57 protein-coding genes, 2 tRNA genes and 1 rRNA gene (1 of these 60 only partly in view) are annotated in these 55,470 nt (G+C 71.9%); 45 read left to right on the forward strand and 15 right to left on the reverse strand.

Annotated elements, in window-relative coordinates; translation table 11 throughout:
* Positions 1-87 (forward strand): 5S ribosomal RNA (gene rrf / locus ACIBQ8_RS37975); the annotation flags it as partial.
* A gap of 142 nt (positions 88-229) precedes the next feature.
* Here the strand turns inward: rrf and ACIBQ8_RS37980 are convergent.
* Entirely contained in the window at positions 230-1,063 is an 834-nt protein-coding gene (locus ACIBQ8_RS37980) for a carbohydrate-binding protein (RefSeq protein WP_397178182.1), read from the reverse strand.
* Positions 1,064-1,218: 155 nt separating this feature from the next.
* Here ACIBQ8_RS37980 and ACIBQ8_RS37985 point away from each other — a divergent pair, with 155 nt between their 5' ends.
* The 19 genes from ACIBQ8_RS37985 to ACIBQ8_RS38075 all read left to right on the forward strand — a co-directional run bounded on the left by ACIBQ8_RS37985 (position 1,219) and on the right by ACIBQ8_RS38075 (position 24,652).
* Positions 1,219-2,544 (forward strand): bifunctional folylpolyglutamate synthase/dihydrofolate synthase, encoded by a 1,326-nt coding sequence (locus tag ACIBQ8_RS37985; protein ID WP_397194467.1) that lies wholly within the window; start codon positions 1,219-1,221, stop codon positions 2,542-2,544.
* Positions 2,541-2,882, forward strand: a complete 342-nt coding sequence (locus tag ACIBQ8_RS37990; RefSeq protein ID WP_397194468.1) for a DUF4233 domain-containing protein — start codon at positions 2,541-2,543, stop codon at positions 2,880-2,882. The genes ACIBQ8_RS37985 and ACIBQ8_RS37990 overlap by 4 nt, the downstream gene beginning before the upstream one ends.
* 11 nt (positions 2,883-2,893) lie before the next feature.
* The gene (locus ACIBQ8_RS37995; RefSeq protein WP_397194469.1) at positions 2,894-4,480 is read left to right on the forward strand and encodes a hypothetical protein; all 1,587 of its coding nucleotides are present in this window, start codon (positions 2,894-2,896) and stop codon (positions 4,478-4,480) included.
* A 166-nt stretch (positions 4,481-4,646) separates the two neighbouring features.
* Positions 4,647-5,057 carry a nucleoside-diphosphate kinase gene (gene ndk, locus ACIBQ8_RS38000; protein ID WP_352328453.1) on the forward strand — a complete coding sequence of 137 codons (411 nt, stop codon included), beginning with the start codon at positions 4,647-4,649 and terminating at the stop codon, positions 5,055-5,057.
* Between the two features lie 273 nt (positions 5,058-5,330).
* Entirely contained in the window at positions 5,331-6,362 is a 1,032-nt protein-coding gene (locus ACIBQ8_RS38005; RefSeq protein WP_397178178.1) for a rod shape-determining protein, read from the forward strand.
* Positions 6,362-7,240 carry a rod shape-determining protein MreC gene (gene mreC / locus ACIBQ8_RS38010; RefSeq protein WP_397178177.1) on the forward strand — a complete coding sequence of 293 codons (879 nt, stop codon included), beginning with the start codon at positions 6,362-6,364 and terminating at the stop codon, positions 7,238-7,240. Before ACIBQ8_RS38005 ends, mreC begins: the two co-directional genes overlap by 1 nt.
* 90 nt (positions 7,241-7,330) lie before the next feature.
* Positions 7,331-7,795, forward strand: a complete 465-nt coding sequence (gene mreD / locus ACIBQ8_RS38015; protein ID WP_352328456.1) for a rod shape-determining protein MreD — start codon at positions 7,331-7,333, stop codon at positions 7,793-7,795.
* Positions 7,792-9,840, forward strand: coding sequence for a penicillin-binding protein 2 (mrdA, locus tag ACIBQ8_RS38020; RefSeq protein WP_397178175.1), 2,049 nt, complete (start codon positions 7,792-7,794; stop codon positions 9,838-9,840). Before mreD ends, mrdA begins: the two co-directional genes overlap by 4 nt.
* Positions 9,837-11,000, forward strand: a complete 1,164-nt coding sequence (rodA, locus tag ACIBQ8_RS38025; RefSeq protein ID WP_397178174.1) for a rod shape-determining protein RodA — start codon at positions 9,837-9,839, stop codon at positions 10,998-11,000. Before mrdA ends, rodA begins: the two co-directional genes overlap by 4 nt.
* A 69-nt stretch (positions 11,001-11,069) precedes the next feature.
* Entirely contained in the window at positions 11,070-12,980 is a 1,911-nt protein-coding gene (locus ACIBQ8_RS38030) for a TIGR03960 family B12-binding radical SAM protein (protein WP_397194470.1), read from the forward strand.
* Between the two features lie 152 nt (positions 12,981-13,132).
* Positions 13,133-13,885 carry a TIGR03936 family radical SAM-associated protein gene (locus ACIBQ8_RS38035; RefSeq protein WP_397178173.1) on the forward strand — a complete coding sequence of 251 codons (753 nt, stop codon included), beginning with the start codon at positions 13,133-13,135 and terminating at the stop codon, positions 13,883-13,885.
* A 144-nt stretch (positions 13,886-14,029) separates the two neighbouring features.
* A complete protein-coding gene (locus tag ACIBQ8_RS38040; RefSeq protein WP_397194471.1) occupies positions 14,030-17,332 on the forward strand; it encodes an Rne/Rng family ribonuclease in 3,303 nt (1,100 codons plus the stop codon).
* A gap of 208 nt (positions 17,333-17,540) precedes the next feature.
* On the forward strand, positions 17,541-17,843 hold the full coding sequence (gene rplU, locus ACIBQ8_RS38045; protein ID WP_055506260.1) for a 50S ribosomal protein L21: 303 nt from the start codon (positions 17,541-17,543) through the stop codon (positions 17,841-17,843).
* Positions 17,844-17,858: 15 nt separating this feature from the next.
* Complete coding sequence (gene rpmA / locus ACIBQ8_RS38050) at positions 17,859-18,116, forward strand: 50S ribosomal protein L27 (protein WP_012893687.1); 258 nt, start codon at positions 17,859-17,861, stop codon at positions 18,114-18,116.
* Between the two features lie 137 nt (positions 18,117-18,253).
* Positions 18,254-19,606: a GTPase ObgE gene (gene obgE / locus ACIBQ8_RS38055; RefSeq protein WP_397178171.1), complete on the forward strand. Its 1,353-nt coding sequence runs from the start codon at positions 18,254-18,256 to the stop codon at positions 19,604-19,606.
* A gap of 323 nt (positions 19,607-19,929) precedes the next feature.
* Positions 19,930-21,051: a glutamate 5-kinase gene (gene proB / locus ACIBQ8_RS38060; RefSeq protein WP_397178170.1), complete on the forward strand. Its 1,122-nt coding sequence runs from the start codon at positions 19,930-19,932 to the stop codon at positions 21,049-21,051.
* 10 nt (positions 21,052-21,061) lie between these two features.
* On the forward strand, positions 21,062-22,345 hold the full coding sequence (locus ACIBQ8_RS38065; protein ID WP_397194472.1) for a glutamate-5-semialdehyde dehydrogenase: 1,284 nt from the start codon (positions 21,062-21,064) through the stop codon (positions 22,343-22,345).
* Positions 22,346-22,395: 50 nt separating this feature from the next.
* Positions 22,396-22,572 (forward strand): hypothetical protein, encoded by a 177-nt coding sequence (locus tag ACIBQ8_RS38070; RefSeq protein ID WP_352325645.1) that lies wholly within the window; start codon positions 22,396-22,398, stop codon positions 22,570-22,572.
* 91 nt (positions 22,573-22,663) lie between these two features.
* Positions 22,664-24,652, forward strand: a complete 1,989-nt coding sequence (locus ACIBQ8_RS38075; RefSeq protein ID WP_397194473.1) for a protein kinase — start codon at positions 22,664-22,666, stop codon at positions 24,650-24,652.
* 21 nt (positions 24,653-24,673) lie between these two features.
* On the opposite strand, the gene ACIBQ8_RS38080 is transcribed toward ACIBQ8_RS38075, so the two are convergent.
* The gene (locus ACIBQ8_RS38080; protein WP_397178167.1) at positions 24,674-25,705 is read right to left on the reverse strand and encodes a M48 family metallopeptidase; all 1,032 of its coding nucleotides are present in this window, start codon (positions 25,703-25,705) and stop codon (positions 24,674-24,676) included.
* Between the two features lie 87 nt (positions 25,706-25,792).
* On the opposite strand from ACIBQ8_RS38080, the gene nadD reads away from it, so the two are divergent.
* From nadD to ACIBQ8_RS38095, 3 genes are all read left to right on the forward strand, one after another.
* Positions 25,793-26,410 carry a nicotinate-nucleotide adenylyltransferase gene (nadD, locus tag ACIBQ8_RS38085; protein WP_358283974.1) on the forward strand — a complete coding sequence of 206 codons (618 nt, stop codon included), beginning with the start codon at positions 25,793-25,795 and terminating at the stop codon, positions 26,408-26,410.
* A 91-nt stretch (positions 26,411-26,501) separates the two neighbouring features.
* Entirely contained in the window at positions 26,502-26,897 is a 396-nt protein-coding gene (gene rsfS, locus ACIBQ8_RS38090) for a ribosome silencing factor (protein ID WP_125639389.1), read from the forward strand.
* The gene (locus ACIBQ8_RS38095; protein ID WP_397178165.1) at positions 26,894-27,523 is read left to right on the forward strand and encodes a histidine phosphatase family protein; all 630 of its coding nucleotides are present in this window, start codon (positions 26,894-26,896) and stop codon (positions 27,521-27,523) included. Before rsfS ends, ACIBQ8_RS38095 begins: the two co-directional genes overlap by 4 nt.
* Positions 27,524-27,532: 9 nt before the next feature.
* Here ACIBQ8_RS38095 and ACIBQ8_RS38100 read toward each other — a convergent pair whose 3' ends face one another.
* Positions 27,533-28,720 carry an FAD-dependent monooxygenase gene (locus ACIBQ8_RS38100; protein ID WP_397194474.1) on the reverse strand — a complete coding sequence of 396 codons (1,188 nt, stop codon included), beginning with the start codon at positions 28,718-28,720 and terminating at the stop codon, positions 27,533-27,535.
* A gap of 155 nt (positions 28,721-28,875) precedes the next feature.
* Here ACIBQ8_RS38100 and ACIBQ8_RS38105 point away from each other — a divergent pair, with 155 nt between their 5' ends.
* The gene (locus ACIBQ8_RS38105) at positions 28,876-29,787 is read left to right on the forward strand and encodes a TetR/AcrR family transcriptional regulator C-terminal domain-containing protein (protein WP_397178163.1); all 912 of its coding nucleotides are present in this window, start codon (positions 28,876-28,878) and stop codon (positions 29,785-29,787) included.
* A 66-nt stretch (positions 29,788-29,853) separates the two neighbouring features.
* Positions 29,854-29,926, forward strand: a tRNA-Ala gene (locus ACIBQ8_RS38110).
* Positions 29,927-29,970: 44 nt separating this feature from the next.
* Here ACIBQ8_RS38110 and ACIBQ8_RS38115 read toward each other — a convergent pair.
* The 3 genes from ACIBQ8_RS38115 to ACIBQ8_RS38125 form a co-directional block, all read right to left on the reverse strand.
* The gene (locus tag ACIBQ8_RS38115; RefSeq protein ID WP_397194475.1) at positions 29,971-30,453 is read right to left on the reverse strand and encodes a hemerythrin domain-containing protein; all 483 of its coding nucleotides are present in this window, start codon (positions 30,451-30,453) and stop codon (positions 29,971-29,973) included.
* A gap of 139 nt (positions 30,454-30,592) precedes the next feature.
* The gene (locus ACIBQ8_RS38120; protein WP_397194476.1) at positions 30,593-31,897 is read right to left on the reverse strand and encodes a PHB depolymerase family esterase; all 1,305 of its coding nucleotides are present in this window, start codon (positions 31,895-31,897) and stop codon (positions 30,593-30,595) included.
* Positions 31,898-32,021: 124 nt separating this feature from the next.
* Positions 32,022-32,993, reverse strand: coding sequence for a helix-turn-helix transcriptional regulator (locus tag ACIBQ8_RS38125; RefSeq protein WP_397194477.1), 972 nt, complete (start codon positions 32,991-32,993; stop codon positions 32,022-32,024).
* A 46-nt stretch (positions 32,994-33,039) separates the two neighbouring features.
* Here ACIBQ8_RS38125 and ACIBQ8_RS38130 point away from each other — a divergent pair, with 46 nt between their 5' ends.
* Positions 33,040-33,495: a hypothetical protein gene (locus tag ACIBQ8_RS38130; RefSeq protein ID WP_397194478.1), complete on the forward strand. Its 456-nt coding sequence runs from the start codon at positions 33,040-33,042 to the stop codon at positions 33,493-33,495.
* 21 nt (positions 33,496-33,516) lie between these two features.
* Here the strand turns inward: ACIBQ8_RS38130 and ACIBQ8_RS38135 are convergent, their stop codons facing one another.
* The 4 genes from ACIBQ8_RS38135 to ACIBQ8_RS38150 all read right to left on the reverse strand — a co-directional run bounded on the left by ACIBQ8_RS38135 (position 33,517) and on the right by ACIBQ8_RS38150 (position 37,650).
* Entirely contained in the window at positions 33,517-33,786 is a 270-nt protein-coding gene (locus ACIBQ8_RS38135; RefSeq protein WP_397178158.1) for a hypothetical protein, read from the reverse strand.
* A gap of 84 nt (positions 33,787-33,870) precedes the next feature.
* Positions 33,871-34,359, reverse strand: coding sequence for a hypothetical protein (locus ACIBQ8_RS38140; protein ID WP_397178157.1), 489 nt, complete (start codon positions 34,357-34,359; stop codon positions 33,871-33,873).
* Between the two features lie 35 nt (positions 34,360-34,394).
* Positions 34,395-36,191 (reverse strand): Na+/H+ antiporter NhaA, encoded by a 1,797-nt coding sequence (gene nhaA, locus ACIBQ8_RS38145; RefSeq protein ID WP_397178156.1) that lies wholly within the window; start codon positions 36,189-36,191, stop codon positions 34,395-34,397.
* 88 nt (positions 36,192-36,279) lie between these two features.
* Positions 36,280-37,650, reverse strand: coding sequence for a Dyp-type peroxidase (locus tag ACIBQ8_RS38150; RefSeq protein ID WP_397194479.1), 1,371 nt, complete (start codon positions 37,648-37,650; stop codon positions 36,280-36,282).
* A 140-nt stretch (positions 37,651-37,790) separates the two neighbouring features.
* Between ACIBQ8_RS38150 and ACIBQ8_RS38155 the strand changes: the two genes are divergently transcribed.
* The gene (locus ACIBQ8_RS38155; protein ID WP_397178154.1) at positions 37,791-38,390 is read left to right on the forward strand and encodes a TetR/AcrR family transcriptional regulator; all 600 of its coding nucleotides are present in this window, start codon (positions 37,791-37,793) and stop codon (positions 38,388-38,390) included.
* 41 nt (positions 38,391-38,431) lie between these two features.
* The gene (locus ACIBQ8_RS38160) at positions 38,432-38,812 is read left to right on the forward strand and encodes a hypothetical protein (RefSeq protein ID WP_397194480.1); all 381 of its coding nucleotides are present in this window, start codon (positions 38,432-38,434) and stop codon (positions 38,810-38,812) included.
* Here ACIBQ8_RS38160 and ACIBQ8_RS38165 read toward each other — a convergent pair.
* Positions 38,788-39,282, reverse strand: coding sequence for a DUF523 domain-containing protein (locus ACIBQ8_RS38165; protein ID WP_397194481.1), 495 nt, complete (start codon positions 39,280-39,282; stop codon positions 38,788-38,790). The two genes, ACIBQ8_RS38160 and ACIBQ8_RS38165, sit on opposite strands and share 25 nt — an antisense overlap.
* Before the next feature lie 79 nt (positions 39,283-39,361).
* Between ACIBQ8_RS38165 and ACIBQ8_RS38170 the strand changes: the two genes are divergently transcribed.
* The 5 genes from ACIBQ8_RS38170 (at position 39,362) to ACIBQ8_RS38190 (ending at position 42,927) form a co-directional block, all read left to right on the forward strand.
* On the forward strand, positions 39,362-39,724 hold the full coding sequence (locus tag ACIBQ8_RS38170; protein WP_397178151.1) for a hypothetical protein: 363 nt from the start codon (positions 39,362-39,364) through the stop codon (positions 39,722-39,724).
* Positions 39,721-40,098: a hypothetical protein gene (locus tag ACIBQ8_RS38175; protein WP_397178150.1), complete on the forward strand. Its 378-nt coding sequence runs from the start codon at positions 39,721-39,723 to the stop codon at positions 40,096-40,098. The genes ACIBQ8_RS38170 and ACIBQ8_RS38175 overlap by 4 nt, the downstream gene beginning before the upstream one ends.
* A gap of 31 nt (positions 40,099-40,129) precedes the next feature.
* Positions 40,130-40,747, forward strand: coding sequence for an SRPBCC family protein (locus ACIBQ8_RS38180; RefSeq protein WP_357984730.1), 618 nt, complete (start codon positions 40,130-40,132; stop codon positions 40,745-40,747).
* 195 nt (positions 40,748-40,942) lie between these two features.
* Positions 40,943-42,109, forward strand: coding sequence for a CynX/NimT family MFS transporter (locus tag ACIBQ8_RS38185; protein ID WP_397194482.1), 1,167 nt, complete (start codon positions 40,943-40,945; stop codon positions 42,107-42,109).
* Positions 42,106-42,927: a metal-dependent hydrolase gene (locus ACIBQ8_RS38190; protein ID WP_397194483.1), complete on the forward strand. Its 822-nt coding sequence runs from the start codon at positions 42,106-42,108 to the stop codon at positions 42,925-42,927. The genes ACIBQ8_RS38185 and ACIBQ8_RS38190 overlap by 4 nt, the downstream gene beginning before the upstream one ends.
* Here ACIBQ8_RS38190 and ACIBQ8_RS38195 read toward each other — a convergent pair.
* A complete protein-coding gene (locus ACIBQ8_RS38195) occupies positions 42,924-43,646 on the reverse strand; it encodes a dienelactone hydrolase family protein (RefSeq protein WP_397194572.1) in 723 nt (240 codons plus the stop codon). The genes ACIBQ8_RS38190 and ACIBQ8_RS38195 overlap by 4 nt on opposite strands.
* Positions 43,647-43,657: 11 nt before the next feature.
* Here ACIBQ8_RS38195 and ACIBQ8_RS38200 point away from each other — a divergent pair, with 11 nt between their 5' ends.
* From ACIBQ8_RS38200 to ACIBQ8_RS38235, 8 genes are all read left to right on the forward strand, one after another.
* Positions 43,658-44,020: a MarR family winged helix-turn-helix transcriptional regulator gene (locus ACIBQ8_RS38200; RefSeq protein WP_397178147.1), complete on the forward strand. Its 363-nt coding sequence runs from the start codon at positions 43,658-43,660 to the stop codon at positions 44,018-44,020.
* Positions 44,021-44,024: 4 nt separating this feature from the next.
* On the forward strand, positions 44,025-44,240 hold the full coding sequence (locus ACIBQ8_RS38205; RefSeq protein ID WP_357984745.1) for a hypothetical protein: 216 nt from the start codon (positions 44,025-44,027) through the stop codon (positions 44,238-44,240).
* Positions 44,241-44,243: 3 nt separating this feature from the next.
* Entirely contained in the window at positions 44,244-44,774 is a 531-nt protein-coding gene (locus ACIBQ8_RS38210) for a Clp protease N-terminal domain-containing protein (protein ID WP_397194484.1), read from the forward strand.
* A 156-nt stretch (positions 44,775-44,930) separates the two neighbouring features.
* Positions 44,931-45,003 (forward strand) — tRNA-Ala (locus ACIBQ8_RS38215).
* A 137-nt stretch (positions 45,004-45,140) separates the two neighbouring features.
* On the forward strand, positions 45,141-45,938 hold the full coding sequence (locus tag ACIBQ8_RS38220; RefSeq protein ID WP_397178145.1) for a hypothetical protein: 798 nt from the start codon (positions 45,141-45,143) through the stop codon (positions 45,936-45,938).
* Entirely contained in the window at positions 45,935-47,053 is a 1,119-nt protein-coding gene (locus ACIBQ8_RS38225; RefSeq protein WP_397178144.1) for a sensor histidine kinase, read from the forward strand. Before ACIBQ8_RS38220 ends, ACIBQ8_RS38225 begins: the two co-directional genes overlap by 4 nt.
* The gene (locus ACIBQ8_RS38230) at positions 47,050-47,691 is read left to right on the forward strand and encodes a response regulator (RefSeq protein WP_397178143.1); all 642 of its coding nucleotides are present in this window, start codon (positions 47,050-47,052) and stop codon (positions 47,689-47,691) included. The genes ACIBQ8_RS38225 and ACIBQ8_RS38230 overlap by 4 nt, the downstream gene beginning before the upstream one ends.
* A 68-nt stretch (positions 47,692-47,759) precedes the next feature.
* Positions 47,760-48,206, forward strand: coding sequence for a MarR family winged helix-turn-helix transcriptional regulator (locus tag ACIBQ8_RS38235; RefSeq protein ID WP_397194485.1), 447 nt, complete (start codon positions 47,760-47,762; stop codon positions 48,204-48,206).
* Here the strand turns inward: ACIBQ8_RS38235 and ACIBQ8_RS38240 are convergent.
* From ACIBQ8_RS38240 to ACIBQ8_RS38250, 3 genes are all read right to left on the reverse strand, one after another.
* Positions 48,203-49,669 (reverse strand): pyridoxal-dependent decarboxylase, encoded by a 1,467-nt coding sequence (locus tag ACIBQ8_RS38240; protein ID WP_397194486.1) that lies wholly within the window; start codon positions 49,667-49,669, stop codon positions 48,203-48,205. The genes ACIBQ8_RS38235 and ACIBQ8_RS38240 overlap by 4 nt on opposite strands.
* An 88-nt stretch (positions 49,670-49,757) precedes the next feature.
* The gene (locus ACIBQ8_RS38245) at positions 49,758-49,943 is read right to left on the reverse strand and encodes a DUF4236 domain-containing protein (RefSeq protein WP_352326433.1); all 186 of its coding nucleotides are present in this window, start codon (positions 49,941-49,943) and stop codon (positions 49,758-49,760) included.
* A gap of 36 nt (positions 49,944-49,979) precedes the next feature.
* The gene (locus ACIBQ8_RS38250) at positions 49,980-51,458 is read right to left on the reverse strand and encodes a PLP-dependent aminotransferase family protein (protein WP_397194487.1); all 1,479 of its coding nucleotides are present in this window, start codon (positions 51,456-51,458) and stop codon (positions 49,980-49,982) included.
* Between the two features lie 71 nt (positions 51,459-51,529).
* On the opposite strand from ACIBQ8_RS38250, the gene ACIBQ8_RS38255 reads away from it, so the two are divergent.
* From ACIBQ8_RS38255 to ACIBQ8_RS38270, 4 genes are all read left to right on the forward strand, one after another.
* Positions 51,530-52,279 (forward strand): metallophosphoesterase, encoded by a 750-nt coding sequence (locus tag ACIBQ8_RS38255; protein ID WP_397194488.1) that lies wholly within the window; start codon positions 51,530-51,532, stop codon positions 52,277-52,279.
* 449 nt (positions 52,280-52,728) lie between these two features.
* Positions 52,729-53,715, forward strand: coding sequence for an ABC transporter substrate-binding protein (locus tag ACIBQ8_RS38260; RefSeq protein WP_397194489.1), 987 nt, complete (start codon positions 52,729-52,731; stop codon positions 53,713-53,715).
* Between the two features lie 52 nt (positions 53,716-53,767).
* Positions 53,768-55,276 (forward strand): sugar ABC transporter ATP-binding protein, encoded by a 1,509-nt coding sequence (locus ACIBQ8_RS38265; protein ID WP_397178137.1) that lies wholly within the window; start codon positions 53,768-53,770, stop codon positions 55,274-55,276.
* Positions 55,276-55,470 carry the beginning of an ABC transporter permease gene (locus ACIBQ8_RS38270; protein ID WP_397194490.1) on the forward strand. It continues 819 nt past the right edge of the window, so only the first 195 of its 1,014 coding nucleotides appear in the window; it begins with the start codon at positions 55,276-55,278; its stop codon lies beyond the right edge, outside the window. The genes ACIBQ8_RS38265 and ACIBQ8_RS38270 overlap by 1 nt, the downstream gene beginning before the upstream one ends.

A 55,470-nucleotide genomic window follows, 5' to 3' on the forward strand; every position in this document is an offset into this window, starting at 1 on the left:
GGTTACATTCCGAACCCGGAAGTTAAGCTTCTCTGCGCCGATGGTACTGCACTCGGGAGGGTGTGGGAGAGTAGGTCACCGCCGGACAATCTTTCGAAGAGGCCCCACACGGTTTGTGTGGGGCCTCTTCGCGTTTATCGGCATGACAGGCTCATCCGGCATGACAACACGAACGAGGGCCACCCCCAGCAGCCGGGGTGGCCCTTTTTTGCGTTCGGGGACCAGTGGATCAGACGCGCTGCCACAAGGCCGGCACGTTGGGTGGCTCCCAACCGGCCATTGAGGTGTGCCCCTGCAGGCACCGGTACGTCGATCCGCCGTAGGTCACCTGGTCACCCGCCTGGTAGGTCACCCCAACCTTCCAGGTTCCGCCGCCCGGAGGCGGGCTCGTCGTGGGCGTGGGAGTAGGAGTCTGAGTGGGGGGCACGCCCTGGACGTTGAGGACGAAGTCGAACGTCGCTTCCTTCCCGGACCCGACCGGGCGGACGTTCATGAGCAGTCTCGGGTCGTAGATGCTGTCGGTGTTGTTGCGCGGCTCGCCCGGGAAGTAGAGCTGCGTGGTGAGGATCCCGCGGCCCGGAGCCTGCGCCTTGACGTGGATGTGCCGGGTACGGCCGGGGTAGAGGCCGGGCACGATGGTGGTGAGCTTGAAGGCCCCCTGGGCGTTCGTGTACTGGTGCCCACGGAAGTTGTACGTGACGTTGTCGTAGTTGCCGTTGGTGTCGGCCTGCCAGAAGTCGAGCAGGACGTTCGCCAGTGGCTGACAGGACAGTCCGAACACGTATCCGCTCACCGTCAGCGGGGTGCCCGAGCCGGGGAGGGTCGAGCGCTGGGGAGAGTTGGGCTTGAAGTAGGGGCCCTCGGTCTGCGAGATCGTGAGATCGTCACCGTCGTCGCAGAACGGGGTGGGCTCAAGCTGTTGGCCGGTCCCGGCCATGGTGCGGGCCAGGGCCGGCACCTCGCCGATCAGGAACGGGACCGGTGTCGCTATGAGAGCCGCCTTGAACAGCGCCTTTCTGGTGATTCCGCGCTGCCTTTCCTCGCGAGTGTTCTCGCCTTCCACGATGGCCTCCTTGAAAGCGCCTGCTGGGGGGTAGAGCAGGCTGTTCTCCAAGGTGGCACCCTGCGGCGGAGGTGAGTACCCTCTAATTTTCTATACGATTCACGATATGTTTGCCCCGCGTCCAGACCGCTACGCGTGGTCAGTAGGGTTGAGGGGTGGATTATCGTGCGGTTGAACGTGCCATCCTGGAGCGGGGCGTCGAGTGGGACTTCGAGCCGACGCTCGACAGGATCGCTGCGCTCATGGATTTGCTCGGCTCGCCTCAGCGGGCGTACCCGGTCATACACATCGCCGGCACCAACGGCAAGACGACCACGGCGCGGCTGACCGAGGCGCTGCTTCGCGAGCGCAATCTCAGGGTGGGCCGGTTCACCAGCCCGCACCTGGTCACCGTGCGCGAGCGCATCACGGTCGACGGCGAGCCGTTGAGCGAGGAGCGCTTCGCCGAGGTCTACGAGGAGATCGCCCCTTATGTCGAGCTGGCCGACGCGCAGGGACACCGGCGCATCCAGTTCTTCGAGCTGCTGACGGCCATGGCCTTCGCGGCCTTCGCCGACACGCCGGTCGACGTCGCGGTCATCGAGGCTGGCATGGGCGGGTCGTGGGACGCGACGAACGTCGCCGACGGCCTGGTGTCGGTCATCACGCCCATCTCCCTCGATCACATGGATCGTCTGGGTCCTGACATCCCGAGCATCGCCGGGGAGAAGGCCGGAATCATCAAGCCGGGCGCCACGACCGTGCTCGCTCAGCAGGAGCTGGCCGCGGCCGAGGTGCTGATGCGCCGCGCGGCCGAGGTCGGCGCGGTGGTGGCGCGCGAAGGGCTGGAGTTCGGCGTGCTGGGCCGGGAGATGGCCATGGGCGGGCAATTGCTCACCCTGCGCGGGCTCAAGGGCGTCTATGACGAGATCTACCTGCCGCTCTACGGCAGCTACCAGGCCAGCAACGCGGTGTGCGCGCTGGCCGCCGTCGAGGCGCTGACCGGCGGCGACGATCCGCTCGACGCAGACCTGGTGCGCCAGGCGTTCGCCCAGGCGGCCTCGCCCGGCCGGATGGAGGTCGTACGACGCACGCCCACGGTGGTGATCGACGCGGCGCACAATCCCGGCGGGCTGGAGGCGAGCCTGGAGGCGCTGCACGAGGCGTTCGACTTCGCCAAGGTGGTCGGCGTGGTCGCCGTTATGCGCGACAAGGACGTCGAGACCCTGCTGGAGCTCCTGGAGCCGATGCTCGACGAGATCGTGGTGACGCGTAACTCCTCGCCCAGGTCGTTGTCGGCGCAGGAGCTCGCCGCGCTGGCCGTGCCGCTGTTCGGCGAGGACCGCGTGCACGTCATCGAGCGGCTCGACGAGGCCATCGACCGGGGCATCGGCATCGCCGACGCGGAGGGTGAGTTCAGCGGGACCGGGGTGTTCATCACCGGTTCGGTGGTGACGGCCGGCGATGCCCGGCATCTGCTCAAAGCGGATGGTGTGAGATGAATTTCGAGGTCACACCGGGCATGCGCAGGCTCGGCGCGAGCGTGCTCGGCATGGAGGCCATCGTGGCCGGGCTCATCACGCCGGTGGCGATCGCGGTGGGCGGCGTGGCCCCCGCGCTCGCCGTCGCGGTGGGCATCGGGCTCCTGGTGTTGTGCGTGGTCGCCGCGGGCCTGCTCAAACGGCCCTTCGGGTACGTCATGGGCAGCGTCATCCAGGTGCTGGCCATCGCCACGGGCTTCCTCGTGCCGACCATGTTCTTCCTCGGCGCGATCTTCGCGGCGCTGTGGATCACCGCGATTATCGTAGCTCGCCGTGTCGAGGGCGTGACTTCCCGCTAAAGTCGGCCTACATGGCCGTCCCCCCGATTCAACGGTCGCCGCATCCGGCTGGCCTCAGACATTCCTGGCTGCTCGACGTGGTGCTCGGGCTGCTCGTCCTCGTGGCGTTGCCGCTGGCGATCGTCGCGATACCAAACACGTTGTCCGTGGTCGCCGATCTGCTGCCGGGCGACTTCGACCAGATCGGGTTGAGCCGTACGCACGGGCTGGCGCTGCCGGCCCTGATGCTGACGGTGCCGCTCGCTGCCGTCGCGTTGCGGCGGATGAAGGTGGCCCACGTGCTGGTCGCGGGGCTCGCGCTGGTGGCGGTGGCCGACGCGGCGGGCGGATACGCGGCCTCCGAGCTGGTCGTCGGCGTCGTACGCGTGCTGCGCGGCGTGGGCGGCGGCCTGATCGTGCCGGCCACGCTGGTGGCGGTCTGGGACCGTACGCCCGCGCTGCGCGGCCTGTGGGCCGGGGTGTTGTGCGTCAGCCTGCTGGAGGCCCAGGCGTTCGCGCTCTGGCCGCTGGTCGACGTGACGAGCTGGAAGGTCACGCTGCAGCCGTACCCGATGGCCACCGGGGTGGGGCTGGCGCTGGCGGCGGCGTACCTGGTGGTCTGGAGGATCGCCGGGCAGCCGCCCGCGCCCGCGCCGGACGCCAGGGAGCGCAGCCGGCTGCTGCTCGCGGCCGTGCCCGCAGCGGGCATCGCGGTCGTGGCGATCAGCACGGCGAGCGCCGGGTGGGGTGTCGTCCCGGTGATCCTGCTGGCGGGGGTGGCGATCGCCGGGCTGCTGGCGCTCGGCTCGATCGGCCGGGCGGAGGGCCGCACGCACGCGTACACGATGGTGGCCGTCGGGGTGGTGCTGCTGCCGAGCACGGCGCAGGTCACGCTGGTGGAGATGGGCGGTCTGGGCGGGCCGGGGCTGCGCGGCCTGTGGACGCCGTTCGGGGTGGCGGCGGTGCTCGCGGTCGTCGCCGGGGTGGGCGTGCGGTTGTTCGCCAAGGGCGGGGGGCGGCTCGCGGCGCCGCTCGGGCTGCTGGCGATGGTGGTCGGTCTGTGCTCGGTGCGGCTGGTCGTCCCGTCGGCCGACGGGCTGGTGCTGGCGGTGCCGTTCACGCTGCTCGCGGTGGGCGCGACCGTGGCGGTCACGGCCACGCTCGGCGAGGTCGGGATCGGGGCGGCGGCGTTCGGGCTGTCCTTGGGCGTCGCCGGGGTGCTGGCGGGCTACCTGCTGGGCACCGGCGTGCAGATGTGGATGCTGGAGGGCGTCGGGTCGCGCCAGGAACTGGTGGACAGTTTCGTGGGCGCGTTGCACTGGTGGGCGTTGATCGGCGGGTTCCTGCTGGTGGGCGTGATCGTGCTGGCGGCGGTGATGGGGCGGCGGGCGTCCCGGGAGGATGAGCCGCCGTCGGGTGGCGAGCCGGCGGAGGTCGCGGTGGCGGTCGGGGCCGGCCGCGAGCTCGGCGCCGCGGCGCAGGAGCCGGTCACGACGTGGGGCTCGGTCGTTCCCGAAGGCTCTCCCGCGCCGGAGGAGGACGAGAGCGTCGAGCCCGGCGAGCCCGTGCCCGCGGTGCCGCCGCAGGCGCCCTCGCCGGAGGACGGCGAGCGGTCCTGAAGTCCTCGCCCACGCGCGTCATGCCTGTGGCGCCGAGGGTGTGGACGCGGACGGTAAGCTGAGCGACGGCTATGGCGACGCGAGGGCCCGTGTCCCGCGGAGCGCCCTCGTGGTCAGGCCAGGCGCCCGTAGCCGCGACCCGAATCTGTTCAAAGGAGAACCACACGTGTCCGAGCGCACTCTTGTCCTGATCAAGCCCGACGGGGTGAAGCGTGGCCTCATCGGTGACGTGATCGCCCGCGTGGAGCGCAAGGGCCTCAAGGTCGTGGCGATGGACCTGCGCACCCTCGACGCCGACACCGCCAAGGCGCACTACGCCGAGCACGCCGAGAAGCCGTTCTTCGGCGAGCTGGTCGACTTCATCACGTCGGCGCCGCTCGTGGCCATGGTCCTTGAGGGCCCGCGCGCCATCGAGGCCTTCCGCGCGCTGGCCGGCGCCACCGACCCGGTCAAGTCCGCCCCCGGCACCATCCGCGGCGACCACGCCCTGGAGATCGGCGAGAACGTCGTCCACGGCTCCGACTCGCCCGAGTCCGCGGCCAGGGAGATCAAGATCTTCTTCCCCGACCGCTTCTAGCAGTCAGCTTCACCCGCGCGCCCGCCGGCTTCACGCCGTGCGGGCGCGTCTTTTTGTCGGCGGCGCGTTGTAGCGTTCACCGAGTCTGACAGGCGCGGGCGCAGTTGATCCGGTCGTGTGGGTGCAATTCGGGCAAAATCCAGGTTGAGGTAGGGGCTGGAGATTTTTGTGGAGCGCGAGGGCTCATTGCGCTCACTGGTGGGTACGTCACGTTACGATTCGAATTCGATCCGTAGTCATTCGCGAACGACGATACGGAGGGCTCCGTTCCCCATGGGCAGCAAGCTCGCGTTTCTCGGCCGTGACATGGCGGTCGATCTGGGCACCGCCAACACGTTGGTATACGTGCGTGGCCGGGGCATCGTGCTCAATGAGCCGTCAGTCGTAGCGATCAACACCACCACAGGCAAGATCGTGGCGGTGGGCATCGAGGCAAAGCGAATGATCGGTCGTACGCCCGGCAACATCGTCGCGGTCCGCCCGCTGAAGGACGGCGTGATCGCCGACTTCGACGTCACCGAACGGATGTTGCGCTACTTCATCCAACGAGTGCACAGACGACGCCATTTCGCCAAGCCGCGCATCATCATCGCCGTACCGAGCGGCATCACCAGCGTGGAGCAGCGCGCGGTGAAGGAAGCCGGATACCAGGCCGGCGCCAGGAAGGTCTACATCGTCGAGGAGCCGATGGCCGCCGCCATCGGGGCCGGGCTGCCGGTGCACGAGCCCACCGGGAACATGGTGGTCGACATCGGCGGCGGCACCACCGAGGTGGCCATCATCTCGATGGGCGGCGTGGTCACCAGCCAGTCGATCAGGATCGGCGGCGACGAGCTCGACCAGGCGGTGATCACGTTCGCCAAGAAGGAGTTCTCGCTGATGCTCGGCGAGCGCACCGCCGAGGAGATCAAGATGGCGATCGGGTCGGCCTGCCCCAACGGCGAGGAGTCCCACGCCGAGGTGCGGGGGCGTGACCTGGTCAGCGGGCTGCCCAAGACGATCATCGTGTCGAGCGAGGAGATCCGCAAGGCCACCGAGGAGCCGGTCAACGCGATCGTCGACGCGGTGAAGACCACTCTCGACAAGTGCCCGCCCGAGCTGTCGGGCGACATCATGGACCGCGGCATCGCCCTGACCGGCGGCGGCGCCCTCCTCAAGGGCCTCGACGAGCGGGTCAAGGCCGAGACCGGCATGCCCGTCCACCTGGTGGAGAACGCCCTCGACTCGGTCGCCATCGGCTCGGGCAAGTGCGCCGAGGAGTTCGAGGCCCTGCAGCAGGTGCTCGTTCCGGAGTCGCGGCACTGATGAGAGATTCGCGCCGGGCCCGGCTGATCCTGGGAGTGCTGCTGATGGCGGCGCTGGTCGTCCTGACCATCGACCATCGTGCGGGCGACAGCTCACCGCTGCGTCCGCTGCGCTCGGCGGGGTCCTGGGTGTTCGGCGCGGCCGAGCGGTTCGGCGGGGGCGTGGTGCGGCCCGTCGGCGGCTTCCTGCACGCCCTGGCCAGCGCGCCCAGCGCGCAGCGGCACATCGAGCAGCTGCAGGAGGAGAACGCCAGGCTGCGGGCCGGGCTGTCCTCCAGCACGCTCGACGCCACCCGCTCGGCGGAGCTGAAGAAGCTGCTCGGCCTCTCCGGCACCGGCGGCTACAAGGTGGTCACGGCCAATGTGGTGGCCAGGCGCGGGCAGCCGGGGTTCGAGGACAGCGTGCAGATCGACGTGGGCGCCGGTGACGGGGTGCGTCCCGACATGACGGTGCTCAACGGTGACGGGCTGGTCGGCCGGGTCATCCACGCCTCGGCCGCCACCTCCACGGTGCTGCTGCTCAGCGACCCCGCCTCGGCCGCCGGGGGGCGGCTGGAGGGCGGCCAGGAGATCGGCGTGGTGCACGGGGTGGGCGAGAACGGGCGGCTCGTGCAGTTCCGGCTGCTCGACTCGACGGCGCCGATGGAGCGGGGCGGTCGCATCGTCAGCTTCGGCTCCAAGAACGGGCGGCCGTACGTGCCGGGGGTGCCGATCGGGGTGATCGAGCGCGTGGAGTCGACGCCGGGGGAGCTGACCCGGATCGCCTACGCCAGGCCGTTCGCCGACCTGACGGCGCTCGACGTGGTCGGGGTGGTGGTCGAAGGGCCCAAGCGGGATCCGCGTGACGCGGTGCTGCCGGTCAAGGAGGGGGCGCGGTGACCGGCGACGGCACGGCCTCCGGCGAGGCCGCTGCTGGTGTGGTGATCGGGGGATGAGAAGCGTGCTGCTTTCGGCGGGGACGGAGGCGCGGTGATCGGGGCGATGGTCGTGGTGCTGGCGTTGCTGGCACAGGTCATGCTGGTCAACCGGCTGCCGTTGCCGGCGGGCGGCGCGCCTGACCTGGTGCTGCTGGCGGTGGTGGGCATGGCCCTCGAGCGCGGGCCGGTGGCGGGGGCGATGGTCGGGTTCTTCTCGGGGCTGCTGGTGGACCTGGTGCCGCCGACGGCGCACCTGATGGGCCAGTACGCGTTCGTGCTGGCCGTGGTCGGTTATGTGGCGGGGCGTGGCGCGGGCGGGCCGGCGACGACCGTCGTGCTGTGCGTGCTGATCGCGCCGCTGGTGGCCGTGGGGGTGGCCGGGCTGCTGTCCGATCCGCGGGTGTCGCTGGCGACGCTGACCCAGCAGGTGCCGGTCACCGTTCTCTACACGCTCATCGTGGCGCCGGTGGTGATCTGGCTGGCCACCCGGGGGAGACAGCCGAGGTACTCGACATGATCCGCATGCGTACCAGGTTGCTGGTGCTGCACGTCCTGGTGGTGCTGCTGCTCGTCGTGCTGGCCGTACGGCTGTGGCAGGTGCAGGTCGTGCGCGGCCAGGAGTTCGTGACCAGGGCGATGGAGACCAGGACGCGCACGGTGATCGTGCCCGCGGTGCGGGGGCAGATCCTCGACTCGTCGGGGCGTCCGCTGGTGCGCAACAGGACGGCGCTGGTCGTGTCCGTCGACCGGACGAAGCTGAACAGGATGCCGGGCGGGGGGATGAGCGTGCTGCGCAGGCTCTCCTCGGTGCTCGACCGGCCGGTCAAGGACCTGCGGCAGCGCATCACGCCCTGCGGGCCGGGGGTGGGCAAGCCGTGCTGGACGGGGTCGCCGTACCAGCCGGTTCCGCTGGACGAGAAGGTGGACACGCGCGAGGCGTTGCAGATCCTGGAGCGGCAGGAGGAGTTCCCGGGGGTGACCGCGGAGATCCACTCCGTACGGCAGTACCCGGGCGGACGGGCCGGGGCGCAGATGCTGGGCTACCTGCAGCCGGTGACCGAGGCGGAGCTGGAGAAGCGCGAGGGGCTCAAGGCCAGCTTCTCCGGTGTCGACCTGGCGGGGCGCGACGGCATCGAGTACGTCTACGACGACGCGCTGCGCGGCAAGTCGGGGCTGCGCAGGGTGCAGGTCGACCGGATGGGCAAGGCCCTCGGGGTCGAGGAGCAGGTGCCACCGGTCGCCGGCGACCATCTGGTGACCAGCATCGACGCGCGGGTGCAGGCGGTGACGGAGAAGGCGCTGGCCCACGCGATGAAGAACGCGCCCGGGGCCGACGGCGGCGCCGCGGTGGTGCTCGACGCGCGTTCCGGGCGGGTGGTGTCGGTGGCCAGCGCGCCGGGGTACGACCCGGAGATCTGGGCCGGTGGCATCTCGGCCAAGGGGTACCAGTGGCTGTTGTCGGACAAGTCGGGTAAGCCGCTGGTGTCGCGGGCGATCAACGGGCAGTTCGCTCCCGGTTCGACGTTCAAGGTGTCGTCGGTGTCGGCGATGTTGCGGGCGGGGTACCCGCTCAACGGCACGTACGACTGCCCCGGGGCGTACATGGTGGGCGACCGGTCCTTCAGCAACTTCCGGGGCATCGGCCTCGGGCAGATGAACCTGCACACGGCGCTGGTCAAGTCGTGCGACACGATCTTCTACCGGGCGGCGTACGAGCAGTACCTGAAGGACGGCGGCCGCAACCCGAAGAAGCGCACGAAGGAGGTGTTCGCCAACACGGCCAGGGCCTTCGGCTTCGGCCGGCCCACCGGGGTCGACCTGCCGGGCGAGTCCTCCGGGCGCATCCCCGACCGGGCCTGGAAGAAGGACCTGTGGAACCGCACCAGCGCCACGAGCTGCGAGCGGTCGCGCAAGGGATATCCGGAGGAGAAGGACCGGGCGCGGGCCGACTTCCTCAAACGCCTGGCCCTGGAGAACTGCACCGAGGGCTTCCTGCTGCGGCCCGGTGACTCGGCCAACTTCGCCATCGGGCAGGGCGACGTCCTGGTGACGCCGATGCAGCTCGCGCGGGCGTACATGGCCCTGGTGAGCGACGGCAAGGTGCGCAGCCCGCGCATCGGGTGGGCGCAGGTGAGGCCCGACGGCAAGGTGGTCAAGACCATCGACGTGCCGGTGGTCGGCAAGCTGCCGATCAGCGACAAGGAACGCCTCTACATCAAGAACGCGCTGAGCCAGGTGCCCTCCGACGGCACCGCGGCGGGGGCGTTCACCGGCTTCCCGATGGACAAGGTACGCATCGGCGGCAAGACCGGTACCGCGGAGGTGTGGGGCAAGAAGGACACCTCGTGGTTCGCGTCGTTCGCGCCCACCAACAATCCGCAGTTCGTGGTGGTCGTCATGGTGTCGCAGGGCGGCATGGGCGCCTCGACCGCGGCGCCGGCCGCACGCGAGATCTACGAGGGCATCTACGGCTTCAAGGGGGAGCCGGCCGCCGTGCCCGGCGGAAGGCTTCCGACCAAGCTGCCGAAGTTCGCCCCCGACGGGACGGTGATCCACCAATGAACCGCGCCGTGGCCGCGCGGCGGCCCTCGCTCATCCAGCGGGCGATCGGCGAGCACTCGGTGGTGCGCCGCATGGACGGCCTGATGCTGGTCGCGGTGGCCGGGCTGTGCCTGATCGGCACCCTGCTGGTGTGGTCCTCGACCCGCACGTGGGCGCCCGGCGCCACCGGGCTGGTCAAGAAACACCTGCTCAACGAGGTCATCGGCGTGACGCTGTGCGCCGTGGTGGCGATGGTCGACCATCGGGCGATGCGGGCCTACGCGCCGCTGGTGTTCCTGGTGTCGCTGGTGGGGCTGGCGCTGGTGATCACGCCGCTGGGCGCGACGATCAACGGATCGCACTCGTGGATCCTGCTCGGAGGCGGGTTCGCGGTGCAGCCGTCGGAGTTCGCCAAGGTCGGGCTGCTGCTGATCATCGCGATGCTGCTGGCCCAGCCCGCCGAGGGCAGCGACCGGCCGCGCGGCCTGGACATCACGCTGGCTCTGGTCGCGGCGGGCCTCACGATGGGGCTGGTGATGCTGCAGCCCGACCTCGGCACGGCGCTCGTGCTCGCCGTGATCACGGCCGCGGGGCTGGTGATCGGGGGCGTGCGCAAGCGGTGGATCGTCGGGCTGGTGCTCGTGGCGGCGGCTGGGGTGTTCTGCGTGTTCTGGTTCAACCTGCTGGAGCCGTACCAGGTGGCGCGGTTCACCGCGTTCGTCGATCCGAAGGTCGATCCGCGCGGGGTGGGCTACAACAGCACGCAGTCGCTGATCGCGATCGGTTCCGGGCAACTGCTGGGCAAGGGGCTCTTCGGCGGCGGGCAGACGACCGGGCGGTTCGTGCCCGAGCAGCACACCGACTTCATCTTCACGGTGGCGGGGGAGGAGTTCGGGTTCATCGGGTCGGTCACCGTGGTGCTGCTGCTCGGCGTGGTGCTGCTGCGCGGGCTGAAGGTCGCCAGACACTGCGACGACCGGTTCGGCACGCTGGTCGCGGGCATGATCGTGTGCTGGTTCGCGTTCCAGACGTTCATCAATGTCGGGATGACGATCGGGATCATGCCGATCACCGGTCTGCCGCTGCCTTTCGTGTCCTATGGCGGCACTGCCACGTTCGCGAACCTCATGGCGGTAGGGCTGCTCCTGGCCATCAGAGTGCGGCGGCAGTCGTTCAACTGAGCGCGTAACGGGGGCCGTCCGCGGGTGGGCCGGATTTGTCACCGTCCGCGCGCCGCTACCCTGGACGGTATGCCTGTCGAGTCGATATTCCACCGCCTGGAAGCGCTGCTGCCCAAGGTGCAGAAGCCCATCCAGTACGTCGGGGGTGAGCTCAACTCGACCGTCAAGGACTGGGACTCCGCCGACGTGCGGTGGGCGCTGATGTACCCGGATGCCTACGAGGTCGGGCTGCCCAACCAGGGTGTGGCGATCCTCTACGAGATCCTCAACGAGCTGCCCCGCACCCTGGCCGAGCGCACCTACGCGGTCTGGCCCGACCTGGAGGCCCTCATGCGGGCCGAGGGCGTGCCGCAGTTCACCGTCGACGCCCACCGGCCGGTGCGCGCCTTCGACGTGCTCGGCCTGTCGTTCTCGACGGAGCTGGGCTACACCAACATGCTGACCGCGCTCAACCTGGCCGGGATCCCGCTCAACGCGGTGGACCGGGGCGAGGACGACCCGATCGTGCTCGCCGGCGGTCACGCGGCCTTCAACCCCGAGCCGATCGCCGACTTCCTCGACGCGGCCGTGCTCGGCGACGGCGAGCAGATCTCGATCGCCATCTCCGAGGTCATCCGCGAGTGGAAGGCCGAGGGGCGTCCCGGCGGGCGCGACGAGCTGCTGATGCGGCTCGCCGAGTCCGGCGGCGTCTACGTGCCGAAGTTCTACGACGTCGACTACCACCCCGACGGGCGCATCAAGCGGGTCGCGCCCAACAGGTCCGAGGTGCCATGGCGGGTGCACAAGCACACCGTGATGGACCTCGACGAGTGGCCCTACCCGAAGAAGCCGCTGGTGCCGCTGGCCGAGACGGTGCACGAGCGGTTCAGCGTGGAGATCTTCCGCGGCTGCACGCGCGGCTGCCGCTTCTGCCAGGCGGGCATGATCACCCGTCCGGTGCGGGAGCGTTCGATCACCACGATCGGCGCCATGGTCGACAACGGCATCAAGGAGTCCGGCTTCAACGAGGTCGGCCTGCTGTCGTTGTCCTCGGCCGACCACTCCGAGATTGGCGAGGTCGCCAAGGGCCTGGCCGACCGCTACGAGGGCACCAACACCTCGCTGTCCCTGCCCTCGACCCGGGTCGACGCGTTCAACATCGACCTGGCCAACGAGTTCTCCAGGAACGGCAGGCGCTCGGGTCTCACGTTCGCCCCCGAGGGCGGCTCCGAGCGCATGCGCAAGGTGATCAACAAGATGGTCACCGAGGAAGACCTCATCCGCACGGTCACCACCGCCTACTCGCAGGGCTGGCGGCAGGTGAAGCTCTACTTCATGTGCGGCCTGCCCACCGAGCAGGACGAAGACGTGCTCGGCATCGCCGACCTGGCCAAGAAGGTCATCCAGGCGGGCCGTGAGGCGACCGGCAGCCGCGACATCCGCTGCACCGTCTCCATCGGCGGGTTCGTGCCCAAGCCGCACACCCCGTTCCAGTGGGCCGGGCAGGCCGACCACGAGACCGTCGACCGGCGGCTCAAGGCGCTGCGCGACTCACTGCGCGGCGACAAGCAGTACGGCCGGGCCATCGGCTTCCGCTACCACGACGGCAAACCGTCCATCGTGGAGGGCCTGCTCTCGCGCGGCGACCGCAGGGTCGGCGCGGTGATCAGGGCCGTCTGGGAGGCCGGCGGCAGGTTCGACGGGTGGAGCGAGCACTTCTCCTACGACAGATGGATGCAGGCCGCCGAGAAGGCGGGCGTCGACGTCGACTGGTACACCACGCGTGAGCGGGCCGAGAACGAGGTCCTTCCGTGGGACCACCTCGACGCCGGGCTCGACCGTGAATGGCTCTGGCAGGACTGGCAGGAGGCCGTGTCCGGCGGCGAGGTCGAAGACTGCCGCTGGACCCCGTGCTACGACTGCGGGGTCTGCCCGACCATGGGCACCGAGATCCAGATAGGCCCGACAGGGCGCAAGCTCCTTCCTCTCACAGTGGTCTAGCGCGCTCAGTGGGCGAGCCGTGTCACGGCGTACACGTACACGTGTCGCGGCGGCTTATCCTGGGAGAAGGAACTCTTACAAGGGAAGGACGCAAAGCTCTGAAACCTGTTCCCGACGGGCCTCCGCCCGCGCCTACGGTGCAGCGCCTTCGTGTGCGTTACGCCAAGCGCGGACGTCTGCGCTTCACCAGTCACCGCGACATCTCGCGGGCCGTCGAGAGGGCGGTCCGCCGTGCCGGCATTCCGGTGGCCTTCAGCGCGGGCTTCTCGCCCCATCCGAAGATCTCCTACGCGGGCGCAGCGCCGACCGGCGTCGCCAGCGAGGCCGAATACCTCGAGATCGGTGTCACCACGCTGTGCGACCCCGAGCAGGTCAAGTCCAGCCTGGATGCGTCACTGCCGCCCGGTCTCGACGTGCTCGACGTCGTGCAGGCGGGCCCGGGGGGGCTGGCCGACCGCCTGGAGGTCTCCGACTGGGAGGTACGCCTGCCCGGGGCCGACCGCGAACTCGCCGAGACGGCGGTGGAGAAGTTCCTCGCGGCGGGCACCGTGGAGGTCGAGCGCCTCACCAAGAAGGGCCCACGGCGCTTCGACGCGCGGGAGGCCGTCCTGGGGCTCGTGGTGTCCGAGGGAACAGACAGAACCGCAGCTCAGGTGCCAGGACAGACGTGTGTCATACTGCGCATGGTTGTTCGGCACATGACGCCTGCCGTTCGACCAGATGATGTGCTCACAGGGCTGCGCCTTGTGGCCGACTTCGCGCCGCCGGTTCCCCCCGAGGTGACCAGGCTGGCGCAGGGGCCGCTCGACGCCGGTACCGGTGCGCTTGCCGACCCGCTCGGCCTTGACCGCGATATGACGCGCGGCGGCGAGGCGGGACCGGCGGGTGAGCACGTCGTCGGCTAAGGAGGTGCCCTGCGCGAGCGGGGCGCCACCGCTGACAGGACTTGGCGCCCGCGTCTCCTTTCCGGAGGCGGGGGCGGACAACGAGACACGAGGGCTCCTGCGCGGCGCGGCGACGCGCCCGGGAGCTGACGGGAGAGCGCCCGCATGCTCGACAACGAGCCCAACGCCGGGGCCACTGGCCCTGACGGGGAGACAACTGAACAGCCCAAGGTGACCAGGCGCCGCCGTTCCGCGAGCCGCCCGGCGGGTCCTCCGCCGGAGCTGCCGGAGGAGCCGGCCGCCACCGCCCCGATCACCGTCGCGGCCGCCCAGGCCGCGCCGTCGGTTGCCGACGTGCAACCGGTGCAGACCAACGCCGTGCAGCGTGCCGCCGGAGAGCCCGCGCCCGATGCCGGGCGCGGCCGCAGAACCCGGGCCCGCGCGGCGGCGCCCGAAGCGCCGACAGGCCAGGCCGGAGCCGCCGAGGGCGGCCCGGCGGGCGTTCAGGCACAGGCCGGCGCGCCCGAGAGCGCCGTGGCTGGAGCCGCTGCGCCGCAGGGCGCCTCCGCCGTGGGCGGCGCGCCCGAAGGTGCCGCAACCGGCGTCGGCGCGCCCCAGGGTGTCGCGACCGGCGTCGGCGCGCCTGAAGGTGCCGTGACCGGCGTCGGCGCGCCTCGTGGGGCCGCGGCCGGGGCCGTCGTGCCTGAGGGGCCGGTGCCGCAGCAGGCCGAGAGCCCTGCCGCCTCGCATGCCGGCACGTCGACAGAGCCCGCTGTGGAGCCCGCTGTGGAGTCCGCCGTGGAGCCCGTCGTGGCGCCGGTCGTCGAACGGCGGGAGGCTGCCGGGCGGGTGGCCGGTGCGGCTGAGCCCGTCGTGGCGCCGGTGGTGCGGAGTCCGGGCGCGCCGGAGGCCGAGAGCCCCGCGTACGCGGGTGGCCCGGCCGGTGCCGGTGAGGTGGCCAGTGTGGTCGAGGCCGCCGTGGCCGAGGCCGCGGTGGAGGCCGCCGACGTTCCCGAGGAGAAGCCCAAGAGGGCCACGCGCACGCGGTCCACCGCGACCACGACGCGCCGCCGTACGACGAAGAAGGCCGAGCCGGAGGTCGCGGGAGCGCTCCCGGAGGAGGAAGCCGAGGCGCCCAAGCGGCGGCGTACGCGGAAGAAGGCCGAAGAGGTCGTCGTGGAGGCGCCGGCGGGCGCCGACGTCGAGGTCGTCGCGACGCCCTCCGACGTCGAGGTGGCCGTCACCGTGCCCGAGGCCGCCGAGGCGGCCGACGAGGACATCCTGGAGATCCTGCCCGAGGACGAGCCGCTCGACGACGAGCCCGCCGGCGAGGACCTCGACGAGGACGTCGACCGGCCGAGCCTGCTCGCCGACCCCTTCGGGCTGAACGCGCGCAGGCACGACGAGCCGGGCACGGCGTTCCAGCGTCCTGCGGCCATCTTCGCGCCGCTGTTCCAGGCCCCCGACCCCAGTCAGGGCAAGCCCGCCGTGATCCGGCGGCCCGAGCCGGAGCCGGAGCCCGAGGAGATCGAGGAGCTGGTCGACGAGACCCTCGTCGAGGACGAGGGCGACGTCGACACCTCCGAGGAGCAGGAAGAGGAAGAGGGCGGCGGCCGTCGTCGGCGTCGCCGTCGCGGCGGCAGGGGCCGCGGCAAGTCGCGCGAGCGTGACGAGGCCGAGGACGGCGAGGAAGGCGACGAGGACGAAGGCGAGGAGCAGGGCGAGGAGGCCCAGGAGGAAGAGGCCGCCGGCTCGCGCCGCCGTCGCCGTCGTCGCCGCCGTGGCACCGAGGAGACGCTGGAGCCCTCCAGCGACGACCCGCCGAACACGGTGGTGCGCATCCGCGCGCCGCGCTCCGGCCGTGCCGCCTCCCTGGAGACCGCCACCGACGGCGTGCAGAGCGTGCGCGGCTCGACCCGCCTGGAGGCCAAGAAGCAGCGCCGCCGCGAGGGGCGCGAGCTCGGCCGCAGGCGTCCGCCGATCATCACGGAGTCGGAGTTCCTGGCCCGCCGCGAGTCCGTCGACCGCATGATGGTGGTGCGCCGCCAGGGCGACCGTACGCAGATCGCGGTCCTTGAGGACGGCGTGCTCGTCGAGCACTACGTCAACCGCGAGGCCAGCCAGTCCTACGTCGGCAACGTCTACCTGGGCAAGGTCCAGAACGTGCTGCCGTCGATGGAGGCCGCGTTCGTGGACATCGGCAAGGGGCGCAACGCCGTCCTGTACGCCGGTGAGGTGAACTTCGACACCGCCGGGCTGGAGGGCCAGCCCAAGCGCATCGAGTCGGCGCTGAAGTCCGGCCAGTCGGTGCTGGTGCAGGTCACCAAGGACCCGATCGGCCACAAGGGCGCCCGGCTCACCTCGCAGATCAGCCTGCCCGGCCGTTACCTGGTGTACGTGCCGGACGGGTCGATGACCGGCATCAGCCGCAAGCTGCCCGACAAGGAACGCACCCGGCTCAAGAGCATCCTGAAGAAGGTCATGCCGGAGAACGCCGGTGTGATCGTCCGCACCGCGGCCGAGGGCGCCTCCGAGGACGAGCTGGCCCGCGACGTGGCCCGGCTGTCGGCCCAGTGGGAGAGCATCCAGAAGAAGGCCAAGTCGGCCAGCCCGCCCGAGCTGCTGTCGGCCGAGCCCGATCTGACGATCCGGGTCGTGCGCGACGTGTTCAACGAGGACTTCACCTCGCTGGTCGTGCAGGGCGACGACGCCTGGGACACCGTCGACGACTACGTCAAGTACGTCGCGCCGCACCTGGCCGAGCGCCTGTCGCGCTGGGACACCGGGCAGGGCGACGTGTTCGAGTCGTACCGGATCGACGAGCAGCTGGGCAAGGCGCTGGAGCGCAAGGTGTGGCTGCCGAGCGGCGGCTCGCTGGTGATCGACCGTACCGAGGCGATGACCGTCGTCGACGTCAACACCGGCAAGTTCACCGGCCAGGGCGGCAATCTTGAGGAGACCGTCACCAGGAACAACCTGGAGGCGGCCGAGGAGATCGTGCGCCAGCTCCGGCTGCGGGACATCGGCGGCATCATCGTGATCGACTTCATCGACATGGTGCTGGAGTCCAACCGCGATCTGGTGCTGCGGCGGCTGCTGGAGTGCCTGGCGCGCGACAGGACCAAGCACCAGGTCGCCGAGGTGACCTCTCTGGGCCTGGTGCAGATGACGCGTAAGCGGGTCGGTCAGGGGCTGCTGGAGGCGTTCTCGACGGCCTGTGAGTGCTGCAACGGGCGCGGGCTGATCGTCTCGACCGAGCCGGTCGAGACCAAGCCGGAGCCGCGCGGCACGCAGGGCAAGATGGCGATCGAGAAGGCGGTCTCGGACAAGGTTTCCGCGGCCAAGGACTCCGGCAGCCGTGATACCGTGACCGGTGCGCTTGATGACGTCCCGGCTGAGGACGACCAGGCCAGCCAGACTTCCGGCAGAGGGCGGCGACGCTCCCGCCGAGCCAAGTCCGCCGAGTAGCCTCGGCAGGCTTCCGACGATCCGTCCGGTTCGCCTAGGGCACCGTTAAGCGGTACCCTGGTGAATCGGTGCGTCAGGTGACGTGCCCTGTTGGCGCGCTTACTCGGTTCGTCGGTTTGAGACAGGCCGAATGATAGGCGCAGCATTCGGCGGCCGCCTCGATGCGGGGCGGCTGAGGGCAACAGCGAGTCAGTAGAAGGGTTCCGCGGTGTACGCGATCGTTCGTTGCGGCGGCAGGCAGCAGAAGGTCTCCGTCGGTGACGTCCTCGAGGTGGACAAGGTCGCCGGCGAGGTCGGCTCTTCGGTTACGCTGCCGACGGTGCTCGTCGTCAACGACGGCGATGTGACCACCGAGGCGGGCAAGTTCACGGTCAGCGCCGAGATCCTCGGTGAGACCAAGGGCCCGAAGATCCGCATTCTCAAGTACAAGAACAAGACCGGTTACAAGAAGCGCCAGGGTCACCGCCAGCGGTACACCCAGGTGAAGATCACCGGTATCGACCAGGCCTGATCGGGAGTTTGAGAGATGGCACACAAGAAGGGCGCGTCGTCCACCCGGAACGGCCGTGACTCCAACGCTCAGCGCCTGGGCGTCAAGCGCTTCGGCGGCCAGCTGGTGAACGCGGGCGAGATCATCGTTCGTCAGCGTGGCACCCACTTCCACCCCGGCGACAACGTCGGCCGCGGTGGCGATGACACGCTGTTCGCGCTGGCCGCCGGCCACGTGCAGTTCGGCGTCAAGCGCGGTCGTCGCGCCGTCAGCATCGTTCCCGTCGCGGAGTAATCAGCTTCGCTTCGGTGTTGCTTCAAGGGGTGGATCGCCTGTCGATCCACCCCTTAGGCGTTTTCTGGGGGCCCTGCGGGGGCGCCAGGTTGTGATTGATCTTGTATGCCCTGGTGGGCTTGATGGAGGAGAGCTGGATGCCGGACTTCGTGGACCAGGTGGTCCTGCACGTCAAGGCCGGTGACGGAGGGAACGGGTGCGCCTCCATCCACCGGGAGAAGTTCAAGCCGCTCGGCGGCCCCGACGGGGGGAACGGCGGCCGTGGCGGCGACGTGATCCTTGAGGTCGATCCCAACACCGCGACCTTGCTGGACTACCACCGCCGTCCCCATCGCAAGGCCGACAACGGCAAGCAGGGGCAGGGCTCCAACCGCGACGGCGCCAACGGCGACGACGTGATCCTCGCCGTCCCGAACGGGACCGTGGTGAAGGACGCCAACACCGGTGAGGTGCTGGTGGACCTCGTGGGGGCCGGCACCCGGTACGTCATCGCGCAGGGCGGTCACGGCGGGCTGGGGAACGCCGCCCTGGCCAATGCCCGGCGGAAGGCGCCCGGGTTCGCGCTGCTGGGGGAGCCCGGCGACGGGCTCGACGTCATGCTGGAGCTCAAGAGCGTCGCCGACGTGGCGCTGGTCGGGTTCCCCAGCGCGGGCAAGTCGTCGCTGATCGCGGCGCTGAGCGCGGCCAAGCCGAAGATCGCGGACTACCCGTTCACCACCCTCATCCCCAACCTGGGGGTCGTGACGGCCGGCGAGAACGTGTTCACGGTCGCCGACGTGCCCGGGCTGATCCCGGGGGCCTCGCAGGGCAAGGGGCTCGGGCACGAGTTCCTGCGCCATGTCGAGCGCTGCGACATGCTCGTGCACGTCATCGACTGCGCGACCATGGAGCCGGGGCGCGATCCCGTCACCGACTACGAGGTGATCGAGGCCGAGCTGCGGGCGTACGGGAAGCTTGAGGACCGGCCGCGGATGATCGTGCTGAACAAGGCCGACGTGCCCGACGCGCGGGAGCTGGCCGACCTGGTCAGGGCCGAGTTCGAGGAGCGGGGGCTGCAGGTCTTCGTCATCTCGGCGGCCACGCACGACGGGTTGCGGGAGCTCACGTACGCGATGGGCGAGTGGGTGGCGGCGGCCAGGGCCAACAAGCCGGTCGAGGAGCCGACCCGACTGGTGATCAGGCCCAAGCAGCTCGGTGAGGCCGGGTTCAAGGTGCGGCGGGTCAACGAGAACCTGTTCCAGGTCACCGGTGAGAAGCCGGAGCGGTGGATCCGGCAGACCGACTTCAGCAACGACGAGGCCGTCGGGTACCTGGCCGACCGGCTCGAACGGCTCGGCGTGGAGGACGAGCTGGTCAAGGCGGGCGCCAAGGCGGGGGCCGAGGTGGTCATCGGGCCGATGGAGGGCGGATACGTCTTCGACTGGCAGCCGACGCTCAGCGCCGAGTCGGTGCGACAGGGGCCACGCGGCTCGGACAACCGCCTGGGCTGACGGCTGCCGGTGGTGACGGTCGTGTTGGCGTGGCCGTCGCATGGCGTGGCCGTGGCTCGTCGGCTGGTGACCGTCGTTTGAGGTGACCGTCATTGAGGTGTTCGTCGGCTGGTGACCGTCCTCTGGGATGACTGCAGCCGGCGGGCCCGCTGGGGTTTCCCAGGGGGCGCAGTGGGCGGTTGCCCTGCGGTGGGCCGCTGAGGTTTCCCGGGGTGGAGGTTCTGAAGGCGGGGGGCGTGCGGGGGCTGCCGCCGTTCTCCTGCGGTTCTGCGGAGGGTGAAGGGGGACGGGGGTGGGGGTGGGGCGCGGATAGGCTGTCAGGCGTGCGGGAACAGATCAGCTCAGCGTCGAGGGTCGTCGTCAAGGTCGGCTCCTCCTCGCTCACCACCCCCCAGGGCATGATCGACGTCGACCGGGTCGACGCCCTGGTGGACGTCCTGGCGGCGCGGCGGCGTGCCGGGGCGCAGATCGTGCTGGTGTCGTCGGGAGCGATCGCGGCGGGTCTCGGCCCGCTGGGGTTGTCGGCGCGGCCACGCGACCTGGCCACCCAGCAGGCGGCGGCCTCCGTGGGCCAGGGGGTGCTGGTCGCGCGCTACACCTCCTCCTTCGCCCGGTACGGCCTGCGCGTCGGCCAGGTGCTGCTGACCGCCGACGACATGATGCGCCGCGCCCACCACGCCAACGCCCAGCGCACCCTGGCGCGGCTGCTGGAGCTGGGCATCGTGCCGATCGTCAACGAGAACGACACGGTCGCGACCGACGAGATCAGGTTCGGCGACAACGACCGGCTCGCCGCGCTGGTCTCCCACCTGATCCACGCCGACGCGCTGGTGCTGCTGTCCGACGTCGACGCCCTCTACGACGGCCCGCCGAGCCGCCCAGGCTCGCGCCGGCTGGCCGAGGTGCGCGGCCCCGAGGACCTGGTCGGCGTCGAGCTGGGCAGGAACGGCGCGGCGGTCGGCACCGGCGGCATGGTGACCAAGGTCCAGGCGGCCAGGATCGCCACGGGCGCGGGAGTGCCGGTCGTGCTCACCGCCGCCGCCCACGCCGCCCAGGCGCTCACCGGCGCCGACATCGGCACCTACTTCCATCCCGGCGGCCGGCACCCCGGCACGCGGCTGCTGTGGCTCGCCCACGCCACCACCGGGCGCGGCCGGCTCCACCTCGACCAGGGGGCGGTCGAGGCGATCGTGGGCCGGCGCAAGTCGCTGCTGCCCGCCGGCGTGACGTCCGTGGAGGGCGAGTTCGCCGCGGGCGACCCGGTCGACCTGTGCGGGCCGCAGGGCGGCGTGGTGGCGCGCGGCCTGGTCAACTTCGACGCCGTGGAGATCCCCGGGCTGCTCGGCCGCTCCACGAAGGAGCTGGCCAGCGCGCTCGGTCCGGAATATGAACGCGAGCTGATCCACCGCGACGACATCGTCATACTGGAACCCCGTCACCAGTGAGGAGCACGCGATGTCCGAGGAGTTCCTGAAGGTAGCCCGCGCGGCACGAGAGGCCGCCGCCGAGCTGGCCCCGCTGCCGCGGGCGCCCAAGGACCGGGCGTTGCGGGTGATCGCCGACGCCCTGGTCGCGCACGCGGCCGAGATCGTCGAGGCCAACGCAGAAGACGTCGAGCGGGCGCGGGCCCAGGACACGTCCGAGGCGATGATCGACCGGCTGCGGCTCGACGAGGCCAGGATCGGGGCCATCGCCGAGGCCGTGCGGGAGGTGGCCGACCTGCCCGACCCGGTCGGCGAGGTCGTCCGGGGCAGCACGCTGCCCAACGGGCTGGAGCTGCGGCAGCTCAGGGTGCCGCTGGGCGTGATCGGCATCATCTACGAGGGGCGTCCCAACGTCACGGTCGACGCCGCCGCGCTCTGCCTCAAGAGCGGCAACGCGGTGCTGCTCAGAGGCTCGTCTAGTGCCTACTCGTCCAACACGGCGCTGGTGCGGATCATGCAGGACGCGCTCGCGGGCACGCAGGTGCCCGCCGGGGCGGTGCAGCTCGTGCCCGGCACGACGCGGGAGTCGGTCAAGGAGCTGATGCGCGCCCGCGGGCTGGTCGACGTGCTGATCCCGCGCGGCGGCGCGGCGCTGATCAACTCGGTGGTCGAGGAGTCGACAGTCCCGGTGATCGAGACCGGCGTCGGCAACTGCCACGTCTACGTCGACGCGGAGGCCGATCTCGACCTGGCCGTGCAGATCCTGGTCAACTCCAAGGCGCAGCGGCCGTCGGTGTGCAACGCGGCCGAGACGTTCCTCGTCCACGAGAAGGTGGCCGACGCGTTCGTGCCGAGGGCGCTGCGGGCGCTGGCCGAGGCGGGGGTGACCGTCCACGGCGACGAGCGCATCGCCGGTTACGGCGAGGTCGTGCCGGTCACCGACGACGACTTCGGCACCGAATACCTGTCGCTCGACATCGCCGCCGCCGTCGTCGGCTCGCTGGAGGAGGCCGTGGCCCACATCCGGCGCTACGGCTCCGGGCACACCGACGCGATCGTCACCCGGTCGCAGCCGGCCGCCCGCCGCTTCGTCTCGCTCGTGGACTCCGCGGCCGTGGCGGTGAACGCCTCGACCAGGTTCACCGACGGCGGCGAGTTCGGGTTCGGCGCGGAGATCGGCATCTCCACGCAGAAGCTGCACGCGCGTGGCCCGATGGGCCTGCCGGAGCTGACCTCCACCAAGTGGATCTACACGGGAGAAGGGCATCTGCGCACGTCAGAAGGCACTGTGGTGCCCGGACCGGCTTGCGGTTAGTCGGCGTGTCGGGCTGACCGGCGGCCCGCGGCCTCGGTTGACTGGGTGTCATGGAAATTGTCGTCGCCCTTGTCTTCTCGGCCGCGGTGCTGTTCGGCGCCGATCGTCTGCTGCTCTGGCTGGAGAGCCGCGGTCACGTCAACTGGCGCAGGAAGGGCCGCAAGCCCCTGGCCGAGGAACCCACGGCCGAGCTCGACAGCATGCTCTCCGACCGTTCACCCCGATAAAGGTTCAACGGCTCCGGCGCGCCGCGGGCGTCAACTGTCGTCCCAGCGCTAGGGTTGTGTCCCTTATGGGCGCGCCGGGCGGGGAGGGACGGTGAGCAAGCTCGGCAAGGTCGGGCCGTACAGCCTGGTCGAGCGGCTCGGCCGAGGCGGCATGGGCGAGGTCTACCTCGCCACCACCCGCCGTGGCGAGCAGGTCGCACTCAAGGTCCTCCACGACCTGGCCGAGGACGAGATGTCCCGGGTCAGGCTGGAGCGCGAGGTGCGCGCGCTGCGCAGGGTCGAGAGCCCCTACGTGGCCAAGGTGCTCGACGCCGACCTGAGCTGTGCCCGGCCCTACCTGGTCATGGAGCACATCGAGGGCGCCACGCTGCTGGAGCGCGTACGCCAGAGCGGGCCGCTCGACCTGGGCCAGCTCGTGCACATGGCGCAGGGCATCGCCGCGGCGCTGGCCATCATCCACGCGGCCGGGGTCGTGCACCGCGACCTGAAGCCGGGCAACATCATCATGGGCACCGAGGGGCCGGTGCTCATCGACTTCGGCATCGCGCAGGTGCTCGACGCGACCCGGCTCACCATGACGGGCACGTTCCTCGGCACGCCGGGCTACACCGCGCCGGAGATCTTCGCCGACGAGCAGGTCGACTCGCCCGCCGACGTGCACGCCTGGGCCGCGACGGTGGCGTTCGCGGCGACCGGGCGGCCCACGTTCGGGCGCGGCACGGCCGAGGCGCAGATGTACGCGGTGCTGAACGGGCAGGCCGACCTCAAGGGCGTCCCGGTGGCGCTGCTGCCGCTGGTGCGGGCGGCGCTCAACCGGGAGCCCGGCAAGCGGCCCACCGCGGCGTTGCTGGCCGACCGGTTGTCCCGGCTGGCCAAGGCCACGAACAATCCCGACGGCGACGCGCCGGCGGCCGCCGAGGAGGCGTCCAGGAGCGAGAGCGCACGAAGCCGGGCGAACGGCTCGACGGCCGAGGTCCCCGCGCCCCGCGGCCGGGCCGGCACGGAGGGCAAGACGCCCGTGCCGCGCGGCCGTACGGGCACCGACGGGAAGACGCCCGTGCCGCGCACGCGTACCGGCGGGGACGGGAAGACGCCCGTCCCCAGGAACCGGACGGAACCGCCTGCGGCGCGGAACCGGGCCGACGGCGCCGCCTCGGCCGCGCGCCCCAGGCCCGGCACGGACGGCGCCACCCCCGGAGCGCGCCCCAGGACGGGCGCCGACGGACCGGCCTCCGGCCCCCGCCCGAGGCCGGGCACGGAGAGCGCCCGCCCCAGGCCGGGAACCGAGAGCGTCCGCGCCAGGACCGGCACGGAGGGCGCCCGCACCCGCACCGGCACGGAGGGCACGCGCGCCAGGACCGGCGCCGACGGGACGCGGGTCAGGGCCGACGGCGCGGTTCCGCCGCCGCGGACCAGGACGAGCACCGACGGCAAGGCCGCCACGCCCCGGACCAGGACTGGCGCCGACCCCAAGACGGGCCCGCGCGCGCGGGCGACCGCGGCCGTGCGGGGCAGGTCACAGGACGGCCGGCGGGCCAGGCTGAGGGGCGAGGCGCCGACCACGCTGCCCGCGGGCAATACGGCTCTGCTGCTGCTCGCGGTGCTGGCGGTGCCGTGCGTGGTGACGTCGGTGATCTGGCCGATCGCCTCGATCGCCATCACGACGGCGTTCGTGGTGCTGACCAGGACGCTCTGGATGAGTCATTGGCTGGTCAGGAAGCGCAGCGCGCGTCGCATGCGGATCGCGCTGCGCGTGTTGCTGTTCCCGTTCGCGCTGACCGGGGCGGCGGCGACCGCCGTGGTGTGGCCGGGAGTGCCCGTCGCGGTGGCGTCGGGCGGTGCGCTCTGGGTGACCGGTGGCGGTCAGATCGACTCCGACTGGTGGCAGCAGCCGGCGCCCGTGACGGTCGCGGCGGTGGTGTTCGGCATGTTGTGCGGCGGTATCACCGGGCGCGAGATCGAGCGGATCGGCGGCAAGCTGCCGGAGTTGCGCAGGGAAGGGCTGCGCGCACTGGCCGTGCTGGGCGGGTTCGTCGCCCTGTGCGCGGCCGCCGTGCGCGCGATCGCCCTCCTGCTGTAGGCGGCGAGGACGGCCGGCCGGTCAGCCCTGGCCGCCGTCGCGGCGCGAGAAGCGGTTGAAGATGCGCTCGCCCGCGTTCACCGCACCTTCGGCCACGTCGCGCAGCACGCCGATGAACGGGTCCTGCGACTGGGACCAGGAGGCGCGGTAGGACTCGGCCGCCGCCTTGATCTCGTCGGTGACGCGGGCGTTGGCGTCGTCCTCCCTGCGCGGGTAGTCGCCGCCGATGATGCGGTCGTACTCGCCGCTGCGCTGCCACTTGTCGAGCTCGGCGACGCGCACCACGGCGAACGGGTGGGTGGTGCCGAGCAGGTTGAGCACCTTGAGGAAGCCGTCGCGCAGGTCGCCCGCGGTGTCGTACTCCTGGTACTGGGCCAGGAACGCCTCGATGTTCATCTCGTGGGTGTAGGCGCCGCCGGCGAGCTTCATCAGCGCGCGCTTGGCCGAGTCGGGGTTCTGGGCGGTCAGCAGGCCGCCGCGGTCGGAGGAGAGCTCCGACTTGCGGTACCACTCCTCCAGGCCCGCGACGATCGCGCGCAGCCCGATGTAGCCGAGCGGGATCCAGGCGACGCGCGTGGCCAGGCGGGTGAGGATGTCGAGCATCGTCCGGTAGACCGCGTGACCGGACAGGATGTGCGAGGTCTCGTGGCCGATGACGAAGCGCTGCTCCTCCTCGTCCATGAGGTTGAGCAGGCCGGTGGTGACGACGATGAACGGGTCGTCGAAGCCGATGGCCTTGGCCTGGACGTTCGGGTCCTGCTGGACGTAGATCTCCGGGATGCGGTGCAGGTCGAGGATGTAGGCCGCGTCGCGCCCCATGTCGTACAGGGAGCGGAACTGGGTCTCGCTGACGCGCACGGACGACGCCAGGTACATCAGGCGAAGGCGGCGCTCACTCACAAGACCGGACATCTGCTTAAGAACCGTGTCGAACCCACTCAACTTCCGCAGAGCGACCAGGGCGGACCGGTCTGCGGGGTGTTCGTAGGCTCGGGACGAGATGCCGGGCAGTTGGACGCGGTTGCGGTCCGGGGTGGTCGTCATGCCCGGCATGCTACGTCCGCAACGGATGTGATGCGCGGACATCACCAAGGGGGGTGCCGTCATGTTCGGGTACCGCGTCCGCGTAGGGTCCGACTCATGATGAACGCGCCTGGTGTCCAGGGGAAGCGGCGGGTGGGTGTGATGGGCGGGACCTTCGATCCCATCCACCACGGCCACCTGGTCGCAGCAAGCGAGGTCGCCCATCACTTCGACCTCGACGAGGTCGTGTTCGTGCCGACCGGGCGGCCGTACCAGAAGTCCGGACGCGAGGTGTCGGCGCCCGAGGACCGCTACCTGATGACGGTCATCGCCACGGCCTCCAACCCCCGCTTCTCCGTGAGCAGGGTGGATGTGGACCGCCCCGGCCCCACCTTCACCATCGACACGCTGCGGGACATCTCCAACGTCTACGGCCCGCAGACGGACCTGTACTTCATCACCGGCGCCGACGCGCTCGGCGCGATCCTCGGCTGGCAGAACGCCGACGAGCTGTTCGAGCTGGCGCACTTCGTGGGCTGCACCCGCCCCGGGCACACGTTGCACGACCCCGGGCTGCCCGAGGGCAGGGTGACCCTGCTGGAGATCCCCGCGCTGGCCATCTCGTCGTCGGAGTGCCGTCAGCGGGTGGCCAAGGGGGAGCCGATCTGGTATCTGGTGCCGGACGGAATCGTGCAGTACATCAACAAACGAGGGTTGTATCACGGGGAAGGCTGAAGCTCTCCGCGCCGTGGGTGAGGGGTTTCGGCCTGGAAGGGTACCCTCGGTATATGGGCATGCTGCCGACACAGGAGGACAGACCCGCATCGTGACCGCATCCGACAGATCCGTTCAGCTCGTCCAGATCGCCGCCGAGGCCGCGGCCGACAAGCTGGCCGATGACATCCTCGCCTATGACGTGAGCGAGCAGCTCGTCATCACCGACGCCTTCCTGCTCTGCTCCGCCACGAACGACCGCCAGGTCCGCGCCATCGTCGACGAGATCGAAGACCGGCTGCGCACCGAGGCCGACGCCAAGCCCGTGCGCCGCGAGGGCGAGCGCGAGGGCCGCTGGGTGCTGCTCGACTACATCGACATCGTCGTGCACGTCCAGCATGAGGAAGACCGCACGTTCTACGCGCTCGAGCGCCTGTGGAAGGACTGCCCGGCCATCGGGCTGCCGGAGAGCGTCATGCTCGCCAACATGCAGCGGGCCCGCAGTTGAGCAGGCGGATCGTCTGCCTCCGCCACGGACAGACCCTGTGGAACGTGGAGCACCGCTTCCAGGGCCACTCCGACATCCCGCTCGACGAGACCGGCGTCGCGCAGGCGGCCAGGGCCGCCTCGCTGCTGGCCTCGCTGCGGCCCACCCTCATCGTCTCCTCCGACCTCCAGCGCGCCCATGACACGGCCCTGGCGCTCGGCAGGCTCGTGGGGCTCGACGTGACCGTCGACAAGGACTTCCGCGAACGCGGCGGCGGCCAGTGGGAGGGGCTGACGCGCGACGAGATCGCCGCGCGCTGGCCCGAGGAGTACATCGCCTGGGAGGCCCCCGACGGCGAGCCCGTCTCGGAGGTCGCGACCCGGGTGGCCGCCTCCATGCGCAAGTGGGCGTCCCGGCTCGACGACGACGGGCTCCTGGTCGTCGCCTCGCACGGCGCCGCGCTGCGCCTCGGCATCTGCGAGCTGCTCGGCCTTCCCGAGGAGTTGTGGCCGGCGCTGGGCGGGCTGGGCAACTGCTCCTGGTCGGTGCTGCAGGAGGGCCGTCAGGGCTGGCGGCTGCTCGAACACAACGCGGGCACCCTCCCCGAGCCCATCAGCAGCGACGACCGCCCTGACGCGGAGGCGTAGCCGACCGGCTCAGGCCGGCTGCGCGGGGCGGCGAGCGCCCTGCCGGGGGTGGTCCGGCAGCGTGACGGCGCTCGCGGCCTTGTCCGTCATCCGCTTGACCATGCCCTTGCCCGGCAGGTACGGCAGCATGCGCATCATCTGGTTCCGCAGCCGGATCCGCGTCCGCGTGCCCGGCACGAGGTATTTGTCGGCCCCCTCGGCCTGCTTCTGGCACACCTCGACGTACGGTCGCATCCGCCGCTCGTAGGCGTCGAAGGCGGCGGCGTGGTCGCCGGGGGCCGCGGCCAGCTCGGCGGCCAGCACGTACGCGCCCACCATCCCGAGCCCCGTGCCCATGCCGCCGGGGCCGGGGGCGTACCCGGCGTCGCCGACCAGCGCCACCCGGCCGGACGACCATCGGGGCAGGACGACCTGGGCGGCCTGCCAGAAGTAGAAGTCCTCGGCCTCCTCCATGGCCGCCAGCAGGGACGGCACCTGCCAGCCCACCCCACGGAACGCCCGCGCCACCAGGGCCCGCTGCGCCGCCTGGTCGCGGTGGCCGACGTCGAGCGGGGGCGTGGCGAAGTCGAGCGAGGCCCGGGTGCGGCCGTTCGTCCTGACGACGGTGGCGCAGCGGCCCGGCACGTTGTGCATCAGTCCGTCGTGGTCCAGCCCGTACGTGCCGGGGACGGAGAAGACGGCGCCGTAGAAGCCGAGATGGCGCAGAGGGGCGGCGGGGAAGGCCAGCTCGCGTACCTTGCTGCGGATGCCGTCCGCGCCGACGACCAGGTCGAACGTGCGGGGCGCGGCCTTTTCGAAGGTCACGTGCACGCCGTCGGGGCGCTCGGTCAGGGACGTGATCGAGTCGCCGAGGAGGCGTTCGGCGGGGGCGGCCTCGTTCAGGATGCGGGTCAGGTCGCCGCGCAGGATCTCCACGTCGCCGCTGAACACCTCCGACGGCAGCCTGGCCAGCCGCCTGCCGTCGCCGTCGACGATGGCGATGTCGCCCATGCCGGTCTGGGCGGCCCTGATCGCGTCCAGCACGCCCATGCGCTTGAGGACCTCCAGCTGCGGGGCGCCGCGGAAGTCGACGGCCTGGCCGCCGGTGCGCAGGGCGGGGGCGCGTTCGACGACGGTCGGCCGGAACCCGGCGCGGGCCAGCCAGTGGGCGAGCGTGGGACCGGCGACGCCGCCGCCGGAGATGAGTACGGCCTGCACAGCGGCCTCCTTGGGTAGTGCGCCATGTACGTTGTACGCGTACCGTAGGTTCGGGATTTCCACCAGGCAAGAGGGGCACCCGGCGCACTAGTGCGGCGAGGAGGTGCCGGCGGGTGCGCCGGGCCTGGTGCACTAGTGCATCGGAAGGGGTGGCCGTGGACCGGCCCGTGTATCTGCGGATCGTGGAGGAGCTGCGCGACCGCATCGCCGCCGGCGAGCTGGCGCCGGGGGACAAGGTGCCCTCGACCCGGCAGATCATCCGGGAGTGGGGCGTGGCGATGGCCACCGCGACCAGGGCGCTCGGCAGGTTGCGCGAGGAAGGGCTCACGCGGGCCGTGCCGGGGGTCGGGACCGTCGTCGCCGGGCCCGTGCGGCGGGCGGCGCAGGACCTCACCGGGCGGCGCGTCGTGCGCGCGGCGATCAGGGTCGCCGACCGGGAGGGGCTGGCCGCCGTGTCGATGCGCCGCCTGGCCGCCGAGCTCGACGCCTCGGCCATGTCGCTGTACCGGCATGTGGCGGGCAAGGACGAGCTCGTCCGGCTCATGATCGACGCCGTCTACGGCGAGGAGCCGCCCGCCGGGCAGCCGCCGCGCGCCTGGCGGGCCCGGCTGGAGCTGGAGCTCCGGCAGCTGTGGCGGATGCACCTGCGGCACCCGTGGCTGGCGCAGGCGGTCTCGCTGACCCGGCCGCAGCTCGTGCCCAACGGCATGGCCTCCACCGAACGGCTGCTGCGCGCCCTGGACGGGCTCGGCCTCGACGCCGGCGCCATGCTGCACGCCGCCGTGTCCCTGGTGAACTTCGTCCGGGGCGCCGCCGTGGCGCTGGAGGCGGAACTCCAGGCGCGTACCGAGACCGGGGTGACCGAGGACGACTGGCTGAGCGAGCACGAGGGGGAGATGGCCCGGTTGTTCGCCTCCGGCGCCTTCCCGACCCTGGCGAAGGTGGTCACGGCTCCCGGGGTGGAGCTGGACCTGGACTCCGTCTTCGAGTTCGGGCTCCGCAGCCAGCTCGACGGGCTGTCCGTGCTGGTGGCGCGGGCGCAGCGGGGACGGCGGCCGGGCGATTAGGCGAAAGGGCGCGGATGGCTATATGCTCTCGGAGCGCCGCAACGGGTGATCCCGCAGCGGTGACCAGGGGCTATGGCGCAGTTGGTAGCGCGCCTCCATGGCATGGAGGAGGTCTGGGGTTCGAATCCCCATAGCTCCACACAGGTTGTTTCCCTGGTCCGGGCCGTCGAGCCCGGCCGCGCGTCAGTCCAGGAACGCCGGATCCCGCCACGTCGTGGCGGGCAGGGCGTTGAGGGCGGCGACGATCCGCTTCTCCTCGTAGACGAAGTGCGACTCCAGCAGGGCCGACAGGCCGTCCAGCTCGGTGCGCACGTCACGCGGGCCAGGGGCATCGGCGGCCAGCAGGGTCTCCAGGTCGCGCAGGATGGTGGCCACCTGCTCGTGGTCCCGGCTTAGTTCCTCCAGAACGGGGCGCAGTTCGGGGAACTCGGCGGCGAGCACCGGGAAGGCCGTGGCGTCCTCGCCGGTGTGGTGGATGGTGATCGCCGAGCAGAAGGCCAGGCAGTGGGTGCGCAGGTCGCGCAGGGAGCCGCCGCGGCCGGCGGTGTCGCGCAGCCTGGCCAGCTCTTCGCGGAGCCGGAGGTGCACGTCGATCAGCTGGTTGCCGAAGGCCGCCAGACGGCGGGCCGGCTCGGGAAGGTCGTTCATGGTCGGGTCCGATGTCACGGCGCCTCCATGCCCGCGGCGGTCTCCTGGCCGGGTGCACTGCGACGCTGATCCGGGATCAGATCATGCTTTTCGCGGCGAATCAACTCGGCGGGCCGAGCCCCGGAGAGACCCGGCCCTGGAGCGGCGTGTCCCGGCGTCAGGCGCAGGGGGTGTCGCCTAGCGTGAAGGCGGCCGGCGGGGCGGTGTCGCCCGTGTGGGTGGCCTGGAAGCCGAACGACGTGGAGGCGCCGGGCGCGATCGTCGCGTTGTAGGCGACGTTCCTGGCGGTGACCTTGCCCGTGGCGGGGGAGATCGTGGCGTTCCAGGCCGAGGTGACGGTCTGGCCCGCGGGCAGCGTGAAGCTCAGCGCCCAGGAGGGCAGGGCCGTGGCGCCGGTGTTGGTGATCGTGACGGCGGCGGTGAAGCCGGTGTTCCAGGCGTTGGTGGTGTAGGAGACGCGGCAGGCGCCCGGCGGGTTCGGCGTGGGCGTCGGCGTGGGCGTGGGCGTCGGCGTCGGGGTGGGCGTGGGGGTCGGGCCGCTGCCGGTGATGCCGAAGAAGGCGAGGGCGGCGGCGGCCATTCCGGCGGTGGGCAGGCTGTGCCCCACGCCCTGGACGCTCACCGCCTCGACCGGCGCGGTCGTCCCCGCGCTGCCGTACCTGGTCCTGGTCCAGCCGGGCCGGGGCTGGTCGGTGAGGCTCGGGGTCTGGGTCAGGCCGTGGACGTTCGTCCACTGCTTGATCTCCTCCTGGAAGTTCGGGTAGCGCAGGGTGGCGTCCTCGGTGCCGTGCCAGACCTGCATGCGCGGACGGGGGCCGGTGTAGCCGGGGTAGGCGGCGCGGACCAGGTCACCCCACTGCTGCGGGGTCCTGGTGAGCTGGCCGTTCGCGCACGCGCTGTTCCAGCTCGACCCGTCGGTGGTGGCGAAGCAGCCGAACGGCACGCCCATGAACGCCGCTCCCGCCTGGAACACGTCGGGATAGTCGCCCAGCAGCACGTTCGTCATCATGCCGCCGGAGGAGGCGCCGGTCACGTACGTGCGGGCGGGGTCGGTGGCGTACCGCTGCTGGACGTACCGGACCATGGACACGATGCCGACGGGGTCGCTGCCGCCGTCGTGCCGCAGCGCCTGCGGGGAGGAGACGTCGAAGCAGGAGCCGCTCCTGGTCGCCGAGGGGTAGATCACGATGAACTTGTGGCGGTCGGCGAGCGAGGCGAACTCCGTGCCGGAGTAGAAGGCGGGGCCGGAGCCGGTGCAGTAGTGCACGGCGACGAGCAGCGGCGGCCGGGTCCCGACGCCGTCCGGGACGTACAGGTGCATGCGCAGACCTGTCGGGTTGGCGCCGAATCCGGTCACCTCGGTGAGCTGCGCCGAGGCGGCCGGGGGAGCGGTGACCAGGCCCGCGACCGCGAGTGCGGCGACGGCGATCGCGGCGCCCGCCAGTCGAGCTCTCAGGTTCATCGGGTTCCTCTCGTTCGCCTGAAACATTGCGAGTATGAAGAGAAACTTTCGGAGGCGCAATGGCCGGACTGCCCGCCTGGCTCCGACCTGGGCCGGGCCGGAGGGCAGGCGTGAAACTTTCGGGTCAGGCGTAGCGCCGGGCCAGCTCCGCCGCCGCCGCGCCCAGGGCCTCGCGCAGCGCGGGCGGGGACAGCACCTCGACGTCGGTCCCGAGCCGCAGGAACTCGCCGAGCGCGTGGTCGTGCGACTCGATCGGCAGGGTGACCCGCGTCCAGCCCTCGGCGTCCGGCGGCTCGGCGGTCTCCCGCGCGGCCGCCGCGACGCCGGGCGTCATGAGGTCGGGCAGGCGGTCCAGGCCGCGCGGCGACAGCCGTACCACCGCCTCGCCGCGCCGCAGCCTGGCCTCGAACTCGGCCAGGTAGCCCTGCCAGTACGCCGCCAGGGAGAAGTCGTCCGGCCGGGCGAACGTCTCCGGGAGGGCGTGCAGGTCGAGGATCTGGGAGACGCGGTAGGTGCGTACGTGCTCGCCGCAGCGCGCCACCAGGTACCAGCGGCCCGCCTTGACCACCAGCCCGTACGGCTCCAGCCGCCGTTCCACCTCCTGCGGCGCCTTCCACCGCCGGTAGGTGACCTGGACGGGCCGCTCGTTCCACACGGCGTCGGCCACGGCCGGCAGGTACGTTACCGGCTCGGCGTCCCGGTACCAGGAGGGCGCGTCGAGATGGAAACGCTCCTGGATGCGGCCCGCGCGGTCGCGCAGCTCGACGGGCAGCGCGGCCATCAGCTTGAGCTGGGCGGCGGTCACCACCGCGCCGAGGCCCAGCTCGGCCGCCGGCCCCGGCAGCCCGGCCAGGAACAACGACTCGGCCTCGTCGGTGGTCAGCCCGGTCAGCCGGGTGCGGTAGCCGTCGAGGAGCTGGTAGCCGCCGTTGGGCCCGGCGTCGCCGTAGAGCGGGATGCCGGCGGCGTGCAGGGACTCCATGTCGCGGTAGATCGTGCGGACGGAGACCTCCAGGCGCTCGGCGAGGTCGTGGGCCGTCATGCGGCCGCGCGTCTGCAACAGCAGCAGGATCGAGACCAGGCGGGAGGCGCGCACGGACACTGACACTACATGTCAGTGACCCGGCCGTACGTTCGCCCGCATGAACGACTTCGACTTCCTCGCCGGCACCTGGGACGTGGTGAACCGCAGGCTACTCAAGCCGCTGGCCGGCAGCGACGAATGGGACGAGTTCCCCGGCCGCTCGGTCGCGACCCGGCACTTCGACGGCGCCGCCAGCTTCGACGAGATCGCCTTCCCCACCAAGGGCCAGCACGGGCTGACCGTGCGCGTCCACAACCCCGCGACGGGGCAGTGGTCGATCTACTGGGCCAGCAGCGCGACGGGCACGCTGGACACCCGGCCCATGGTGGGCGCGTTCACCGGGGACCGGGGCGAGTTCTACGGTGAGGAGACCCACGAGGGCCGGCCGGTGCGCTGCCGGTTCGTCTGGACCGTCGTCGGCGAGCACCGGGCCAGGTGGGAGCAGGCCTTCTCGGCGGACGACGGCCAGACCTGGGAGACCAACTGGACGATGGACTTCACCCGGGCGTCCTGAGCGAGCGGCTTCGCCCGGCCCTCAGGACGCCTGGCCGCGCACCCACAGGACGGTGGCCACGGCCAGCACCGCGACCAGCAGCAGGAGCCCGCCCACCAGGACCACCCACCGCCAGGCCGACTTCGGCGGCGGCGTGACCTCGTACAGGGGGACGTCGGGAAGCATGTCGGGGGTGTAGGGCAGGCTCTGCGTGTACGGCGCCTCCGGGGGACCCTGCGGGGGGTGTTCCGGGTGCGGGACGCGATGTCGGACGGTCTGGTTCGGGTCCGGCTCCTGTTGCTCTCGCTTCATGATCCCCTCAGACGCGGCTCTGGAGGTGGGTTTCATCGACATTGTCATACTTGCCGGTGAAACGCGGTCCAGACGTCGGAAGGCTCAGTAACCGCTCTGCTCGCCCCCGTACGGCGGCTGCGGCGGCTGCCAGCCGCCCTGAGGACCGGGCTGGGGGCCGCCCTGGGGACCGGGCTGAGGGCCGGGCTGCTGGTAGGGCTGCTGGTAGGGCTGCGCGGGCTGCTGCCAGCCGGGGCCCTGCGGCCGCTCCTGCCGGGGGGCGGCGCGGCGCGCGACGACGGCCCAGATCAGCAGCCCGATGCCGGCCAGGTGGAAGAGCGAGGAGATGAGGTAGGCGAACGGCAGGACGGCCATCATGCTGGAGCCGTACGACTCGATCAGCGTCTGGGTCAGGATGCTCAGCACGAGGTTGATCAGCGTGCCGATCAGCAGCAGGCCGCAGCCCGACATGCCGAGGGTGGCCGCGCGGCCCACGTGCCGTCTGTTCATCCCGATCAGGACGATGCCCACCACCAGCAGCAGGGCGGTGATGAGGGTGGGGAGCAGGTTCGTGAGCATGTTGAGGAAACTCATGGGCGACTCCAGCCAGAAGGGGGACTCGGGCGACGTTACGGGGATCCGCGCAGTTCTTCCACCGCACGGCTGATCGACTGCAGGTCGAGGCCGCCCTTGTGCCGGCGGCCGTTCAGGAACAGGGTGGGGGTGCCGCGCACGCCGCTCTCCTTGCCCGACGCCTCGTCGAGCGCGATGCGGGAGGCGTGCCCGGCCACGTCCGCCCAGGGGTCGACGTCGAGCTCGGCGGCGTAGTGTTCGAGGTCGGCGTCGGTGAGGAAACGCTGGTTGTCGTAGAGGATGTCGTGCATCTCCCAGAACCGGCCCCGGTCGGCGGCGGCCTCGGAGACGATGGCGGCCGAGGCGGCCCGGGGGTGCAGCGTCCGGATCGGATAGTGCCGGAAGACCAGCCGGACGTCGGGGTTCCGGCGCAGGATCTCGTCCAGGACGGGGTGGAGACGGCCGCAGTAGGGGCACTCGAAGTCGCCGTACTCGACGATGGTGACCTTCGCGGTCGCCGGGCCACGTACGTGGTCGTCGGGGCCGACCGGCACGGACAGCACGTCGGGCAGCTCCTCGCCGGGCTCGGCCTCGGGCGGCGCGCAGACGCCGCCCCGGTCCCAGGCCAGCCGGAAGACCACCCAGCCCAGCGCGGCGGACAGCAACGACCCGGCCAGAATGCCGATCTTGGCCTGGCTCTGGATCGCCGGGTCGTCGAAGGCCAGGTCGACGATGAACAGCGCCACCGTGAACCCGATGCCGGACACCGCCGCGCCGCCCAGCAACTGCCCCCACACCAGGTTCCCCGGCAGGATGCCCCAGCCGAAGCGCAGCGGCAGCCACGTGCCGAGCGAGATCCCGGCGAACTTCCCGAGCAGCAGCCCCAGCGCGATGCCGAGGGAGATCGGCGAGGTCAGCGCCGCCCGCAGGGTCTCGCCGTCGAGCCGCACCCCGGCGTTGGCCAGGGCGAACACCGGCACGATCACGTAGCTGCTCCAGGGATGCAGGCGGAGCTGGAGCCGTTCGTTGACCGAGACGGCACGCTGCACGCGCCGCGTGGCCTCCCTGGCCGCCCGCGCGCTCGGCTCGCTGGTGAACTCCTGGACGGCCTCGCCCGCCAGCAGCAGCTTCTGGTCGCTCGGGGCGTAGACGAACACGAGGACGCCGAGCGCGATGCCCACGAGCGTCGGATGGATGCCGCTCTCCAGCGTCGCGACCCACAAGCCGAACCCGAGCGCGATGTAGGCCGGCGCCCGCCAGATCTTCAGCCAGCGCAGCAGCACGATCGCCGCCAGCAGCACGACCGCCACGACGAGCGCGGTGAGCTGGAGGCTGGCCGTGTAGAAGATCGCGATGATCATGATGGCCAGCACGTCGTCCACGATGGCCAGCGTCAGCAGGAACGCCCGCAGCGGGTCGGGACAGCGTGCCCCGACGACGGCCAGCACGCCCAGCACGAACGCGGTGTCGGTGGCGATCGGCACACCCCACCCGCCCGCGCCGGGACCGCCGAGGTTGAGCGCGAGGTAGACGGCGGCCGGCACGAGCATCCCGCCGAGCGCGGCCACGGCCGGGACGGCGATCAGCCGCCGGTCCCTGAGCTGCCCGAGCCGCACCTCGTAGGAGACCTCCAGGCCGATCAGGAAGAAGAACACGCTCATCAGGCCGTCGTTGACCCAGTGGCGCAGGTCGAGGGAGAACACCGCGTCGCCGAACGAGATGCCCATGGGCAGGTGCCAGAACGACTCGTAGGTCGCGGCCCACGGCGAGTTGGCCCAGACCATGGCCAGGGCGGTGGCCACGAGCAGCACGCTCGTGCTGCCCGCCTCGGTCTTGAAGAACGCCCGCAACATCGTCAGATCTCCCCCCGGAGATCCGATCTTAGAACCCGCCCCGGCGGCGGCCGGGCCCGGCGGGGGTGTTCCCCGCCGGGCCAGGACGTCACAGGTTGCGGAGGTAGGCCAGGGACGGCGCGAAGAAGTACTCGCCGCCCTTCATCGTGATCGTCTGGGCGACCTGGGCCTGCGGGGCCGACGGCTCGGCCCGGCCCCACACCTTCGGCCAGCTCACCTTGACGTCGCGGGCTCCCTGCCCGATGAGCGGGTCGTGGCCGGTCGCCGGGTTCTGGAAGTCCTCGTTGTTCGCCCAGCTCTGCTGGGTGAACTCGAACTGGGCGAGCAGGCTGCTGTTGAACGCCATGAACAGCAGGCCGACCTCGCCGCTCGGGCGGGCGCCGGGCGGGGAGTCGTCCCAGGGGGCGTCGGTGCGGTCGCCGTAGGTCTGGCCCCGGCGGGCCATGAGGACCTCACGGCCGAACGAGCGCGGGTTCGTCTTCCTGATGTGCCCGCTGAAGGGGCACTTCGAGCCCGGGTCGTCGTCGAAGGTGAAGTCGTTGGCCACCGGGCCCCCGCCCGGCTTCTGCCTGAGCGTGACGGGGGTGCCGTCCTTGAAGCGGCCGACGAGCATGGCGCCCGCGCGGTCGCGGTCGGCGCCGAGCAGGCCGAGGGCGTCGGCCAGGTCCTGCTCGATCTCCTTGAACGCCCGGACGTTCTGCTCCAGCTTCCTGAAGACCAGGTAGCTGCCGAAATGCCGCTCCGGGTGCGGCGCGAAGGGGTCGGCGACCAGGATGTTGGAGAGCGGGAAGGCGGGGTCCCAGTGCTCCTTCGGCTCCTTGTCGACCTCGTCCCGCACGAACAGCGGCTGGCTGCGGCCGTCCACGTACCCGAAGTGCTCGATGCCGTCGCCGGCCGGGTTGCGCATGCCCTGGCCGGTCTCCTCGCCGAGCAGTCGCGCGCTCGCCGGCAGCTCGCCGAGGATCTCCTCGCGCAGTTCCTCGACCCGGTCCCGGCGGGCGTCGCCGATGAGGATGACGGCGTGGATCTCCCGCTGGTAGGCGGGCTCCCACTCCGTCACCGGCGGGTCGTCCAGCTCGGCGCCGCGCCGCTTCATGCCGTCGCGGAACGCCTTGTCGCCGAACCTGCGCACGTCCTCGACCGAATGGCCGAGGTCGCGGTAGCCGGCCTTGCTGATGCCGATGCCGACGTACGGCGTGCCGCGCCGGCCGTTCGCGCCGAACTCGCGCACCTCCTCAAGGTGCCGGCGCGCCGACTTCATCTTCGTGACGGCGATGTGCCGCAGGAACGCCTTTCCCGCGGCGACGTCGTTGAACCTGACGAACAGCACGGACAGGTGCTCGCGCACGTGCGCGCGGAGAATGTTGGGCTGGAGATTGTCCAGCATCTCCTTGGTGTCCGCGTCGAGCGTGGCCGAATCCCAGGCCAGGGGTTGTGCGTTGTTCAGGTCGACAGTCATTGTCGCCGAATCCTTTCCCCGTTTCGAAATGAATCGGGCCCCCTGCATCTGTACGACTCCCGGGAATACGAGAAAGTTTCCGATGATCAGGTCAGTTCGATTTCCTGATCAAACCCCGCGGACCCGTACATAATGTCCGGATGAAGAACCGGGGCTGGGGACGTTCCAGCGGCACCCGCGACACGCTGCTGCGCGCGGCCCGCGAGGTCTTCCTGGCCAAGGGGTACGCCGAGGCCACCGTCGCCGACATCGTCGAGGCGTCGGGCATCAGCGTCGGCAGCCTTTACCACCATTTCGGCGGCAAGCCGGGCCTGTTCCTCGCCCTGTGGGAGCAGTTCATGCGCGAACAGGAGGAACGCACCTCCCGCGCGGCCAAGGCCACCGCCGGCGCCGGTGAGGAACGGTTCCTGGCCGGCGCCCGCGCCTATCTGGAGGGCTCGTGGGAGCAGCGCGACGTGGCCAGGCTGTTCCTGGAGAACGACGGCCCGGCCGAGTTCTCGACCCTGCGCAGGCAGCGCGGCTGGGAGTGGATCGGCGGCAACAAGCGGCTGCTCGGCCTGGCGGACACGCCGGAGAGCAACGTGCTGGTCGTGCTGCTGACCACGGTGATGGGCGAGGCCGGGCGCGAGGTGGCGGCCTGCGAGTCCGACGGGGACGCCCAGGTGACCATCGACGAGGTGATCAGGATCGTCCGCCGCATGCTGGCTACGACGGGCGGCGTACCGCGGCCTTCTCCCTGAGGACGATTTCGCCGCGCCCCCGCGATGCGAGCGTGTAGCCCATGGACGCACTGCGCAAAGCCCTCGGCGCGCTCTCCCTGGTCTACGCGCTGATCTTCGCCGGGGCCGCGCTGCTGCACGCGGGCATCACGGTCGGCCCGCTGTCCCAGCCGGTCGTGCCGCCCGCAGTGGTCGTGGAGACGTTGTGCGCCCTGGGCCTGGTCGCCGGCGGCCACGGCGCGCTGACCCGCCGCCGGTGGGCCTGGGACGGCCTGGTCCACACCCACGCGGGGGCCCTGGGCGGCGTGCTGATCGGCATCCTGGCGCTGGCCCTGCACCCGTCGGCGGCCACGGCCCTGAGCACCTGGTTCCACGACACGATGGCGGTGCTGCTGGCCGCCGGGCTGGCCGGGGCCTTCTACGCCTCCAGAGCGCGCAGGTGATCGGCGGCCTCGGGCAACTGGTCCTCGGTGAACACGCGGACGCCGTGCGCTTCGAGCAGGGCGGTGGTCACCCCCTGGCCGGGGACCCGCCGTCCGGCGAACGTGCCGTCGTGGATGGCCAGCGCGCCGCACGAGGGGCTGCCCTCCTTGAGCACGGCCAGCCGGACCCCGGCCGAGCGGGCGGCCTCGAGCGCGGCCCGCGCCCCCGCCACGAACTCGGCCGTCACGTCGGAGCCGTCGCTCGCCAGCACGCGGGCCGCGCCGGAGAGCACCGCCGCGCCGCCCGCGCCGCCCTCGATCTCGGCCGCCGGGCGCGGAACGGGCAGCCCGCCCGCCACCTCGGGGCAGAAGACCACCAGCCGGCCCTCCGCCCGCCAGTTCGCGAGCAGGGCGTCGGCGCTGGTCTTCGCGCCGCCGTCGTAGCGGACCCGGCGGCCCATCAGGCACGCGCTGACGAGGATTCTCTGCACGTCCCCGATCCTACGAGCGCGATCGGCACCAGCGGGACGGCGGCGGGGGCGACCTGCACGGGCGCTAACCTGTGTCCCGATGAACACCACCGTCGCCACGATCGTCATCGTCGGCTCACTGCTGCTCATGCTGGCCGCCCTGGTCGTCGCCGTCCGCGACCGGCCGATGGGCATGGTCCTGCTGGTCGGCTTCGCCGTGCTGGAGGTGGCGATCCTGGTGCAGGCCGGGTTCGTGATCGCGGCGGTGAGCGGCGGCGAGGGGCCGCCGGAGAAGGCCACGCTGTTCGGCTACATCGGCGGCCAGGTGCTCATCCCGCCCGCCGGGGTGTTCCTCGCGCTGGCCGAGCGCAGCCGGTGGGGCACGGCGATCCTGGTCGTGGCCGGGTTCGCGATCGCGGTGATGAACGCGCGGCTGCTGCAGATCTGGCAGGGCGTGGCGTGAGCGCCCCGATCGGCACCGGCCCCGGGCGCGCGCTGGTCGCCGTCTACGGGCTGTTCTCGCTGGCGGCCGGGGCGCGGGCGGCGGTGCAGATCGCCACCAGGTTCGGCGAGGCGCCGCTGGCCTACGCGCTGTCGGCGTTCGCCGCGCTGGTCTACCTCGTGCTCACCGTCGCCCTCGTGCGCGGCGCCCGCCGCCTCGCGCTCGGCGCGCTCGTCATCGAGCTGGCCGGCGTGCTGCTGATCGGCACCGCGAGCGTGGCCGACCCGGCGGCCTTCCCCGACGCCACGGTGTGGTCGTCGTACGGCAAGGGTTACCTGTTCATCCCGCTGGTGCTGCCCTTCGTGGGTCTCTACTGGCTGCTGCGCAGGCGTTAACGCCGGGCCTGCGCGGGCAGGGACAGACCCCATGAGCACGATCGAGCACTCAGTAGACGTCAACGTCCCGATCCGCGTGGCCTACAACCAGTGGACCCAGTTCGAGAGCTTCCCCGAGTTCATGGAGGGCGTGGAGTCCGTCAAGCAGATCTCCGACACGCTCACCGAGTGGGTGGTCGAGATCGCCGGGGTCCGCCGCGAGTTCCAGGCCGAGATCACCGAGCAGCACCCCGACGAGCGCGTCGCCTGGCGCGGCACGGACTCGCCGCACCACGCGGGCGTGGTCACCTTCCACCGCATCGACGCCGACACCACCAAGGTCACCCTCCAGATGGAGTACGACCCCGAGGGCGTCGTCGAGACCGTCGGCGACGCGCTGCAGATCGTCCGGCTGCGCATCAGGAACGACATGGAGCGGTTCAAGTCGTTCATCGAGTCGCGCGGCGGCGAGACGGGCGGCTGGCGCGGCGACGTCCCCGGCGCCCACCAGCACCAGCACGAGCACGGCTCCACCTACGGCGACAGCGGCGCGCCGGTCCCGCCCGGCACCGTCGGCGGCGGCGACTACCCGCCGAGCGGCACCCTGCCGCCCCCCGGCCCGGTGCCCCCGCGCAACCAGCCCCCGGAGGGCCCCAGCCCGGTCCTGTAGGACGGGCTTTCCCTGAGAGTCTCAGCCCCCGCCCCGGGGGCTTTCTCATGTCCAGGAATAAAGGGACATTTCGGTCCTGTTAAGGTGGTGATTCGTCCCATGATTTGATGAGTGGAGGACCTGACCAGCATGAGCGTGCTCGCCCAAGAGGCCCGTGGCAGAACAGGCAGAACCGCCCCCCTGGCCTGGCTTCTCGTGCTGGGCATCGTTCTGGCGGCGCTGAACCTGCGCACGGCCGTCACCAGCGTCGGGCCGCTGCTCGACCAGCTCGCCGGGGCGCTCGGCATGAGCAGCGTCGGCACCGGCCTGCTCACCACGCTGCCGGTGCTGGCCTTCGCCGGCGTCGGCGCGGTCACCCCGACCCTGGCCCGGCGGATCGGCGAGCACCGGCTGCTGCTGCTCGCGCTGGTCACCCTCGGCTCGGGCATGCTGGTCAGGTCGCTGGTCGGGTCGGCCCCGGTGTTCCTGCTGAGCAGCGCGGTCGCGCTGTCCGGCGGCGCCGTCGGCAACGTGCTCATCCCGACGCTGATCAAGCGCCACTTCCCCGGGCGTACCGGGATCATGACCACCGTCTACACCACGGCCCTGGCGGCGGGCACCATGCTGGCCGCCGCCGCGACCGTGCCGATCGAGCGCGCGTCGGGGGACTGGCACATCGCGCTCGGCGTGTGGGCGGCCCTGGCCGCCGTGGCCGCCATTCCGTGGCTTGCGCTGCTGCGCAGTGAGCCGGAGCGGGACACGGGCAGCCGGGACGCGGGCATCTCGACCCTGCTCAGGAGCAGGCTCGCCTGGATGGTGGCGATCTACTTCGGCACCCAGTCGATGATCGCCTACATCATGTTCGGGTGGCTGGCCACGATCCTGACCGACGGGGGATACACCTCCTCGCAGGCCGGGCTCATGCTCGGCGTGTTCACCGCCCTGAACATCCCGGTCTCGATCCTCGTGCCGACGGTCGCCGCGCGCTTCCGCGACCAGCGGCCGGTCGTCGTGGGGCTGGTCGTGGCCTACACGATCGGCTTCCTCGGGCTGTGGTTCGCGCCCGCCTCGACCGCCATGGTCTGGGTGGTGTTCGTGGCGATCGGCATGGGGTCGTTCCCGCTGGCGCTGGTCATGCTGGGGCTGCGCACCCGTACGCCGGAGAGCACGGCCGCGCTGTCGGCCTTCGGGCAGAGCGCCGGATATCTCATCGCCGGCGCCGGCCCGCTGCTGGTCGGGATGATCTACCAGATGACCGGCGGCTGGTCGCTGACGTACGTGCTGATCTTCGGTGTGATCGCCGTCCAGCTCCTCACCGGCCTGTACGCCGGCCGCGACCGCTATCTGGAGGACGAGCGCCGCCCTGCCACAATGACCAGGTGAGATCCACTGTCGTCACCTTCCCCAACGGCCGGGTCAGCGGCCGTTCCCCGATTGTCGGGGCCGTGCCGGTGGGGGACCGGCACGGCCTCGTCACCGCCGAGACGCCGTTCCATCCCCTCGACCACACCTGGCCCGACCAGCCCGCAGACCGGGGGACGATCGGCGAGCTGCCGGTCCTCGACTGCGTGACAGGGGCCCAGTCGAACGACGGTGAGATCTTCGTCGGCGAGTCCATCCCGGTCCGGCGGGGCGCAGAGGGCTGGGAGTGGCTGGTCGTCCACGTCACCGACACCCCGCTGCCCGTCGGCGCCGAGGTGGACCTGGAGGTGGACGCCGGATACCGGGCGGCGCTCTCGGCCGGCCACACCGCCTGCCACCTGGCCGCCCTGGCGCTCAACGCGGCGCTGGCGGGCAGGTGGCGCAAGGAGGTGCGGCAGGACCGGCTCGGCCACCCCGACTTCGACCAGACGGCGATCACCTCCTCGCGCATCCTGCCGCACGGCAGCGTCGACGAGTACCGCCTGGGCAAGTCGCTGCGCAAGAAGGGCTTCTCCGCCGACGACCTGGACCTGACCGAGCTGGCCCGGAAAGTGAACGAGCAGCTCGGGGCCTGGGTGGCGGCCCGGGCGCCGGTCCGGCTCGACGTGCCGGGGCCCGGTCTGACCGCGTTGCGCACCTGGCACTGCTCGCTGCCCGAGGGCGAGGCGTCGATCCCGTGCGGCGGCACGCACGTGCGCGACACGGCGGAGCTGGGCACGGTCGAGGTCGCGTTCACCCTGGAGGAAGCCGCCCTCACCATGCGCACCACCTGCGGCTAGCGGGCCCCTTCCGCCGGGGAGCCCGCGCTCAGGCCGGCCAGGAAGGCCAGCACCCGCCGCCACGCGTCCGCGCAGATCGCCTCGTGCTCGGCGTGGGCCTCGTCGAAGAAGCCGTGCGGGGCGCCCGGGTAGACGACGATCTCGTGCTCCACCCCGGCCCCGGTCAGCGCGGCCCCGAACTCCGCCACCTGGTCGGCCGGGATGCCCTCGTCGGCCCCGCCGAACAGGCCGAGGATCGGCGCGCCCAGCTCGGCGGCGTGCTGGGTGGGGCCGGGGCCGTACGGGCCGGCGATCCCCGGCGCGCCGTAGAACCCGATCACGCCGGCGAACCCGAACCTGGGCGCCGAGGCGAAGAACGCGTTCCGGCCGCCCATGCAGAAGCCGAGCGCCACCGCCGGACGTCCCAGGCGCTCGGTCGCGGCCTGGATGTCGGCCTGGATGTTCTCCCTGGTCAGCTTGGGGATGTGGGCCATGACCTGGAACGACTCGCCCCGGTCGTCGTCGGTGGCGGTCCTGCCGTAGTAGTCGAGGGCGAGCGCCGGATGGCCCTGCTCGGCCAGCCGTACGGCGAGCTGCTTGTAGAAGCCGTGCAGGCCGCGGACGTCGGGGAGGATCACGACGCCGGGCCCGCTCACCCGGTCGGGACGGGACTCGTAGGCGGCGAACGACGCGCCGTCGGCGGAGGTCAGGCGGAGCTCGGCGGAGCGGGTGCCGGTGATCGGCGCTCGCCGTGCTCTCCCGCCTCGACCGGGACGGGCCGCACACCTCGGCCCAGCTCGCGCACCTGGAACGGATCACCGCCCAGGCGATCGGCACCGTCCTGGGCGGCCTCCACCGGCGCGGCATGGTGGCCCGCGAGCCCGACCCGGCCGACCGGCGGCGGGTGATCACCGCCATCACCGGCTCCGGCCGCGCCGCGCTGGACAGCCGGGAACAGGTGATCACCGAACGCCTGGCCGCGGCCGTCGACTCCCTCACCCCCGACGAGCGCGAACGCCTCGCCGCCGCCCTGCCCGTCCTGGTCGACCTGGCCCCGGACGCCTCTGAGGCGTCAGCATGTGTTGACAAACGGCCGTCTGTCAGCACATGCTGACACCATGGACGTCACCGAACTGGCCGGCGCGGCCTCCGACCGCGACCCCGGAACGGGCCTCGCGGCGGTGGCCGCGCTCAGGGCCCTGCTGGAGGAGCTGGAGGCCGTCCACGTCAGCAACGCCCGCGCGGCCGGTTGGTCGTGGGAGCAGATCGCCGGCGCGCTCGGGGTCCGGCGGCAGTCCGCCCATCGCAAGCACGCCCGCAGAACGGGGAGGTAGCAGGTGCTCGACAGGTTGACGCAAGACGCCCGCCGGGCGGTGGTCCGGGCCGGGATCCTCGCGCTCGACGCCCACCGCGCCACGCTCGACGCCGACCTCCTGCTGCTGGGCGTGGCCGAGGTGCGGCCGTTCGCGCTGTCGTCGTTCACCGCCTCCGGCGCCGCCCTGCGCGCCCGCGTCGACCTGGGCGACGCGCGGGCGCTGCTGGCCACCCTCGGCATCGACCTCGACGAGGTCCACCGCCGCACCAGGGCCGGCGCGGACGCGCCCGGCCAGTGGGTGCTGCGCCGGTCCCGGCTGCGCCCGCTGCGCGTGACCCTCGACGGGCCGCTGGGCACGATCCCGCTGGCCATGCACGCCAGGAAGGTGATCGAGGTGGCGATGTGGAAGCCGGGGCCCGTCACCGGCGAACGGCTGCTGTGGGGCCTGCTCGCCGACGGCGCGAACGGCGCCGGCCGCCTGCTGCGCGAGGCCGGGGTCGACGTGGCCGCGCTGGTCAGGGAGGCGGGCATCCCGTCCCGCCGCGCCGCCTGACGCCTCGCCTTCCGGCGGTCTTCCGGCGCGGTCTTCCGGCGCGGCCTTCCGGCGCGGCCTTCCGGCGCGGGCCGGAGGGTTCCTCCGGTCCGCCGGAGGCGGGGTCCGGCGTGACGCGAGGGGTCCGGAAGTCCGATACACTTTTGGTGATCGCAAGGGGCTATGGCGCAGTTGGTAGCGCGCCTCCATGGCATGGAGGAGGTCTGGGGTTCGAATCCCCATAGCTCCACAGCAGAGAAGGTGGCGTCCGTGAGGGCGCCACCTTTTTTCGTGCCTGCGCCGGGCCGTGTCAATACCTCTCAGGTCACCTCTTGTCCGGACATGGGGGAGACGCGGGCGGCGGGCCGGAGCCGCGATCGTCGGGGCATGCGACTTCAACGACTGCAGATCTCGGCGCTTTCCGTCCTCGCGCTCGTCGTGGCGCTGGCGCTGGCGCCGCTTCCGGGGCTGCCGTACACCATGGGGTTCGCGCCGCACTGGGTGACCGTCCTGGCCGCCGGGCTGGGGGCGGTCTTCGTGGTGCGGCCGCATCCGGCGGGGCTGCTGCCCGTCCTGCTGCTGCTGTGGTCGGCGGGCGGGCTCGTGCTCGACGTCTTCCGCGCCTTCTTCGCGCTCACCGGGATCCCCGCTGGGGAGTTCGCGCAGGTCGACTGGCCCGGGATGGCGCTGCGCGGGCTCAGCCTGGCCGGCTGCGCGCTGCTGGGCGCGCTGCTGCTGCCGCGCGTCAGGGTGCCCGCCGGGCCCTGGCTCGGGTACGCCGCCTTCGCCCTCGGGTTCGTCTACCCGCTGGCCAAGCTCTACTGGTCGGCGGGCGGCGCCCTGCTGCGCCCCGCGGACTACGGCGAGGGCTTCCCGTACGGCGAGACGATCATGCTGGTCGTCGGCGCGGCAGGCTCGCTGGCCCTCGTGCAGCGGTGGGGACGGTCGCTGCCGCGGCGGCTGGTGCTGGCCGGCGGTTGGACGGGCGCCGCCATGTTGACCACTATGGGAGCCATGTCCGTTCTCGGCACGTTCTCCCAGCTCCTCGGTCTCACCCAGGGGCCCGTGCCGCTGTCCGACCCGGCCGCGGTGGCGGCGGTCGCGGTCGTGTACGGGAGCTGGCTGCTGTTCGGGCTGGCGGTCGCCGGAGCCACCCTCTCCTACCAGCGCGCGACGGCACGATGACGCCCCGCCGCGCCGACGTGGTCCTGGCCCTGGTCGCCGGGGTGACGCTGGTCCCGCTCTCGCTGACGGTGGCGGTCCTGTCGGCGCCCGGCGGGCGGGCGGTGCTGCTGGCGGCGGCCTGCCTGGCGGCGCACGCGGCCGTGGCGTACCGGCGGCGGACGTGGGCGTTCCTCGTGGTGGCCGCGGCGTTCGCCGTCCAGGCCGCGGTGACCGGGCTGTTCCTCGTGCTGCCGTCGTCGGCGCTGTTCCCGTTCGCGGTCTACTCCTGCGCCGCCCACGCCCGGCGGCACCCGCCGCTGGTGGTCGGCCTGGCGGGGGCGGGGGCGGCGGCGGCGCGGTTCGCGACCGACTCCAGCGTCGCGGCGGCCGGGCTCGGGCCGGACCCGTGGCTGCTGCTGGCGCTGCTGGCCGCGGTGGTGGTCGCGGCGTGGGGGCTCGGCCTGTACCGGCGGACCCAGCTCGCCCACCTCGACCTGCTGCGGGAGCGGGCCCGCGAGGCCGCGGCGCGGGCCACCGCCGAGGAACGGGCCAGGATCGCCAGGGAGATGCACGACGTGGTCGCCCACGCGCTGGCCGTCATCGTCGCCCAGGCCAGGGGCGGCCGGTTCGCGCCCGCGCGGGCGGCCGAGATCCTGGCCGCGATCGAGGAGACCGGACGCGCGGCTCTCACCGACATGCGGGCCGCCGTCGGCGTGCTGCGCGCCACGCCCGGGGACGGGCCGCCGCCCGGACTGACCGGCCTGCCGGACCTGGTCGCGCGGACCCGGGAGGCCGGGCTGCCCGTCGAGGAGATCGTGCGCGGCACGCCGCGTCCCCTCGGGCCGGGGGCCGATCTCGTCGCCTACCGCGTGGTGCAGGAGGCGCTGACGAACACGCTCAAGCACGCGGGCGCGGGCGCGCGCAGCACCCTCCGGCTGGAGTGGACGGACGACGCCCTGCGCATCACCGCCGGCGACGCGGGCGGCGCCGCCTCCGCCGGAACGCGCGGTGACGGGCCGGGGAACGGGCTGGCGGGCATGCGGGAGCGGGTGACCGCGCTCGGCGGGACCCTGGACGTCCGGACGGAGGAGGAAGGCGGGTTCGTCGTCGAGGCCCGCCTTCCGTACCCGGCATGACCATCGGCGTGTACGTCGTCGACGACCAGCGGCTGGTGCGTACCGGCACGGTGATGGTGATCGACGCCCAGGACGACATGCGCGTGGTGGGGGAGGCCGGCGACGGGGTGGAGGCGCTGGCCGGGCTGCGCGCGGTGACGGCGGACGTGGTGCTCATGGACGTCCGCATGCCGCGCATGGACGGCGTCGAGGCCACCCGGCGGCTGCTGGCGGCCCCCGGCGCGCCCAAGGTGATCGTCCTGACCACCTTCGACCTGGACGAGTACGCCTTCGCCGCGCTGCGGGCCGGCGCGTCGGGGTTCCTGCTCAAGGACGCCCCCGCCGAGGAGCTGCTGGCCGCGGTGCGGACCGTCCACCGGGGGGACGCGGTGATCGCCCCCTCGACCACCCGCCGCCTGCTCGACCACGTCGCGCCGCACCTGCCGGACGCCGGGCCCGACCCGCTGACCGAACGGGAGCGGGAGGTGCTGCGGCACATCGCCCGGGGCGAGACGAACGCCGAGATCGCGGGCGCGCTGTTCCTGTCGGAGGGCACCGTCAAGACCCACGTCGGCCGCATCCTGGCCAAGCTCGGGCTGCGCGACCGGGTCCAGGCGGTCATCTGGGCCTACGAGCACGGCCTGCACCGCCGCCCCTGAACGGCCGCGCGCCGCCACGGTCAGCTCGAATCGTTCATGCTCTGAATGACGTCGGTACCATCGTGCGCGTGGACGAAGTCAAGCCGGTGTCGGTGGCGGGCACGATGGCCTTCAGGATCGGGACGCTCGGGGCGATCGTGACCGAGCGGTTCACGGCCGCGCTCGTCCCGCTCGACCTCAAGCCCAAGCACGTCGGCCTGATGACCCTGCTGGAGGCGCGCGGCGCGGCCTCGCAGCTCGACGTGGCCAGGACCATGGGCGTCGCGCCGAGCCTGGTGGTGACGCTGGCCGACCACCTCGAACGGCTCGGCGCGATCTCCCGGGTGCGCGACCCCGGCGACCGGCGGCGTCAGCTCCTCGACCTCACCGGCGAGGGGCGCGCGCTGCTCGGCCGGTGCCTGGAGGTGACGCTGGAGCTCGACGCCGAGCTCACCGGCGGGCTCGGACCGCGGGACCGGGCCGTGCTCGCCAGGGTCCTCGGCACGCTGGCCGCCCAGGCGGGGCTGCCGCTCTAGCCGGCGCGGGCATCCGCCAGGGCGGCGTGTCCCTGGCGGATGTCGGCCCAGGCCCGCTCGACGTGACGGAGTTCGGTCGCCGGGCCGCCGACGGCCATGCGGAGCACGGTCCGGCCGCCGATCCCGGTGTGCGTCAGGTAGAGGGAGCCGCCCGCGTTGAGGGTCTCCATCAGGCGCAGCGTGGCGGCGTCGGCGTCGGCGGGCGGCAGGCCGGGCCAGCGGGGCCGGAAGCAGACCAGGCCGAGCGGGTGCGGCTCGTGCAGCTCGAAGGCGGGGTCGGCGGCGATCAGGGCGGCCAGGTGCTGGGCCAGGGAGACGCCCTTGCGGATGTGGGCGCGCAGGCCCTCGGCGCCGTACCAGCGGATCACCGACCACAGTTTCAGCGCTCTGAACCGGCGGCCCAGCGGGATCTGCCAGTCGCGGTAGTCGACCACCGAGCCGGCCGTGGTCGCGGCGTTGCGCAAGTACTCCGGCAGGATCGACAGCGCGCCGAGCAAGGGGGCGCGGTCGGCCGTCCACAGGACGGTGCAGTCGAAGTTGGTCAGCAGCCATTTGTGCGGGTTGGTGGAGTAGGTGTCGGCGTACTCCGCCACGCCGTCGTTGAGCCCGCGGAACTCGGGGCAGACGGCGGCGACCCCGGCGTAGGCGGCGTCCACGTGCAGCCACACGTCGTGCTCGCGGCACACCTCGCCGATCTCCGGCACCGGGTCGACGGCGGCCGAGGAGGTGGTGCCGACGGTGGCGCAGACCATCGCCGGAACCGCGCCGGCGGCCTTGTCGGCCGCGATCAGCTCGCGCAGCCGTCCCGGGTCCATGGCCAGCGTACGGGGGTCCACGTCCACCACCCGTACGCCGTCGGAGCCGAGGCCCGCGACGCGGGCGGCCTTCTCCAGCGAGGAGTGCGTCTGCGACGAGACGTAGATCGTGTACCGCTCGGCGACGCCCGTCCGCGTGGACCGGCCGCCGCTCGCCCGGTGCAGGGCGGCCAGCAGCGCGACCAGGCAGGCGCTCGACGCCGAGTCCTGGATCACGCCGCCGCCGCGCGCGTCGGTCCTGAAGTGCGCGGGCAGGCCGAGCAGGCTGGCCAGCCAGTCCACCACCACGGTCTCCAGCTCGGTGCACGCGGGGCTGGTGACCCACAACATGCCCTGCACGCCGAGGCCGCTGGAGAGCAGGTCGCCGAGGATGGCGGGGCCGCTGGCGTTGGAGGGGTAGTAGGCGAAGAAGGCGGGGTGCTGCCAGTGGGTGATGCCGGGCAGCAGGATGGTGTTCAGGTCGTCCAGGACGGCCTCGAACGGCTCGCCGTGCTCGGGCGGCTCGGCGGGCAACGCGCGGCGGACGTCCCCCGGCTCGGCCCGTGACCTCACCGGACGGGACTCGATGTCCGCCATGTAGTCCGCGATCCAGTCGACGACCTGCCTGCCGTGGCGGCGGAACTCCTCCGGGCTCATGTGGGCGTTCATGCCTACAGATCATCATCCGGGCGGCGTCCCGGGAAGACGGGAACGGGCCGGAGGCCGCGCGCCTCCGGCCCGTCGTTCCGTCGGGGGGTCAGCGACCGCTGAGTGTCTTGCGCCAGTGGAAGCCGCCGGGCAGATTGACCGACAGCGTACGGCGGCCGTCGGCGGTACGCGTCACCCTGAACAGCCGGTTGCCCCAGCTGTGTCCAACGCCGCCGCGGGACAGGTTCAGCCGGACCGGGCCCAGCTTGATCGTCTTGCGGTAGCTCCAGCTCATCGGACTCCTCCGTCGAGGTCGGTGAGAGCCCGTCAACTACCCGGGAACGCCGGAATTATCGGGGTTTTCGGCGTTGATCGCGTTTCTCTCGGCGGTTGCCCAGGTCAGGGCGTCGGCGAGGGCGTCGAGAGCGGCGGGGAAGGCGCGTTCGGAGGGGGCGGCGTACCCGATCAGCAGGCCGCCGGGGCCGGGGGTCTGGCGCAGCGGGCTCAGGCCGCGCAGGGCGATGCCGCGCCGTTCGCAGGCCGCGAGCACGGCGGACTCGGCCGGCCCGGACGGCGGGAGCAGCAGCAGGGCGCGCAGCCCGGCGGCCACGCCGGGCAGGCGCGCGCCGGGCAGCGGGGCGGCCGGTCCGGGGCCGAGCCGCGCCAGCAGCAGCTCGCGGCGGCGGCGGTAGCGCAGGCGCGCGGCGCGGACGTGCCGGTCGTAGTCGTGGACGTCGATCAGCCGGGCCAGGACGAGCTGGCCCAGCACCCCGGTGTGGGCGTCGGCGTGCAGCTTGGCCTCGGCGACCGGGCCCACCAGGGCGGGCGGCAGCGCCATCCAGCCCAGGCGCAGCGCAGGGGAGAGCGACTCGGACGTGGTGCCGCAGTAGACGACCTGGTCGGGGGCCGTGCCCTGGAGGGCGCCCACGGGACGGCGGTCGTAGCGGAACTCGCCGTCGTAGTCGTCCTCGATGACCGGGCCGCCCCACGCGCGCAGCAGGCGGCGGCGCGCCGGGGCCAGGGGCACGCCGGTCGGGTACTGGTGCGCCGGGGTCAGCACGGCGGCGGCCACCCCGGACGTGAGGTCGCCGGTACGGGCGCCCTGCTCGTCCACCGGGAGGGGGACGATCGCGCGGCCGGCGCGGCGCAGGACCTCGCGGTAGAAGTCGTGCCCCGGGTCCTCCATGGCGAACGGGCCCCCGCCCAGCACCTCCGCCAGCAGGTTGAGCGACTGGACGAAGCCCGTGGTGACGACGATCCGGTCGGGGGTGGTGCGCACGCCGCGGGTCCTGCCGAGGTAGCCGGCCAGCGCGGTGCGCAGTTCGATCCGGCCCCGGGGGTCGCAGGGGCCGAAGACGTCGGCGGGGGCCGCGGCGAGCACGTGGCGGGTGGCCCGCACCCAGGCCCGCGCGGGGAAGGCCGACACGTCCGGCTGGCCGGGCCGAAGATCGTGCACCGGCTGCGGTCCGGCGGCGGAAGGGGAGCGGATCGGCCGCGGCGGTCCGGCGGCGGCAGGGGAGCCGATCGGCGCGGGGGCGGGCGGGAGGGCGTCGGCGACCTCGGTGCCCGAACCCGGGCGGGTGGTGAGGTAGCCCTCCTCGGCGAGCTGGTCGTAGGCGGCGCTCACCGTGCCGCGTGCGAGGCCGAGCCCGGCCGCGAGCGCCCTGGTCGAGGGCAGGCGGGTGCCGGGCGGCAGCCGTCCGTCGCGGACGGCGGCGCGCAGGGCGTCCTCGACGGCCCGCCGCCGTCCGGGTGCGGGATCGAGCTCCAGATGCAGGTCCACTCCGGAACTGGCCCAATATTTCGGCACAAAACCGGATCTTACGGGTGGGCCGGTGGGCGGCTACCGTCGAGGGCGTACCTCGAAAGGAAGTTCTGCCCATGCTCGTGATCGCCCATCTCAGCGACATCCACGTCGGCGGCTCGGACCGGTCCGTCGAGCGCGCCGACGCCGTCATGCGCTATCTGGACGCTCTCCCGTACGACCTCGACGCGGTGCTCGTCACCGGAGACATCGCCGACCACGGTCTGCCCGAGGAGTACGAGCAGGCGCGCAAGCTGCTGACCTCCCGCCACCCGGTCCTCGTGTGCCCCGGCAACCACGACGTCCGGGAGGAGTTCCGGCGGGTGCTGCTGGGCGAGCCGGCCGCGTCCGGGCCGGTCAACCGGGTCCACCGCACCGGCGGGGCGGTCTACGTGCTGTGCGACTCCTCCATCCCGGGCCGGCCCGAGGGCCACCTGGACGACGAGACGCTGGCCTGGCTCGACGGCGTGCTCGGCGCGGAAGGCGGCCTGCCGGTGTTCGTGGCCTTCCACCACCCGCCCGTGACGCTGCACTCACCGGTCGACACGATCATGCTCCAGACCCCGGACCGCCTCGCCGGCCTGCTGGCCGGGCATCCGCACGTGACGGCCGTGCTGGTCGGCCACGCCCACACCGCGGCGGCCACCGCCTTCGCCGGACGCCCGCTGCTCACCGCCCCCGGCGTGGTCTCCACGCTGCGGCTGCCCTGGGAGGGCGCGACCACGCTGGCCGGCTGCGCCGACTACGAACTCCCGCCGGGGCTCGTCTTCCACGTGCTGGACGACGACGGCCGGATCACCACCCACCACCGCGTCGTGCCGGTCTGAGGGCGGACGGCGGGCCGGGAGGCCGCGGGCTTCCCGGCGCCGGGACGGCTCGTTTCATGGGGGTGCTCCTCGGATCAGCGGACTGTTAGCGCTACCAGTCGAAGCGACCGCTAACAAAGGTGATCGGCGTCACGTTAGGGAGGTAATGCCCCTGGAGTCAAGGGGTGTCCGGCGTGACGTGACCGTGATGCGGAGGGCCCTTGACGGATGGGCTTGTTAACGTTCACAGTCGTGGCCAAGCCAGGAAAGGAGCGGTCGCGGGATCGGTCCGGGGCCGTCTCCCCTCGGTCGCGGCCGGGGAGGCGAGGTGGCGGCCCGCCTCCTGGCACCCCGCGGTCGCCGGTACGCGAGACGGCACGGCCCGACGGGACCGCGCAGGCCCCCGAGGCAGGAAGGCGCCGGCAGCCGACTTCGGTTGTTAGCGCTCACATGAGAAGGGAACCCCCCACGTGTTCAAGAGGATCTCGGCGTTGGTGCTCGCCGGGCTCACCGCGATGTCGGTGGCGAGCTGCGGCGGAGGCAGTGGCGGCAGCGGCGGCAGCGGCGGCAGCGGCGACGGCTCGATCACCATGGGCTTCGCCCAGGTCGGCGCGGAGAGCGGCTGGCGCACCGCGAACACCAAGTCCGTGCAGGACTCGGCCAAGAACGCGGGCGTGACGCTCAAGTTCTCCGACGCCCAGCAGAAGCAGGAGAACCAGATCAAGGCCATCCGCTCCTACATCCAGCAGAAGGTGGACGTCATCGCCTTCTCGCCGGTGGTGGAGTCCGGCTGGGACACGGTGCTCAAGGAGGCCAAGGACGCGAAGATCCCGGTCATCCTGACCGACCGCGCCGTCGACTCCAAGGACACCTCCCTGTACAAGACCTTCCTCGGCTCCGACTTCGTCGAGGAGGGCAAGAAGGCCGGTCAGTGGCTGGTGCAGGAGTACAAGGATGCCAAGGACCCGGTGAACATCGTCGAGCTCCAGGGCACCACCGGCTCGGCCCCCGCCAACGACCGCAAGGCCGGGTTCGCCCAGGTCATCGGCGCCGACCCCAAGTTCAAGGTCATCGCCTCGCAGACCGGCGACTTCACCAGGGCCAAGGGCAAGGAGGTCATGGAGGCCTTCCTGAAGTCCAACCCGGACATCGACGTGCTCTACGCCCACAACGACGACATGGGCCTGGGCGCGATCGAGGCCATCGAGGGCGCGGGCAAGGTGCCCGGCAAGGACATCAAGATCATCACGGTCGACGCGGTCAAGGACGGCATGCAGGCCCTGGCCGACGGGAAGATCAACTACATCGTCGAGTGCTCGCCGCTGCTCGGCCCGCAGCTCATGGACCTGGCCAAGAAGGTCGTCAAGGGCGAGCAGGTGCCGGCCCGCGTGGTGACCGAGGAGACCACGTTCACGCAGGAGCAGGCCAAGCAGGTCCTGTCCAGCCGTCAGTACTGATCGGGCGGGCCGGGCCCGGTGGCCCGGCCCCTTCAGGCGGAAGGGGAGGCGCATGGCCGCACCCGTGCCGGTCCTGACGATGAACGGGATCGGCAAACAGTTTCCCGGGGTCAAGGCCCTGGACGGCGTGGACCTGCGGCTGCTGCCCGGCGAGGTGCACGCGCTCATGGGCGAGAACGGCGCCGGCAAGTCCACCCTGATCAAGGTGCTCACCGGCGTGCATCCCGCCGACTCGGGCACGATCGAGCTCGGCGGGCGGCCCGTCGCCTTCGCCGGCCCGGCCGAGGCGCAGCGGGGCGGCATCAGCACGGTCTACCAGGAGATCAACCTCTGCACGAACCTGTCGGTGGCCGAGAACATCTTCATCGGCCGCGAGCCGCGCAGGTTCGGGCGCATCGACTGGAAACGCGTGCGGGCCAGGGCCGGCGAGCTGCTGAGCGGGCTGGACCTGAGCATCGACGTCTCGGCGCCGCTGTCGGCGTACTCGCCGGCGGTGCAGCAGATGGTGGCCATCGCGCGGGCGGTCGACATCGAGGCCCGGGTGCTGATCCTGGACGAGCCCACCTCCAGCCTGGACGCCGACGAGGTGCGGCAGCTCTTCCGGGTGATGCGGCGGCTCAAGGAGGAGGGCATCGCCATCCTCTTCGTCTCCCACTTTCTCGACCAGATCTACGAGATTTCGGACCGCATGACGATCCTGCGCAACGGACGGCTCGTCGGCGAGTACCTGACCCGCGAGCTGCCCCAGCTCGACCTGGTCGCCAAGATGATCGGCCAGGAGCTGGCCGCGCTCGAACGCCTGCACGGCGAGGCCAGGGTCTTCGACCGCCCGCTGGTCGAGGCGCGCGGGCTGGGCCGGGCCGGGGCCGTCGAGCCGTTCTCGCTCACCATCCACGAGGGCGAGGTCGTGGGGCTGGCCGGGCTGCTCGGCTCGGGGCGTACCGAGGTCGCGCGGCTGCTGTTCGGCGCCGACCACGCGAGCGGCGGCGAGCTGTCCGTCGGCGGCGCGCCCGCCGCGCTGCGCACGCCCCGTGCGGCGATGAACCACAAGATCGCCTTCTGCTCGGAGAACCGCAAGGAGGACGGCCTGATCCCCGACCTCACCGTGCGCGAGAACATCATCCTGGCCCTCCAGGCCACCCGGGGCTGGACCAGGCCGGTGCCGCGCGAGCAGCAGGACGAGCTGGTCGCCCGGTACGTCAAGGCGCTGCGGATCAGCCCGCCCAACCCCGAGCACCTGGTGCGGAACCTGAGCGGCGGCAACCAGCAGAAGGTGCTGCTGGCGCGCTGGCTCATCCTGGAGCCCCGGCTGCTCATCCTCGACGAGCCCACCCGCGGCATCGACGTCGGGGCCAAGACCGAGATCCAGCGCCTGGTCGCCGAGCTGTCCGACGGCGGCATGGCGGTGCTGTTCATCTCCGCCGAGCTGGAGGAGGTGCTGCGGCTCAGCCACAAGGTCGAGGTGCTGCGCGACCGGCGGCTGGTGGCCGAGCTGCCCAACGACGAAGCCCTCACCACGGACGTGCTGATGGAGACGATCGCGAGCGGAGGGCGGCCCTGATGCGGCGGCTGTTGTGGCCCGTGGCGGTGCTCGCGCTGCTGCTGGCCCTGAACGTGTTCTTCACCCCCAGCTTCCTGTCCGTCCAGGTCAGGGACGGGCACCTGTACGGGAGCCTGATCGACATCCTGCGCTTCGGCGCGCCGCTGATCCTGGTCTCGCTGGGCATGACGCTGGTCATCGCGACCGGCGGCATC

The organism is Nonomuraea sp. NPDC049646, from assembly GCF_044465525.1.
GTDB lineage: Bacteria > Actinomycetota > Actinomycetes > Streptosporangiales > Streptosporangiaceae > Nonomuraea.

Bases quoted from the DNA above. Each gene is read 5' to 3' on its own strand.
- ACIBQ8_RS38245 (WP_352326433.1), bottom strand. From the start codon at position 49,943: ATGAGCTGGAGCTACCGCAAGACGATCAAGCTGGGCCCGGTCCGGCTG.
- ACIBQ8_RS38065 (WP_397194472.1), top strand. From the start codon at position 21,062: ATGTCCGAGGAGTTCCTGAAGGTAGCCCGCGCGGCACGAGAGGCCGCC.
- mreC (WP_397178177.1), top strand. From the start codon at position 6,362: ATGAGAGATTCGCGCCGGGCCCGGCTGATCCTGGGAGTGCTGCTGATG.
- ACIBQ8_RS38080 (WP_397178167.1), bottom strand. From the start codon at position 25,705: ATGCCGGGCATGACGACCACCCCGGACCGCAACCGCGTCCAACTGCCC.
- mrdA (WP_397178175.1), top strand. From the start codon at position 7,792: ATGATCCGCATGCGTACCAGGTTGCTGGTGCTGCACGTCCTGGTGGTG.
- ACIBQ8_RS38160 (WP_397194480.1), top strand. From the start codon at position 38,432: ATGGACGCACTGCGCAAAGCCCTCGGCGCGCTCTCCCTGGTCTACGCG.
- nhaA (WP_397178156.1), bottom strand. From the start codon at position 36,191: ATGTTGCGGGCGTTCTTCAAGACCGAGGCGGGCAGCACGAGCGTGCTG.
- ACIBQ8_RS38180 (WP_357984730.1), top strand. From the start codon at position 40,130: ATGAGCACGATCGAGCACTCAGTAGACGTCAACGTCCCGATCCGCGTG.
- ACIBQ8_RS38220 (WP_397178145.1), top strand. From the start codon at position 45,141: ATGCGACTTCAACGACTGCAGATCTCGGCGCTTTCCGTCCTCGCGCTC.
- ACIBQ8_RS38150 (WP_397194479.1), bottom strand. From the start codon at position 37,650: ATGACTGTCGACCTGAACAACGCACAACCCCTGGCCTGGGATTCGGCC.
- ACIBQ8_RS38240 (WP_397194486.1), bottom strand. From the start codon at position 49,669: ATGAACGCCCACATGAGCCCGGAGGAGTTCCGCCGCCACGGCAGGCAG.
- ACIBQ8_RS38005 (WP_397178178.1), top strand. From the start codon at position 5,331: ATGGGCAGCAAGCTCGCGTTTCTCGGCCGTGACATGGCGGTCGATCTG.
- ACIBQ8_RS38205 (WP_357984745.1), top strand. From the start codon at position 44,025: ATGGACGTCACCGAACTGGCCGGCGCGGCCTCCGACCGCGACCCCGGA.
- ACIBQ8_RS38225 (WP_397178144.1), top strand. From the start codon at position 45,935: ATGACGCCCCGCCGCGCCGACGTGGTCCTGGCCCTGGTCGCCGGGGTG.
- ACIBQ8_RS38030 (WP_397194470.1), top strand. From the start codon at position 11,070: ATGCCTGTCGAGTCGATATTCCACCGCCTGGAAGCGCTGCTGCCCAAG.
- ACIBQ8_RS38040 (WP_397194471.1), top strand. From the start codon at position 14,030: ATGCTCGACAACGAGCCCAACGCCGGGGCCACTGGCCCTGACGGGGAG.
- ACIBQ8_RS38070 (WP_352325645.1), top strand. From the start codon at position 22,396: ATGGAAATTGTCGTCGCCCTTGTCTTCTCGGCCGCGGTGCTGTTCGGC.
- ACIBQ8_RS38140 (WP_397178157.1), bottom strand. From the start codon at position 34,359: ATGAGTTTCCTCAACATGCTCACGAACCTGCTCCCCACCCTCATCACC.
- ACIBQ8_RS37995 (WP_397194469.1), top strand. From the start codon at position 2,894: ATGGCCGTCCCCCCGATTCAACGGTCGCCGCATCCGGCTGGCCTCAGA.
- rodA (WP_397178174.1), top strand. From the start codon at position 9,837: ATGAACCGCGCCGTGGCCGCGCGGCGGCCCTCGCTCATCCAGCGGGCG.
- ACIBQ8_RS37990 (WP_397194468.1), top strand. From the start codon at position 2,541: ATGAATTTCGAGGTCACACCGGGCATGCGCAGGCTCGGCGCGAGCGTG.
- ACIBQ8_RS38130 (WP_397194478.1), top strand. From the start codon at position 33,040: ATGAACGACTTCGACTTCCTCGCCGGCACCTGGGACGTGGTGAACCGC.
- ACIBQ8_RS38230 (WP_397178143.1), top strand. From the start codon at position 47,050: ATGACCATCGGCGTGTACGTCGTCGACGACCAGCGGCTGGTGCGTACC.
- nadD (WP_358283974.1), top strand. From the start codon at position 25,793: ATGATGAACGCGCCTGGTGTCCAGGGGAAGCGGCGGGTGGGTGTGATG.
- rpmA (WP_012893687.1), top strand. From the start codon at position 17,859: ATGGCACACAAGAAGGGCGCGTCGTCCACCCGGAACGGCCGTGACTCC.
- obgE (WP_397178171.1), top strand. From the start codon at position 18,254: ATGCCGGACTTCGTGGACCAGGTGGTCCTGCACGTCAAGGCCGGTGAC.
- ACIBQ8_RS38170 (WP_397178151.1), top strand. From the start codon at position 39,362: ATGAACACCACCGTCGCCACGATCGTCATCGTCGGCTCACTGCTGCTC.
- ACIBQ8_RS38120 (WP_397194476.1), bottom strand. From the start codon at position 31,897: ATGAACCTGAGAGCTCGACTGGCGGGCGCCGCGATCGCCGTCGCCGCA.
- ACIBQ8_RS38265 (WP_397178137.1), top strand. From the start codon at position 53,768: ATGGCCGCACCCGTGCCGGTCCTGACGATGAACGGGATCGGCAAACAG.
- ACIBQ8_RS38155 (WP_397178154.1), top strand. From the start codon at position 37,791: ATGAAGAACCGGGGCTGGGGACGTTCCAGCGGCACCCGCGACACGCTG.
- ACIBQ8_RS38135 (WP_397178158.1), bottom strand. From the start codon at position 33,786: ATGAAGCGAGAGCAACAGGAGCCGGACCCGAACCAGACCGTCCGACAT.
- ACIBQ8_RS38255 (WP_397194488.1), top strand. From the start codon at position 51,530: ATGCTCGTGATCGCCCATCTCAGCGACATCCACGTCGGCGGCTCGGAC.